The following is a 57328-nucleotide window of genomic DNA, read 5'->3' on the forward strand; positions in this document are numbered from 1 at the left end:
GTTCCTTCCTGTAATTTTTGATCCACTTTTTCGGCTTGCTCCAAAGCAGATTGCTCATAAACTTCAACGAAGGCGTTGAGATGCGCCTTCGTTTCAATGTTTTTGAGATAATAATTTACAATCGCCTTACAATCGGTTTCTTTGTTTTTAAGCGCTTGTGTTATTTCGTCAAATGAATGGAATTTTTCCAATGGTCTATTACTTTTTATCTTTTCCTTTATTGTCTTTAAGACCTTCTTCTATATCATCCTGAATTTCTTTGGTAGCATCCTTGAATTCTTTGATGCCTCTGCCCAATCCTCTCGCTAATTCAGGGATCCTCTTAGCTCCGAATAGAAGGATGATTACCAAAATGATAATGATAAGGGAACCTCCTCCGATATTCTGAATGAAACCCAATGTAGTCATGATAAGCGTATTTTAGTTATTAAATCGTTACAAAGATAAAACTGTGTCTTACTAACACAAAGGAATAATGCACAGTTCTCTCTATTTTCCTAATCTTTTTTGTAAAGATACTCATATTAAAGCATAAATGCCTATTTCCCAGACAACCAAATTGATGGATTCATCACTTGCAACCCTTTCCATGTCTGGAAATGTACTTCTGAGACCCCATTGCTGCTGGTGGAAACTTCCCCAATTTTGTCATTTGCTTTGACCGATTGTCCTGATTTTACATCAATGGTCTTTAAGCGGCTATACATGGTATAATATTCCCCATGACGGATAATGATGGTGCCTCCCATGCCCGGCACGGTAGAAACTTTGGTCACCACCCCGTCAAATACTGCCCGTACCTCTTCGTCCGGACTGGTCTGTATGTCCACGCCGTCATTGGTGACCATGATGTCCTTCAGGGTAGGGTGGGGGTGCTTTCCATAGCGCTTGGACACAAAACCCTTGGCTACCGGCCAGGGCAGTTTTCCCTGATTCTCAGCAAATGAACTGGACAGGGCCGCTGCCTCGGGAGTCAAGGGCATGCTGGTCCCAGCAGTTTTTTTGGCCGGGGAATTGACCTTTTTGGCTTCAGCCTCGGCACGTCGGATTTCTTCCTCGATGACCTTGCGGATCAAGCGGTTCAACTCCTCCTGTTCCTTTTTGGTCTTTTCGATGTCCTTGCGGATTTCTGATTCCTTCGCAGTGAGGGTTTGAACGATCCCCTGTTGTTCTTTTTTGAGTTGATCGAGTTCCTTTTTCTGACTTTGTTCCTCTTTTAATGCCTGCTGCTTGTTTTCCTTTTGTGATTCCAGTTTGCCGCGTTGGACCTGCAGGTCTGCATTGACTTTTTTGATTTGCTCCACCTGTTTTTTCCGGGCATCGCTGTATTGCTTGAGGTACCTCAGCCGCATATAAAACTGTTTGAAGGTAGATGAGCTGAAGATAAAAGTCAATATCGTGACGCCACTGTTGAGTTTGGAAGAAACATAGATCATCTGGGCATACTCTTCCTTGAGGACCTTCAGGTCATTTTCAAGCGAACCGATCATTCCTTCAGTTTCTTTTATCTCCCGGTTGAGCAGGGCCACTTCGGTATTGAGGGTTTTGATATAGGTGATCCTGGTTTCCAGTTGTTTGTTGACTACATTAAGCTCACTGATGGTGTTTTTCTTTCTGGCAGAAGTTTTCTTGAGGATTTCATCAAATTCCTTAAGGCGCTGCTGTACGGCAGCTTTTTCTTTTTCCAGCTGTGCGCGGGTTTTTCCCGTTTGGGCTTGGAGTTCGGCATTCCCGGTCCAAAAGATGTACCCTGTCATCAACAATAAAACAAGCAGTAACCTTCTCATCATAGCTTAAAAATTGTAAGGAAATGAGAGTGGGCTATTGGACAGGTCTACCTTGTTTATCTCCAGATTGACCAAGGTGGATTGGGGCTGGTTGGAAGATTCCTGCTCAATCATCATATTGATCAATATTTTATAAGCAAAGGGCTGTTCTTCCAATACCTCAAATTCCGGATAGACAGCGGAGAGCTTTCCTTTGTGGAACCTGGAAGAGGTGTTGAGCTCCTGCACTTTGCCATGCTGGGCACCGACAACAGACTCATAGGTGATTCCGTCTCTCCTTTGGGTGAGCTCAAAGGTTTTTCCCACCCGCACCAGCCTGTCCCTAAAGCTAACTGCATTGGGGATGTTGGCAAAAAGGACGTTTTGGAAAAGGTCCAGTGATAGCTTCAGCCCGTAGGTATTCTGAAACTGGTCGTAAGTAAGGTCGATGTCCTGTCCGTTGATTCGGTCTTTGATCTTTATTTCTTCGGCGGTAATGACGCCCCTGGCCGCTTCAATCCCAAGTCCTGGGCTAAGGCTAAACCAGATAATGCTGTCTTTTTTAGCCCTCAGGTTGAGCGTGCCCCGGGTGGTTTTACCGTTTTTTTCTTCCAAGACCACCCTGGCTTTTGCGCTAAGGTAGTCGAAGTCGAAATAGGAAGGAGTAAACTCCTTCATCATATCTTCTGAGGAGTATAAATTTGGCCTTTTGGCACATCCTGCCAACAGTACAAGGGCCATTAAAAAAGTCAGAAAAAAACCTTTATTCATAATATTTTCTGTCCTTGATTTTTTTTCCTAGAACCTCGGAACTGTCCGCTTTGTCCAAGGCCTTTTTCCAATAGAGTAGGGCTTCGTTTTTCTCTCCCAAATGAAAGAGGATGTCCCCGTAATGTTCAAGCATAACGCCACTGGGCTCTTCTTCATTGTCCAAAGCCAACTTCATATAATGTTTGGCCTGTTGGAATTTTTCCATCTGAAACAGCACCCAGGCATGTGTGTCCAAATAGGTGGCATTGGAGGGGAATTTTTTGACCAGTTTTTGGGACATCTTGAGGGCTTTGTCCAGTTCTCTTTTTTCCAATGAGAGAAAATAGGCGTAGTTATTTAAAATATGCTCATCATCGGGATTTTCGGATAGCACCTGCTCATAGACTTCAAAAGCCTCTTTACTTTTCTTTAAGGCATGGAAAGTGTCTCCCAGCTGGCCGAGAATCATCATGTCGAGCTGTTTGTTTAGGCCCTTGTTGAGCTCTTTGCTCTTTTGTAAAGAGACTGCGGCTTCATCATGTTTTTTGAGTGCCAGTTTAGCGGTACCGTCAAAAAACCAAAACTCTGCCTTGTCCTCAAACTCATCGGTACCGATAATGGTATAATGCTCAATGTTTTCAAAACCTTTGCCCAGCTCAAACATCAGGCTGATGATGTTCTGTAGGACCTTAGGGTTTCTGCGATTAAGGGCAATGGATTCCTTGAAGTAGTCCAAGGCCTTTTCAGCTTCTCCATTTACCAAGGCCCGATCTCCCAATACCGTATAGACTTCAGCATCCTTTGGGTTTTTCTCCAGCATGATCTGCCCCAAACTGTCCAACATGTTTTCCCTTTCGGAGGTTTTTAGGTCTTTTTGGATAATATCGGTGAAAGTCTGGGCTTTGACCTGTCCTTCCAGATCGGGGTTGTGAAAACCTTCAAACAGGTGCTGCTTGGCTTTGTCCAGCTCCCCTTTTTTCTTGAGCAGGGTATAAGAGGCCAGGTGCAGATCTCCCTGATTAGGGTATTCTTCAAGGGATTGATAAACTGTAGCCAATGCTTGGTCCAAGCGGTTATTGTTGAATAGGATTTCGACCAGTGCCAAGACATACCTGGAATTGCCAGGGTTGGCCTCTACTAGCTTTTCACCTTCCTCAATGGCTCCTTCGAGGTTGTTTTGCTTCAGGTGGATCCGTTGTTTTTGAACGGACAACTGTTCTACCACTCCGTAAAATTCCTCGGCATCATCCAGGGCTTTTAGTGCCTTGTCAAATTGCTGAGTGCTCAGGTAAAGGGAAGCGAGCTCCAGAATATACTGCTGGTTATCGTCAGAGCTTTCGATCAGCTCCTTTAGTATCTTTGCGGCCTTTTCCGGTTGGTTTTGTTTGGTGTAGACTTCGGCCACCAAGAGTCGGTAGTATTTATTCTCAGGATCCGCCTCAATGGCTTGCTGACCGTAAGTCAATGCATCTTCGTTTTGATTGGCTCTGGCCAGAATCTCTGCGATTTTAAAGTTGATGGCCCCTTCTTCAGGGTTCAGGTTATAGGCCTTATCAAAGTAAAAATAGGCCTTCTTATAATCTTCCAGCATCATGTGCTTTTCGCCCTCTATAAAAAGACGGTCGGCCATGGCTTCTTTTTTTTCCTGCTTTTTACTTTTTTTCTGAGCGAAAGACTCAGGGACAAAAAAAAGGCAGAAAAAAAGGAAGGTGCTTACGAAGATGTGTTTTTGTATGTTTTTTACGCTCATCACAAGTGCTCTACTCAACTGATTTCGGGCAGGGAAAGCCTCCACCCAAGCTTTTGACAAACTTAATGTCCTTTTGGTTCACCTCTATAAGGTTATTTGGGTAAAAATAACAGTATCAGGACTTTCCAGTGCTTCCAAAGCCTCCAGCTCCCCTGTTGGTTTCGGAGACAGCGCTGGTCTCTTCCCATTGGATCTGTTCATGTTTGGTAATCACCATCTGGGCAATGCGCTCTCCGTCCTGGATTTCAAAGGGCTCTTTGGAAAGGTTCACTAAAAGCACTTTGATTTCGCCCCTATAATCAGCATCAATCGTGCCAGGAGTATTAAGGACGGTAAGTCCGTGTTTGTAGGCCAAACCACTTCTCGGTCTGATCTGCGCCTCAAAACCAGCAGGCAGTTCCATATACAGGCCGGTACCGACCAAAACGCGCTCCAACGGCTCCAATAAGATACTTTTTTCGATATTGGCCCTCAAGTCCAATCCTGCGGATAAAGGGGTTTGGTACTCGGGAAGGGGGTGCTTTGATTGGTTGATTACTTTTACCTGCATGGTAGTGTTACTGTTTTTTGATTTTTTGAAAGATTAAAGATAGTTCCTTTTTTTCCAAAAAGACAATCAAAATCACAAAACAGCAGGCCAGCCCATTGCGGAAAAAGAAGGTCAGCAAGGAAGAATCTGTCTGTAGGTAAAAGCCCAGATAAGACAAGGCAAAACCAACAAGAAGGTAAAGTACTCCTGAAGTGGTATTATAGGGGATGGGATAGTATTTTTGGCCAAAAAGATAGCACATGACCGACATTACTATATAGGTGGCCAGCGTACTCAGCGCACCGCCCATATAGCCTAGTTTGGGTACGAAAAGAAGGATGACCAGTACGGTGATAACAGCACCGGTAAAAGTGATGTAAAAGCTGTAAATGGTCCGGTCGGTAATTTTAAACCAAATGCTGAGGTTAAAGTAAACCCCGAGCATCAAGTAGCCCATCAACAGCATGGGGACGATCTCTGTACCGGCATTATAGCCTTTATTACCCAAAATCAAAGGGCCGATGATATTGAGGTTGACCGCCACAAAGACCATTAAGATGCTGCAAAAGATGATGAACCAGTGCATTACCTTGGCGTATAGCTGGGGACTGTTTTTGTCCTGGCTTTGAGAAAAGAAAAAGGGCTCAGCTGCATATTTAAAGGCTTGTATGATCAGGTTCATAAAGATGGCCAGCTTAAAGTTGGCACCGAATACCCCTCCAGCCTCGCGCGCACTCAACCCGGGGTAAAAGTTTTCGGGCAGGATATATTCAAACAAGAACCTGGAGAAGACCTCGTTGGTCACCCCTGCCAGGCCCATAAAGAGCAAAGGAAGGGCATAATGCCACATGGGGCCGAGTATGCTTTTATCAAATGACCAGCGGAATTTTCCTGAAAGAAAAAACAGCACCGGGATGATCAGGGCATTGGCAAAAAGGTTGGAAAGCAGGATATAGTCTACTCCCCATTCGGGATGGTAAAAGGTGTCTACAAAGGGCTGAAAGCTTGATAGGTAATCCCCATTATGGATATGGAAACAGACCACAATAAAGAAAATGTTGAAGCCTACATTCAACAGGATGTTCAGCAGCTTGGTCATGGCAAACTGGACAGAGCGGTTTTCTACCCTTAATTTGGCGTAGGGGATGGCAAGGATGGCATCAATGGTCAGGATCAGGGCAGTCCATTGGAACAGGTAGGCCTTTCCAGGGTAATCCATCCAAAGGCTTATCTGCTCTGCACTCAAGAACAAGATGGCCCCCAATGACAGTGAGGTGGTCAGAATCAGGGATTGAACATTATTATAGACCGCTTTGGGATCCAGTCCTTTTCCTGTGGAAAACCTGAAGAAAGTGGTTTCCATACCATAGGTAAAGAGGATATTGAAAAAGGCGATAAAAGCGTAAATCGCGGTGAAAGATCCTAGGTCCTCTTTGGTGAGGTAAGTGATATATAGAGGGAGAAGCAGGAAGTTGATTACCCTGCCCAGTATACTGCTTATTCCATAAATGGCGGTTTGGCCGGCCAGTTTTTTGAGATTACCCATGAATTAGCAGCCGACTCCTATTCCCCCTTAAAGTTGGGTTTTCTTTTTTCAAGGAAAGCGGCCGTTCCTTCGGTGTAATCATCGGATTTTACGCAGCGGGCAAAGCTGTTGGCTTCTATCAGGTAGCCATTCTCCTCATTGCTGAAGACTGCATTGACACAATCTACAATCATGCCCAGGGCCAAAGGTGCTTTGGTCATGATTTTCAGCAAAATTTCCTCGGCTTTTTCAATGGCTTCCTGTTTGGTGCTGGTGACATGGTTGACCAGCCCCAGTGCCTTGGCTTCCTCTGCACCGATCATATCGCCGGTCATCAATAGTTCATTGGCTTTTCCCCGGCCGATCAAAAAAGTAAGCCTTTGGGTGCCTCCGTAACCGGGGATGATGCCCAGGTTTACTTCGGGCTGCCCAAATTTGGCATTGGCAGAGGCGATGCGCATATGGCAGGCCATGGCCAGTTCACAGCCTCCACCAAGTGCAAAGCCGTTGACTACGGCAATGACGGGTTTGTGGCAGGATTCTATAAGATTGTAGGCTTCCTGTCCGTTTTCTGAAAATTTCCGGGCATTCAACTCGTTAAGGTCAGCAATCTCGCTGATGTCCGCTCCGGCAACAAAGGCTTTTTCCCCGGCGCCGGTAAGGATCACCGCTCTGATGGACTTGTTGTCATTGACTTCGTTAAAGATATTTTTCAGCTCTTCAAGGGTGTCAAAGTTGATTGCGTTGAGCTTGGATTCCCGGTTGATGGTAAGGTAAAGGATACCGTTTTTATTTTCAGAAAGAATATGGGTAGTTTCAGCCATGCCTTAAAACCTATGTTTAAATCCAAATATACAAGGTGGTCCAGCAAAGACAAAGCAAACCCTTTAAAAATGAAAACAGGTTTCAGCTTGTCGCTGATAGTGACCAACTTGAAAATCTTGCATTATCTGGCTAAAAAGGGTGAAATAGTTATTTCATTATCGGTCTTCTCTGGCAGATTTTTATATTTTTGTAGCACATTTTGAAACTTCAAATCTATAATAATACACTTTATGTCATCCAAAAGAAAAATAACCGTAGCTTACGGTGATGGTATCGGCCCGGAAATTATGAAAGCCACGCTGGGAATTTTGGAAGCAGCGGGAGCGCAAATCGAAACAGATGTGATCGAGATAGGCGAGCAGGTTTACCTTAAAGGTATCAGCTCCGGTATCGAACCAAAAGCTTGGGATTCATTAAGAGAGACAAAGGTTTTTTTAAAATCCCCTATCACTACCCCTCAGGGTGGAGGCTTCAAAAGCCTGAACGTAACGACCCGGAAAACTTTGGGGCTTTATGCCAACGTCAGGCCTTGTAAGTCTTATTCCCCTTATATCCGGACACATTTCCCTCAGACTGATATGGTGATCATCAGGGAAAATGAAGAGGATCTTTATGCAGGAATTGAGCACAGACAGACCGATGAAGTGTACCAGTGTTTGAAGCTGATCTCCAGGCCTGGTTCTGAAAAGATCATCCGTTATGCCTTTGAGTATGCCAAAAAATACAACCGTAAGAAAGTAACCTGTATGACCAAGGACAACATCATGAAGTTGGCCGATGGTCTTTTCCATAAAATCTTCAATGAGGTGGCTCAGGAATATCCGGACATCGAGGCGGATCACAAGATCATCGATATCGGAACTGCCCTGATTGCCGACAGACCGGAGATGTTTGATGTTATCGTCACGCTGAACCTATATGGTGATATCATTTCTGATGTAGCTGCGCAGATCACAGGTTCTGTGGGGCTGGGAGGATCATCCAATGTGGGTGAAGATGTGGCCATGTTTGAAGCCATCCACGGTTCCGCTCCTGATATTGCCGGCCAGGATATTGCCAACCCTTCAGGCTTGCTCAATGGGGCAATCATGATGTTGGTGCATATCGGTCAGCCAGAAGTGGCAGAGAAAGTCAGCAATGCCTGGATGAAGACCCTAGAAGATGGAATCCATACCGGTGATATTTATCAAGAAGGAGTTTCAGCCAAGCGTGTGGGAACCCAGGAGTTTGCTCAAGCGGTAATTGAGAGATTGGGTCAGAAGCCTGAAAACATGACTCCTGCGGAGTTTAAAAAAGGAGACGGCACTGAGGACAATATGGGGGCGATTAAGCTTACGGAAAGAAAACCGATCAATAAAGAGCTTGTTGGACTGGACGTGTTTATCGACTGGAAGGAAAACGGTAAGGACGCCAATGTGATCGGTGACAAATTGCGAGCAGTAGATGCAGCGGGTGTTAAAATGCAGCTGATCACTAACAGAGGAGTAAAGGTATATCCTGATGGTATGAAGGAAACCTTCTGTTCTGATCACTGGAGGGTAAGGTTCTTCAATGCAGACCAGTCACCGATAAATCATGCCCAGGTGTTGGATATATTGAAGCAAGTAGATGATTTGGGTTTTGATTTTATCAAAACAGAAAATCTTTACACCTTTGATGGAGAAAGAGGTTTCTCTCTGGCACAGGGAGAGTAAGAAAAATTGATTTTTAGTGAGAGAGGAAAACGGAAAGGTTTTCCTCTTTTTTTGATTTTATTTGAGACATTCGAGGTATTAGTTTACGTCTGGACAAAGAACTTTAAAGAATAAAATCATGAAAAACGTATTTTTAAGCTTAGTTGTTTTTTGCTCCTTAGGAGCGTGTACAGAGTCTGCCCTTGAACCTGAGATTATTATTGATCCAAGCGAGTCCTTTTTGGAAGGAGAGTGGAAGTTGGTGAAAAGCAGGGGATCCATGGTGGATGTTACTTTGGGGGGGGATGCATTGGAAAGATCCGAGATCTACTCTTTTTCCGGAGATGGAGACTTTGAAAAAAGCATCGAAGAGGACGATTTCAATGGTATGGCTACCGGGACCTATTCCATTGAAGAGGTTTCGGAAGAACTGGCCGACGAATATGTAGGGGTGGTTGTTCTGACCTTTACCGAGGGGGATGATATTGCTGGGAACTGCACAAGTGGAGATGAAGAGACAGAGGATTTATATATATCAAAAAAGGGGCAATTGGAGAATATAGACTGGGCACCATGTGATGGCCCTTATCTCTATTATGAAAAGCAATAAAGATGGTGAATTAAAAAAGGCCTGCTTGATTCAATCAAGCAGGCCTTTTTGTATTAAAAGAAACTAAAATTAATTAGTCGCCTCTTTTTTGGACATTCTGTTCCGCTCATTTTCGTCCAAGTAAATCTTACGCATTCTCATGCTCTTAGGAGTGATTTCCAGGTATTCATCCTTTTGGATGTATTCCATGGCCTCTTCCAAAGAGAATTTCTTGGCCGGAGCAATTTTAGTATTGTCGTCTGAACCAGATGCACGCATATTGGTCAGTTTTTTACCTTTTTGTACGTTTACCACGATGTCATTGTCTCGGGAATGTTCGCCGATTACCTGGCCACCATAGATTTCCTCTCCCGGATCCACAAAGAATACGCCTCTATCCTGAAGCTTGTCAATGGCATAACCGGTAGTCGGGCCTGATTCCATGGAAATCAATGAACCGTTGATTCTACCTGCGATAGGTCCTTTGAACGGTTCATAATCCACAAAACGGTGGTTCATGATCGCTTCACCCTGAGTGGCCGTAAGCACGTTGTTTCTTAAGCCGATCAGACCTCTTGAAGGAATCCTGAATTCCAAGTGCTGAAGATCTCCTTTTGGTTCCATCACCAAGAGTTCTCCCTTACGCTGCGTAGCCAATTCGATAACTTTTCCGGCAGTTTCCTCCGGTACATCCACTACCAAGGATTCGATAGGCTCATGCTTCACCCCGTCGATTTCTTTGTAGATTACCTGTGGCTGGCCTACCTGAAGTTCGTAGCCTTCTCTTCTCATGGTCTCGATCAATACTGACAAGTGAAGGATGCCTCGTCCATACACCAAGAATTTATCCTCATTGTCCGTAGGCTCCACCCTGAGTGCCAAGTTTTTCTCTGTTTCCTTGTACAGACGGTCTCTCAAGTGTCTGGAGGTCACAAATTTGCCTTCCTTACCAAAGAAAGGAGAGTTGTTGATCGTAAAGAGCATGTTCATGGTAGGCTCATCGATCGCGATTCTTGGTAGAGGTTCCGGATTTTCAGCGTCAGCAATGGTGTCGCCGATTTCAAATCCTTCAATACCTGTTACTGCACAGATGTCACCTGCCTGCACTTCCTCAACCTTATTTTTACCCAGTCCCTCAAATACATGAAGTTCTTTGATCCTCATTTTTTTGATGGAGCCATCCTCTTTGCAAAGTGCAATTTGCGTGTTCTCTTTTAGGCTTCCTCTTTTTACCCTACCGATAGCAATTCTCCCTACGAAATTGGAGAAATCCAGCGAAGTGATTTGCATCTGGGCGTTTCCTTCTTCGATTTTAGGAGCAGGAATATGTTCGATGATGGTATCCAAAAGTGGTAAGATGGAATCTGTTGGGTTTTGCCAATCAGGGCCCATCCAGTTGTTTTTGGCTGATCCGTACATGGTCACGAAGTCCAGCTGTTCTTCGGTAGCGTCCAAGTTGAACATCAGGTCAAATACCGCTTCGTGCACTTCATCGGGACGGCAGTTTGGTTTGTCCACCTTGTTTACCACTACGATAGGGGTAAGGCCAAGGTCCAACGCTTTGCCCAAAACAAAACGTGTCTGAGGCATTGGTCCTTCAAAGGCATCCACCAAAAGGATTACACCGTCTGCCATTTTCAATACCCTTTCCACTTCACCACCAAAATCGGCGTGACCAGGGGTGTCAATGATATTGATTTTAAAGTCTTTATATCTAACGGACACGTTTTTGGAAAGAATAGTGATGCCTCGTTCTCTCTCCAGGTCGTTATTGTCCAGGATTAAGTCGTCAAATTGTTGGTTTTCACGGAAGATTTTGGAAGCGTGGATAATTTTGTCTACCAGGGTAGTCTTGCCGTGGTCAACGTGCGCGATAATCGCGATGTTACGAATATTCTGCATGATCAGGATTAATTAAGTTGCAAAAGTACAAAGAAAATTCCGTAAAACGATTAAGGATAAATAAAGTTTCTATTTTCTGTGGAATAATTCGTTTTGCTTCATGCTCAGTGATTTATGTTATTTGTCTGGTATGCTTAAGGTATTTTGGCTACATTAAAGAGCTGAGCATAGCTAAAGTCGGAGGAAAGGAAAGATTTTGTTGGTTTACAATTTTGGACTATTTATTGACAGGTTTCCAGTGTTTTTGGTATAATTTTTGGATCATTTAATTCAGAAAGTAATTAATCCAAGAAGGTCTGATTATCGTATAAGTTTTTAAGTATTAAGAAGTTTCTGACTATTTTGAGGGAAACTGTTTGCATTGAAATAAATTGGTTATATTTATAAAGTGCAAATAAGTTGGTTTGAAATACTGAAGTTAATTTTTATTGTTAATGTTGTCGGAGGTCCGGCAGGCGACACGAAAGTGTAAGAAGTAAGGTTATTTTGTTTTAGAGGACTAAAAAAGACTTACAACCATGAAGTACTTAATTAAGATCGAGATCAATGACGTAGAGTTTCAGATTCATACAGAGGCCGGTAGTGAAAGAGAGGCCAAGGACAATGTATGGGAGATTATTCGAAGAAAAACTTCTTTGAAATCCATAGAAAAAGAGTCGCCAGAGCCTAAGGAATCCAGCTTGGGAAGAAAGCTGGCTGAAGGAATAAGAAGCGCATTATTATTATAATCAAAAAAAGGAAGTCTATTTGAAGAAAATTTACATTATAGTTTTTTGTCGTTACAAGTAAGATTGATTTCAAGGCTGTCAGACATGTGGGTTTGACAGCCTTTTTTGATTTTTGTGCGAGATGCTGCGTATTCCCGTAGCAGCATAGCCATGCTAAAGGAGGTAATGACTTTTAAGCTTAACTAAATAAGCAGAACAGAAATCACCCATAGGCATCAGTCTGTCTCATAATAGGGGGAATACTTCTATTTTCGGGTGTTTTGGCTTTTAATAATTCCGTTTGCTTTCTGCCAAATAATTGGAAAAGGCCTGGGATTCCTCAAAGGGTGCCAGCGCACTTTTTAAATCCCTTCTCTTAATCGCCGAGATTTTTTACCTTTGGGCAAAATTTAAGGAAATGAGCATCCAAAAACCAACTTTACCGAAAGGAACCAGGGACTTTGGGCCAGAGCAAATGGCCAGAAGGAATTATATTCTGGATATTATCAAAGATACATTCAAACTGTTTGGTTACCAGCAGCTGGAAACGCCGTCCATGGAGAATTTGTCTGTGTTGACCGGTAAATATGGGGATGAAGGAGATCAGCTACTCTATAAAATATTGAATAGTGGGGATTTTTTGAAGAAGGTAAAAACGGGAGATTTGGAGCAGGGGACAGGACAGGTTTTACCTAAGGTGGCTGAAAAAGGACTCAGGTATGACCTGACAGTTCCGTTTGCCCGATACGTGGTGATGAACAGAAACGATATTACTTTTCCGTTCAAACGTTTCCAGATTCAGCCGGTATGGAGGGCAGACAGGCCCCAGAAAGGGCGATACAGGGAGTTTTATCAATGTGATGCTGATGTGGTCGGTACGGACAGCCTGATCTGTGAGGCAGAGATATTGTTGATGATCAGAAGGGTTTTTGCCAAATTGAAGCTGAACGATTACGATATTAAGGTCAACAACCGAAAAATCCTAACCGGAATATCGGAGGTGATCGGTGCTCCAGGAAAGGAAAGCGAGCTTTGCGTGGCCATAGACAAGCTTGATAAAATAGGCTGGGAGAAAGTGCAGGAGGAATTGGTACAAAGAGGCTTTTCAGGTGAAGCTATCACAAAGCTTGAGCCAGTGGTGCTTTTGAAGGGAAGCAACAGTGAAAAGCTAAGTTTTTTAAAGGACTTTTTGAGTGCAAGTTCCGAAGGTTTGAAGGGTGTTGCTGAACTCGAAGAAGTACTGGGGATTTTGGAAAACTTTGGGGAGAATCAGGAGCATGTGGTGCTGGACGTGGTCCTGGCCAGAGGGCTTTCCTATTATACCGGGGCAATTTTTGAGGTGAAGGTAAACAACGTTTCCATTGGTTCGGTCAGCGGAGGCGGAAGGTACGACAACCTTACTGGCGTATTTGGCTTGGAGGGCGTTTCAGGTGTAGGGTTTTCGTTTGGGGTAGACAGAATCTATGATGTGTTGGAGGAACTGGAGCTCTTTCCGGATGAGCGAATGCAATCCACGGCTGTGATGGTGGGTTATTTTGATCAAAACGGAAAGGACTACGGGCTGAAAATACTGAACGGATTACGATCTGCAGGTTTGTCAGCGGAAATTTATCCTGACGTTACAAAGGTAAAAAAGCAGTTTAACTATGCGGATAAAAAGAATATTCCTTTTGTGATCATGATAGGTTCTGAGGAAATGGCGCAGCACAAGGTTACTTTGAAAAATATGAAAACCGGTGATCAGCACATGTATTCTTTAGAGGAGTGCATAGGCATCATCAGCGCAGTTTGAGTTATCTTAAAAGGTGCATAGCACTCTAAAAGAGGAGCGCTATGCACTGACCAAGTTTATCTTCGGGGATAAATGCAGCTTGCTACCAAATAGACCGTTCAATAGTAATAGCTCCAGGGCAGGGTGATGTGCCTATCAGATTAATCGGATATGGGAGTAAAAAGTTGTGGTTTTGAACGGGAGTTAAAAAAAGGTTCCAATAATTAAATACGCTCGAAACGTTTGTAGCTTAAACGGATCAGTATAAAGGTTTATATTTGAAAGAAAATAATTAGTTGAAATATGTTTGATTTTATGAATATCATGAATAAGGTGAAGGAAGCTCAGGCCAAGATCAAGGAAAAGCAGGCTGAGCTGGTTCACCTTACTGCAGAAGGCGAAGCCGGAGCAGGGATGGTCAAAGTAATCGTAAACGGTCACAGAAAGGTGCTGGATATCATCATCGATGACAGTCTCTTCAGTCCTGAGGATAAGGATATGTTGAAGGATTTGGTGGTAGCAGCGACCAATAAGGCTTTCGAAAGCATAGAGGTAAAAATCAAAGAGGAAATGAAAAAGGCCACTGAAGGCCTAATGCCTAATATTCCGGGGATGGATATAGGTAATATGTTTGGATGAAGCGGGCGGCCATCGTTATATTAAATTACAATGGGAAGGAGATGTTAGAAAAATTCCTTCCCATTGTTGTTCAAAACAGCAGTTTTGAGGTCATCATCGCGGACAATGCCAGTTCGGACGGTTCTGAACCGTTTTTAAAAGAACATTATCCTGAGGTTAGGACTATTTTTTTAGCTAAAAATCACGGCTTCAGTCAAGGTTATAATGAAGCGCTGTCCCAACTGGAAGGGGAATTTGCTTTTTATTTATTGCTCAACTCCGATGTGGAGGTTACCCCGGGCTGGGACAGCATACTGGTACAATGGCTGGAATCACATGTTGCCTATGCAGCGGTACAGCCCAAAGTCCTTTCACAAACCAACAAACCCTTCTTTGACTATGCTGGAGCCGGTGGGGGCTATATCGATCAACTGGGCTTTCCCTACTGTAGGGGGAGGATTTTGGACTTGTTGGAAAAAGATGAGGGGCAGTATGATGATGACCGGGAGGTGGATTGGGTATCTGGGGCTTGCTTTGCTGTCCGTGCTGATCTTTATCACAAATTTGGCGGTTTTGAGCCCTTGTTTTTTGCCCATATGGAGGAAATAGACCTGTGCTGGCGACTGAGCCTCAAAGGGTACAGACTTGGTTATACGGGAAAAGCCAGGGTGTATCATGTCGGGGGAGGGACACTGTCCAGGACCAGTCCGTTTAAAACTTACCTCAATTACCGAAACAACCTGTTGATGCTTTATAGAAACCTAAAGACAACGGGCTTCCTGAAAATCATGTCCGTAAGGATATTTATGGATTTGGCGGCAGTGTTTTTTTTCTTGGTCAGTGGAAAAAGCAAGCACGCACTACAGGTGCTCAAAGCTTATCGGGACTTTTCTAAGATGAAGCATCAGCTAAGAAAATCCAGCCCTTTGGCACTAAAATTGCCATCCAATAATGCTGATAAAAAAGTCCGTTCGATAGTGATGACTTATTACCTAAAGGGAAAAAGGAAATATTCCGTTATTTAATCAAAAAGTACTGGGTTATTGCTCTTTCTGAAGTATTTCCTGATTTTCATCATCATGGCCATTACCACATAAATAATTACCGGTGAGCCCAGGGTGATAAAGGAAGTGTAGATAAAGAATAACCGGATGCTGTCGATGGGAAAGTTAAGTTTTTCCCCAAGCTTGGAACAAACGCCAAATGCTCTGTCTTCAAAGAATATTTTCAGTTTTTCCATTTTATATTTCTCGTTTTAAAAGCTAAAAGTAGTGAAAATATAATGAATATTCCAATAAAACATATCAAGCCCAGGCCGATTATGAAGCATACTTATAAATATTTAATAGTTTGTATTTCAGTGTTTTTGGGAGGGTGTAGTGCCCAATCGAAGTTTGACAGTGCAGGAGTTCCCAAAATGAAGATTGACGAGGATCCACTGGTGCTACACAAAGATTCTATTCAGTTTACTTTTAGGGCAACCATCCCCGCCGGCCTCGTCTCTGAAAAAAGCAATTATACCATTTTGCCGGAGTACCAATATGGGGAAGGGGCATTACCCCTGGATGAAATCAAAGCTACCCAAGAAGACCTTGCAGGCGAAGGCCAAGTGGTCGAAATCATCAAAAAAATGTCCTTTCCTTATCTCGAAGGTATGGACAGGGGGAGTTTGAGGGCAAAGGGACTGATGGAGGAAGTGGAGTCGGGAAAAAGTTATTCTACCCCCTATGTAACCTTGGCAGAAGGGATCATCAGCACGCCCAAGTTGGTGAGGGTAGGCCAGTTTGCACCGGGGGAAAATATTCCAGAGGTGGGAGCATACATGAGCTATGATGATGAGCTGTTGAACATGTCGGCTTTTGATGCCAACTACTATTTCTCCAAGGATGAGACAAAGCCCCAGCTTTCCGCTAAGAATGAAGCATTTTCGGAAACCTTAAAAGAGGTGGTGGCCAAAAATGAGGAAATTAAGGAAATCTTGGTAAGTGGCATGGCCTCGCCAGATGAGTCTTCCTATGAGGTGTTGGCGGCGCAGCGGGCGCAGGCTATGGAAAGCTACTTAAAGGAAGCGTTGAAAAAGGCCGGTTATGCTTTCGATGTAAGGGGGATCAATTTCAAATTGGTCAAGAATGAGCCTGATTGGCTGTTGTTCAGGCACCTGCTTAGGACCTACGATAATATGGACATGCCAGAAAGGGATAAATATTTTGATATCATCTATTCGGCTTCGGAATATAATGAGAAAGTGGAGGCCTTAAAAAGGCTTCCATCCTATAAGGCGTTTGCCAGGGATAAATTTCCTGCCATGCAAATGGCCAAAGTGTCCTTCATGATGTCAAAGGACAGGCGGGATGATCCCGAGATTTCTGCCCTGGCCAATATGTATATCAATGGTACCGCACAAGGGGATGAACTAACGGAAGCCGAACTGGCAAGGGCTGCGGAATTTAATCCTGGGCTCAAAGAAAAGCAGATTTTGTACGAGGCCATGCTGGAAAAAAATGGATCGGCGTTGGCTTATAACAATTTAGGGGTGGTTTACCTCAACCAGGCCCACCGTATGATAAAAGTCAGCGATAAAAATAACAAGGTGAATGATGCGATGAATCTCTTCAGGATGTCAAATGATATCAGGGTAAGCGCTGCTGCTACCCATAATACAGGACAGGCATTTTTGATGTGGGAAAACTATGGAGCGGCCTATATAGAAATATCGGAAGCCAATGCGCTCTCAAAAGATGATGAGGAGTTCAACAGTTTCAATGAAGGGAGAAGAGGGGCCATTGATATCATAAGAGGGGATTATAAGTTGGCAACACTAAGGTTAAACAAAGCCCCTGAAACGGAAACAAACCTGTTTAATAAAGGATTAGCGTACTATTTGGCCCAAGAATATGCCCAGGCAGCAGTGGCTTTTGAAGAAAGCGCCCTGAAAAACATGGAGTTTGGCTATGCCTTTTACGGATTGGCCTTGGTGGCCGCAGAAAATAATGACAAGGAGCGATTGTATGAAAACCTTCAAAAGGCGGTACAGAGAAGTCCGTATTTAAAAAGAAGGGCGGCTACTGACCGGGAGTTTATGGATTATTTCTCACAACCGGAGTTCAGGCAAGCCATTCGGTAATACCATGAATACCATAAGATAGATAAGGGCACCTTCCGTATTGGGGGTGCTTTTTTATTTGACTTCGTGTAAAATTTAATGTTTTATCGATTTAGTTGTGTTAAAAAATAAGGTAATTTAAAAAGGGCAAAAATGTTTTTTCTGTTTAAAATTTTCTAATTTTCGACACAATCACCAATAAAAGTAAATCAGTATATGCCCAATAGAAGAAAATTTCTAAAAAACACCTTAATGTCATCAGCATTGGTACTTCCAAGTGGAATAGTTTCCGCGTTACCTTGGGAAGCTGGCAGTGGCAAGAGGAATAAGCCATTGATTTTATCGACCTGGAATCACGGTATGGCGGCCAATGACAAAGCTTGGGAAGTGTTATCGGGCAATGGAAGTATAGTAGATGCTGTGGAACAAGGGGTGATGGTGACAGAGTCAGATCTCACCAATCTGTCCGTAGGCCTGCAGGGACTTCCTGATCGGGAAGGCATAGTGACCTTGGATGCTTCGATAATGAAAGGGGACGGCAGCTGCGGCTCGGTTTGTTTTGTAAGGCAGGTAAAGCACCCCATTTCACTGGCTAGAAAAGTAATGGAAGAAACTCCCCATGTGATGTTGGCGGGTGAAGGGGCCAGGCAGTTTGCCATCGAACAGGGTATTTCTATGGAAGAGGAAACGCTAAGCCCTGCTGCAGCTAAAGCTTATGAAAAATGGAAGGAAAAATCCGAATATAAACCGATCATCAACATCGAAAACCATGATACTATCGGAATGATCGGTTTGGATGCTGATGGTCAATTGGCAGGGTCCTGCACCACCAGTGGACTGGCCTATAAAATGCACGGTAGGGTCGGAGACAGCCCAATCATCGGTTCAGGACTTTATGTGGACAATGAAGTGGGAGCAGCCACTGCCACCGGCCTTGGCGAATCCATTATAAAAATTTGTGGTAGCTTTTTGATCGTCGAATTGATGCGTCAGGGAAGAAGTCCTCAGGAAGCATGTGAAGAGGCTGTGCGAAGATTGATCAAAAAGAATAAAGGCATTGAGGGAATCCAAGCAGGATTTCTTGCGATCAACAAGGAGGGAGAACACGGTGCCTATGCTGTCCATCCTGGCTTTAATTATGCCATGCACCACAAAGGAGGAAAAGCGTTAGTAGATTCGAAAAGTAAATTCTAATAAATATTATGTCTTCATTGTTATTAGAGGCCCCGGTTTTTACTGTAGAAGCTGCCTTAAAAGCAGCGGAATATGGAGTCCACAGGTTAGAGCTTTGCTCTGATTTTTTGGAGGGGGGCGAGACACCCAGTGCAGGAGCTTTAAAATTGATCAAAAGTAAAGTAGATATTCCTGTATTTGTTATGATCAGGCCCAGAGGAGGGGACTTTGTCTATACCAATGATGAGCTTGAAGTGATGAAAGAGGATATCCGGGTGCTCAAGCAGATAGGAGCCGACGGTTTCGTTTTTGGAGTATTGACCCCCTTTGGTGAAGTCAATATAGGGGCTTGCGAGCAGTTGATAGACTTGGCAGAGGGACTGCCTTGTACCTTTCACAGGGCTTTTGACGCCTCAAGAAACCTGGAAAAGTCACTTGAAGCGGTTATTGAGTGTGGATTTAGGAGGATTCTTACTTCCGGCGGAAAAAATACGGTGACCGAAGGACTTGATATGATTAACAACTTGTTGGAAAAAGCGGGAAACCGAATCGTCATCATGCCAGGTGGAGGGATGAGAGCTGACCTGATCGACTCCCTGAACGGATCAGGTAACCTGAAAGAGATACATGCGAGCGCCAAGGTTTGGAGAGATTCCAAGAGTGAGTACTGGAATCAGGATTTGGAGCTGAGCGCGGTTCCGGCCAATCAGGACAAGGTGCTTAGTGTCAGTAAAGAAGAAGTTGAGAAGTTTTTAATGAAAAATCGGCTCTAAGCTTAAGCCTTAAGGCCATAGCTTATAAAAGGTGGACAAAGGTTCTGCTCTTTCGGCAGGCCGGTTATCCGTAGTTATTAAAGTAAACTCATCTCTCACAGCCTGTCCTGTCCAGAGACAGGAAGGTCTACTTATTGTCAGAAAGGTTTTCTCAGTAATTTAAATCCTTTCTGCGGGTAGTTATGCATATTCCGCCCGGCGGACAAGTTGTGAGAGAAGCTTTGCTTATGTAGTGTGATTACTTTTTTAGGGATAGCATTACAAGCCAATGACAGCGATAATATGTTGGAGCTTATGAGTTGTTTTTCCTGAGATAGTGAAGGTGTTTTGGATAATTTTTTAATAATATTTTGAGTATAGTGTATTTATGGGTATATTATTAGCTATCTAAACCCAAAATTACTATGATAAAAAGCTTTCAAGGAGTGCGGCTAGTCGAGCCTAAGAGCCGATTGGACCAACCAGTATTGGTAGAAGACCACATGAGTACCAATTTGACAACCTTTCATCCTGAGGACTCCATAGATCATGTTGTTCAGGTGTTGACCCAAAGAAAAATTTCCGGGGCACCCGTGATAGATGATGATCAAAACCTGGTGGGGATAATTTCAGAGGTGGATTGTTTAAAAGAAGTCATCAGAGGAAAGTACAATAATATCCCAAGGCTGGTAGGGAAAGTCAGAGACCATATGACCAGTGAGGTCATTACTTTGGCTCCGAATGTTACCATTTTTGATGCAGCCCAACGATTTTTAGAACTTAAAATCAGGAGATTTCCTGTATTAAAAGAGGGGAGATTAATTGGACAGATCAGCTTAAGTGATGTCATTCGTGCTCTCCCCGGGCTCAAATCAGCAACATGGTAGTTTGTATCGAACTACCTTTTCTTTAAAGATACCCCATGAATTTGTAAACGGTAATACCGATCCATTCTTTGAATAACTTATGCCATAAAACGAAGCCCTCGGGCAGGGGGATGGCTAGACTTTTAAAATCTACTTTTACATCTGAGGAATAGTAGTCCACGGGAAAGGTATCCGTTTTAAGTCCGGCTTTATCAAAGCAGCCTTTAGCTCTTTTCATGTGAAAAGCCGAGGTGATCAGGAGGTGGGTTAAATCTGGGTCAAATCCTTTTTCGGAAAGTAATTCACTGGAAAATAGTGCATTTTGTCTGGTGTTTACGGCCTTGTTTTCGATCATGATATCATCCATACTCACCCCTGCGATCACCATAAAATCCGCTAGCAGCTTAGCCTCCGTGTTGGGATTGGTAGGATTCAGGCCCTGTCCTCCCGTGATGAGAATCTTACGGAGTTTTCCCAGTTTGTAAAGTTGAACTGCGTGTGTAGCCCTATCGGCTCCTTTATTAAAAAATGTCCGATCAGTGGCTGTTTTATCAAGATTGGTGACGCCGGTCAGTACTATTCCCACTTCGTAAACGGGCATCCCTTTGATGGCCTTGGTTTCCGGTTCCCAGGTTTTCATGGCGAGATTGGAGATAAATTGATTGGAGAAGAACAGCAGTAGAGCGATCCCCGTTACGCAACACCTTTTTTTAAAGGTAGGCTGTTTTCCAAAATAAGCCATCAAAAAACAGGCAATGACCAAGGTAAGGGGCATGACCAAAAATGTCAGTAACTGGGCAAGGTAGAAGAACATGCTTATGGATACAAATGGTAAAATGATACTATTATCAAGAGGTGAAAATAAGGTATAAAAATAAATTTGGTGGCTGTTAAGTATAAAAAATGACAGTACCTGTCAATCATTTTTATTATCCGGAAAAATCCTCTTGTTTTGTCTAAATTGTTTCATTGGCTATGGATTTCAAACCTTTTACTATCTACAAGTCTTCTGCAGGGTCGGGCAAGACCTATACCTTGACATTGGAGTATCTTAAGTTGGCCTTGGCCTCAGCAACCGCTTTTAAGTCCATTTTGGCAGTGACTTTTACCAATAAAGCTACCCAGGAGATGAAAGGGAGGATTTTGGAGGTCTTGGCCAGATTAAAAGAAAGGGTGGACCCGGAGGAGTTTTTGGACCAAGAGCTGATGAAGCACTTGGACATGGATGAAAAAGCGCTTTCCAAACAGGCGGAAAGGGTGCTGACGGCCATCCTTCATGATTATGCCAACTTTTCGGTCAGCACCATCGACAGTTTTTTCCAAAAAGTGGTCAGGGCTTTTGCCAGAGAAATAGATCTGCAGGCTAAGTTTGATATTGCGCTTGATCAAGGGGCGGTGCTGGAGAAGGTGGTAGATAGAGTGGTGCAAAATGTATTGGAGGATCCATATTTACATAAATGGCTGGTGGATTTTGCGTTGAACCAGATTCAAGTCGGGAAATCCTGGGATATCAGAAGCAATATCAAGTCATTGGGAGGTGAAATTTTTACAGAGAATTTTAAGCAGTACCAGACCTATATCAGGGAGTTTCTCTCCAAAGAGGAAAATATTGAGACCTTCAAGTTTTACTTGCGGGAAAGGAAGCAGGAGATCATAGCCAAAACGCTGGAATTGAAAAAGGAGGCAAATGGAATCAGGGAGCAGTTTGGCTTGGCCTGGACTGATTTTGCGCGAGGAGCGCAAAGTTTTGCCTTGAAGTTTGATAAGCTGGGCGAGAAGGACCTGCCTGTGCCCGAGCTGACAGCTCCTCAAAAGGAACTGGTCCACGATGAGAGCAAATGGGCTTCCAAGACAAGTAAACAGAGAGAGGCGATTCTATCCGCTTATCATGCCGGTCTTGGGAACATTTGGGGGCAAATTGAGCCCCTAAGGAAGGAATGGCTTACTTTTGAGGCGATCAGCAAGAATTTTTATGCCTATGGTCTGTTCCGGAACCTTCTCGAAGAACTGAGGGAGCTGAAGGACGAAGAAAACCTCTTGATGATTTCCGATGCGAATGATTTCCTCAAGGAAATTACCAAAGAAAATGATGCTCCCTTTATCTATGAAAAGGTGGGCAACCAGTTCAGCCATTATCTGATAGATGAGTTTCAGGATACTTCCGGCTTTCAGTGGGAAAGCTTCCGGCCTTTGTTGGAAAATTCACTTGCCCAGGGCAAAAAGAACCTTTTGGTAGGGGATGTGAAGCAGTCCATTTACCGGTGGCGGGGAGGGGACATGAAACTGTTGTTGGAAAAAGTGGAGGAAGACATCGGAAAGGAACGGGTTTCGGTCAAAAACCTGGATACCAACTTCCGGAGCTTGCCCAAAATTATTGACTTTAACAATGCCCTTTTTTCCAAGCTTCCAGAGCAGCTTCAGCTCAGCTTTGAAAATCAGGTAGGGAGTGATGGTGCTGGGATTTTAGCCAAAGCCTATGGAGATGTCCGTCAAAAAGTTTCCAAAGGAAAATCCGGAGCAGCCTATCAGGGAAAAGTGAGGATGGAATTTCTGGAGGATATAAGGGAGGAAGGCGAGCTGAACTTCAAGGAACAGGTGCTGGAAAAGATTCCGGAGTTGGTGATGGAGTTGCAGGACAAAGGATATCAGCCCAAGGACATTGCTTTTTTGGTCCGAAAGAAAAGTGAAGGTGCATTGATTGCCGATGCACTTATGGCCTATAAATCCGTCAAACCGGATACCGGGTATAATTTCGAAGTAGTATCCGACGAATCCATGTTTTTGGAAAAGGCCGCCTCCGTAAAAGCTTTGGTGGCCGGTATGCAATATTTGGTGGATCAGGAAGACAGGGTACCTTTTAATACCATGTGGTTTTATTGGTGCAGCTTAAACGACCGCCCCATATCCCATGATATATTTGAGGAAGGGGGAGAACCGGATTGGCTCAAAACCAAAATCAGCAAATTCAAAGAAAGACAGGCCTATCTGGAGCAGTTGCCTCTGATGGAGATGGTGGAGGAGTTGGTGATGCTATTGGATTTTTATGAGCTGAAGGCCGAGCTGGCCTATATTTCAGGGTTCAGGGAGGCGGTGTACGACTATGTCAGTAACAACCGGGCAGATTTGGCCGGCTTTCTGGGCTGGTGGGAAGAAAACCGTACCAAGCGAACTGTAAAAATACCTGAAGGGCATAATGCCATGCCTATTATGACCATTCACAAGTCCAAGGGACTGCAGTTTAAGGTCGTTCTCATGCCGTTTTTGAGTTGGGATATAGTGGATACCAAAAAGGACAATATTATTTGGTCACCGTTTAAGGATACCGAAAAGGAAGTAGAAGCCATTATCCCGCTCACCCTTCGTAAAGAATTGGCTGAATCCATCTTTCAGCCGATCTATGAGGAGGAGATCACCATGGCCTATTTGGATACACTGAATATGGTTTATGTGGCATTGACCCGGGCGGAGGAAATGCTATGGACCATGAGTCCTTATAAGAAAGTAAAAGGCAGCCCTTCGCTAAACCCATTGGAGAACAATTTACTTCAGTTGTTTGAGTCTGGAGGCTTAAAAGCCGGAGAAATTGATTTAGATGAATTTTATGACCGGGAGTCAAAGGTGTTTGACTGGGGAGAATGGCCGATGGAGAAGGTTGCCAACAAAGGAGGGGAATTAACGGCAAACCAATTATCATGGAGATACAGGGATTGGAACGACCTGCTCAAAATCAAGCGATATGCGGCTGATTTTAGTGAAGAAGGGTTAAGCCAACGGCATAAAAGAAGCTTTGGGGTATTGATCCATGAATTGCTTGAAAAGTCACGTAACAAAAAGGATGCTTTTAATCATCTACAGGCGTTTTATTTTGACGGCCGCCTGGATGCTGAAGAAAAGGTCCTAGTGGAAAATCAGCTGAACCATCTTTTCGCCAATGAACAGTTTGACCAATGGTTTGAAGGGGAGGGGGATAAATTGACCGAGCAGGGGATTATACTGCCGGGAGGAAAGCAAAAGCGACCGGACCGGGTCATTGTAAACGAGGGGAAGGCCACTGTGGTGGATTTTAAGACCGGGGAAGAACAGGAAAAATACCAAAAACAAGTGAAAGAATACATGGGGCTTATCAGGGAGCTAGGAATTTTGGAAGTAAAAGGGTTTTTATGTTATCTGGAGACAGGCAAAATTATAGAGGTTAATTGATATGCAGAGCTTTTTAAGAGATACGGCAGCCAGCCTGTTAAAAAAGTACGATGACCTAAAAAAAGTGACGGTTATCCTCCCTAACCGCAGGGCCGGACTGTTTTTCACACAGCATTTGGGGCAACTGATAGATCGACCCCAGTGGATGCCTGCGGTGAAAACCGTGGAAGATTTGTTTTATGAACTGGCCGATCAACGACCCACCGACCAGCTGAGCCTTATTTTTGAACTGTATAAGGTCTACAAAGAACTGCAGCACGACCCGGAACCCTTTGACAGGTTCTATTACTGGGGGGAAATGATCCTTAAGGATTTCAATGACATCGATCAGTTTTTGGTAGATCCGACAAAACTGTACAGCTTGCTTGCTGAAATCAAATCAATAGAATCTGATTTAAGTTTTCTGACCGAGGGTCAAGTTGAGTTGGTCAAGCAATTTTGGAAATCATTCCAGCGGGAAGGGCGGGGGCATCAGGATAAATTCCTAAGGTTTTGGCAACTTTTGCTCCCTTTGTATGAGCGATATCAGCAAGAACTGGATGTCCTCGGGCTTGCCTATTCAGGGAAGCTATACCGCAAAGCTGTAGCGAAGCTGGAGGGGTTGGAGCGGCCGGGACAATCTTATGTATTTGTCGGTTTCAATGCTTTTACCCGAACGGAGGAAAAACTGATCAAGCACTTCGTGGGGGAATATGGGGCAGCGATTTATTGGGATTTGGACGCTTACTATACGTTGAATCCCTTGCAGGAGGCCGGTTTGTTTTTTAGGGATTACCGAAGGGACAAGGTTTTAGGGCCTACCTTTCCGGTGGAATTGCCAACATCCATCCAACAGCGGCGTCCTAAGATCAAGGTGTATGTAACGCCGCTTAAAGTCAACCAGGCGAACCTCATCGGGAAAGTGCTGGAAGGAGTGTCTCCTGACGAACAGCTTGAGGAAACTGTGGTGATTCTACCCGATGAGCAATTACTGTTTCCTGTCATGCAGCATCTACCGGAAGGGATAGACAAGGTCAATGTGACGATGGGCTATCCTGTGAGAAATGCGCCTGTTTATGCCTTTTTAGAAGCAGTACTGGAACTACAGCGGTACATTAAGGTAGATAATGGGGAAGTTTACTTTTACCACCAGGCAGTGAAAGAGCTGATGTCTTCGGTCTACCTGAAATCGGGCAATGAAAAGTTTGTGAGAGATCTGCTGAATGATATGCAGGCGCAAAACCAGATTTACATTAGCGAAGAGACCCTGGCAAAAGGAGGGGATTTCTTTAAACAGGTTTTCAGGCGCCTGGAGACGGCTGCGCTTTTTGATTATCTGGAGTCATTGATCCTGGACCTGGCAGAACAGTTAAAGGAAGACAAGCTACAGGGAAGTTATTTGTTTCAATGTCACAAACAGCTTGTCCGCTTAAAGGAGATATTCCAATCTCAGCAGGAAATCAAGGTGAATTTGGAGTTTTTTATCCGTCTCTTCCGTCAGGTCTTTAAAGAGGTCAAGTTGCCTTTTGAGGGAGAGCCCTTGGCTGGTTTGCAGGTAATGGGGGTATTGGAGTCGAGAAACCTTGATTTTAAGCGGGTACTTATTGCCAATATGAATGAAGGCAGTTTCCCGCCCTCTGCCGGGCTGAATTCCCTCATTCCCTTTAATCTGCGTAGGGCTTTTGGCTTGCCCGTACAGGAGCAAAACGATGCTATTTATGCCTATACCTTTTACCGTTTGTTGCATAGGGCAGAAGAGGTCCATATGATGTATACCACGGCATCGGATCAAGGGAAGGTGGGGGAAAAAAGCCGGTACATTCAGCAGATGATGGCTGAGATGGATCTTCCGATGGAGGAGGTGGTGGTATTTATCCCGGTGGATTTAAAGCAGGGAGCTCCCATAACTATTCCCAAAAACGCAGAGATCAGCCAACTTTTGGAAAAATACGTGGTCCAGGCTTCCGGTCAGTCTGTAACGGCATTTTCACCTTCGGCCCTGAGTGTATGGCTGGACTGTAAACTGAAGTTTTACTTCCAATACCTGGCCAACATCAAGGAAAAAGAAAAGGTGGAGGAAGAAGTGGATGCCGCTGTTTTCGGTAATCTGGCACACTACAGCCTTGAGTACCTCTATCAGGGTTTTATGGAAAGGAAGCAGCGGAAACTTATCAGAGAAGAGGACTTTCAGCAGCTGGACGATTACGTGTTCCCTGCCATAGAAAAAGCGATCAGGAAGTTTTATCATTTGGAAGAAGCTGCGGATACCAAATTAAGTGGGCAGCTTGCCATCGTGCGTGATGTGTTGCAGAAGTACATAAAGGCCCTGCTGGCGCATGACCGAAAGGATGCACCGTTTGAGCTGGTCAGTTTGGAGCAGGATGTTCGGTATAGAGCTGTGGTGCCGGTGGAGGTAAATGGAAGGCAGTACGGTATTGCAGTAAGGGGGATCATTGACCGGGTAGATAAGCAAGACGGTTCTGTCAGGCTGATCGATTACAAATCCGGAAAAGACCTTAAGGTATTCCCTTCGGTGGAGTCCTTATTTGATAGAGACCATCCAAAAAGAAATAAGGCAGCCATGCAGACGATGATCTATGGGATGCTTTACCAAACCAAATTTCCGGAGAACCGCCAAGCCCTGAAACCTGCAATCTTTAATCTCAGGGAGATTTTTAACGATGATTTTAATCCGTACCTGCAGCGCAAAGAGGGTAGGGGCAAGGCTGAGGAGGTCAATGATTATCGGGAATTCCAAGATGAATTTGAACAAGGCTTAAAGGGATTGTTGAAGGAGATATTTGATCTTGAAGTTCCTTTCGATCAGACGGAAGACATAGAGAAATGTAAATATTGTCCCTATAAAGAAATTTGTGGAAGGTGAAAAAGAAAAGAGGCAAAACCAAGGGCCTCTTTTTTTTTTTTTCAATGATCAGGTTGGTCCCGTAAAAGTAAACGCTCACTTAGCTTTGTGTAGCGAGCCGTCTTTCCTGCTAATTACGTTCCAAGTATCCTCAAACAATAGTGCATAGGGATAGGCAGGCACATGGGGAACAGGCTTGCTCACATGGTGATTTTTTGAATCTTTTCATGTATTTCGGGGATGGCCATTACTGCTGCCGAACCGTACCATTCCAAGAGCTCCATGGTCAAAACACCTGCCTTGATTGCCGGGTCTCCATTGGTCAGGTTTTTGGCTTCCTCAAGGTCGCCCACATCAAAAATAAAGATTCCCCTAAGTTCGCCGTCACCAAAGAACGGTCCGGCAAGAACCAGTTTTTTTTCTTCCGCCAGCTTACCAATGTGGGCCATATGGGCCTGCTGAATTTTGTCCCTTTCTTCTTTAGAATAATTCGATACATCAGGGCCGCGCTTTAAAAAAGCCATGACATATTTCTTCATACCATAGTCATCCGCTTGGTATTTCTGGGCCAAATCTTCATCGTATTTTTCTTGGGAAAAACCGGAGAAAGAGAGCAAAATCAAGAGCGGTAAAAGGAGGGAAAACTTCTTCATAGTATTGGTTTTTTTATGGTGATAAGAAGGCCAGTTTTATAGTTACAATTTGACTCCCGAAATGGGAGGGAATCCAAGGGCTGGAAAGCCTGTTTTTTTTGTTGTGGTTCTGCCTTTTCCACTTTATAATTCTTGCCTTCTATCGGGGTAAATTGATTTGATATTTATGCCTTTCTGAAGGTAGCCATTAAGTCTAAAAACAGGAAGGTTTTTAGATGAAAATTTAGGAGGGATTGCTCCATGATTTCCCGGTGTTTTTGGAGGAAGGCAAGAACATTTGCCACCTGAAAGGGGCAGGAAATTAATCAGAAGGAAAGGTGATACAATAAGGAAAAGGGGAGTGATATGAGGAGAAAGGGAGAGGGGAGAACAAGAGGGGATGGCTATGGGATAGGCCGGAAATACAGCTAAGGATGCTTCCCTCAGGTAGGGGCATTATCCGTGCTTTTAACATGGAGGAAGCGCGGTACTGCCCAAATAACCTAAGGAGGCAAAGGTGAGGGGAGTCATTTTTTTTAAGATTTCAGCGATGATTTTGAAGGATATAATCTACTTTATGTTGGTTTGTTTAAATGTCTGAAATATAATGAATTAAACTATTTTTAGCCAAACCTAATTATGTCTTGGCTAAACTATTTAGTTTTGACTAAATTGATTCTAGGCTTGGTAAAGCCACAATTAAAGGGGCTTTAATGCTGGAATTTTTTTACCTTAGTTTTTGAGTCTGCAGCTAAATGAAATTAAGCGTAAAAATTCCTTTGATCTACATCATGATCGGGTGCATATGGGTGGCCCTTTCTTCTTACTATTTGGGAGCGATCCAAGAGAGAATAGGGTTGGAGAATACCACGATGTTGGAAGTGATCAAGGCACTACTTTTTGTGGTGGCATCTGGAGGTTTAATGTACTTTTTAGTTGACCGTGCGCTTCTTCAGGAAAGGCGGTTATGGAGCAGCTATTTTACCGTGTTCAACAATAGTCCGATTTGCATGTGGATGGTTCAAAAAAAGGATGGTGGAATCTATGCGTCCAACCAGATTGCAGAGAGGAATTTTGGACCAAAAAGCAAGGAAAGAAAGGCACTGAAATTTGATGAAATTTTACCGCTGAAAGGGGCTGAAAAAAAGCGGCTTTTCGGGCAGGAAAACAGTCAGATCAACCACTGTAAGCTGAGGGATATTTCTGGGAGAGAATGGGTGCTGGATTTGTATGGAGTCCCCTTCAGTTTGGGAGATAAAGAGCTTGTTATGGTCACGGCTGTTGACCACACAGAGCTGCACCAAAGCCTCAAAGAAAAGACAGAACTCAACGCCAGTCTGAAGGAGCAGAACAAGCAACTAAAGGAGTTTTCTTTTATGAACTCCCACCATCTCAGAAGACCGCTTTCCAACATCTTGGGGATAATAAGTTTGTTTGATGAGCAGGAAAAAAATAAGGCGGAAGCCATTAAGATGCTCAAGGAATCCTCTGAGCAACTGGACCAAGAAATAAGAAAAATGAGTGAAGTACTAAGCAAGTCAAATATGCAGTTAGAAATGCAAGAAGAATTGGTGTCCCAGAAGCTACAGTCCATACTTGTTGTGGACGATGACAGGGTCCAGCAAATGATCAATAAAAGACTGTTCAAAAAGAATAATCCTGAATTAAAGCTCCATTTTTTTGAGAATCCATTGGACGCTTTGGACTGGATTGAGACCAATACAGTGGACATTATTCTGCTGGATATCAATATGCCGGAGATAAGTGGATGGGAGTTTTTGGACAAGATGGTGGAAAAGGGAATAACCATTGAAGTGAAGATGCTTTCCTCCTCGATAGATCCGGAGGATGAAGAAAGAAGTAAACAATATGATATAGTTAGCGGTTTTTTAGTGAAGCCACTTCAGAAGGAGGTATTGGCGGAAATTTTAAAGGGCTAAATAATCCCTATGATATAAAGCCTAATCGGGCTAATTTTATTAGTTTCGCACTTTCAAGAAAATTTTATGGCTGATAATTCAACAAAAAAAGAGCATATTTTAAGCCCTAAGATAGATAAGATGTTGTTGGGCCTTTCTGACGCTTTTGCGTTTGTCTGGCGTTTTTTCAAAGAGGTATGGGTTCCTCCTTATGAGTTTCGGGAGGTCATCCGGCAATGTTACAAGATCGGTTACAATTCCCTGGCGCTTATTTCTTTAACAGGATTCATTGTGGGTATCGTTTTTACCAATCAGTCCAGGCCATCACTTTCCGAGTTTGGTGCTACTTCATGGTTGCCGGCACTGATTTCCATTGCGATCGTAAGGGCAATGGGGCCATTGGTGACCGCTTTGATTGCTGCCGGTAAGGTGGGGTCGAGCATCGGCGCTGAAATAGGTTCCATGAAAGTTACCGAGCAGATAGATGCCATGGAAGTGTCCGCTACCAACCCCTTTAAGTTTCTGGTGGTAACCAGGGTACTGGCCACGACATTTATGATCCCTATATTGGTGATGTATACAGATTTTGTGGCTTTGATGGGGGCTTTTCTTTCTGTCAACACCAAGGAGAATGTAAGCTTTACCACTTACTTTGTTCAGGTGTTTGAGGCGATTTCATTTTTGGACATTTTCTCTTCCATCCTCAAATCTCTGGTATTTGGATTTACCATTGGGATTGTCGGCTGCTATAAGGGATATCATTCCTCCAAAGGAACCGAGGGGGTGGGCAAGGCTGCCAATGCCTCGGTGGTATTGGCCATGTTCTTGATCTTCATTGAAGAGCTCTTGGCCCTTCAGATTGTAAACTTTATCAGACTGTCATAGCTATGAGGGAAAAAGTGGTCGAAGTTCGGGGATTGAAGAAGTCTTTTGGAGACCTGGATGTACTGATGGGAGTAGACCTGGACCTGTACAAGGGGGAAAACGTGGTCGTGCTGGGAAAATCAGGTACGGGCAAGTCGGTTTTGATTAAGATTATGGTGGGACTGCTGACCCAGGATGAGGGCGCCATGAAGGTTTTGGGCAAAGAGGTTTCCAGCCTTTCACCCAAGGAATTGAACGATCTGCGGCTGAAGATAGGTTTTTCCTTCCAGGCCAGTGCACTTTATGATAGTATGACCGTAAGGGAAAACTTGGAGTTTCCCTTGGTAAGAAATGTAAAAGGGCTCAGCAAAGCGGAGAAGGATAAAATGGTGGAGGAGGTTTTGGATGCTGTGGGACTTTCACAGACCATCAACCAGATGCCCTCTGAGCTATCGGGAGGTCAAAGAAAAAGGATCGGCATAGCCAGAACCTTGATCCTGAAACCTGAGATTATGCTGTATGATGAACCGACAGCGGGACTTGATCCCATTACCTGCAGTGACATCAATAACCTGATCAATGAGGTCAGGGAAAAGTTCAATACATCTTCTATTATCATTACCCATGACCTCACGTGTGCAAAAGATACAGGGGACCGTATGGCTGTCTTACTCGATGGGGCATTTGGTGCGGAAGGTAAGTTTGAGGATGTTTTCGGTAATCCATCCGATATTCGAGTGAAATCATTTTACGACTATAACTTCATTAAATAATGAGAAATGATAATAAAAAATCGGTAATAGTAGGCATTTTCATACTGATAGGAATCATCATTATGGTAGCCGGCATACTGACTTTGGGAGCCCAGCAAAAGGTGTTTGTAAAGAGTTTCCGGGCCACGGCGGTATTTGAGGATGTAGGTGGTTTGCAAAAAGGCAATAACGTATGGTTTTCTGGTGTAAAAATCGGAACAGTGACCGCGATAAAGTTTTATGGGGATTCCCAGGTGGAGATAGAAATGAACATCGATTCAGACACCAGGGAATTTATCCGAAAAGACTCCAAAGCCACGATCAGCTCGGATGGACTTATCGGTAATAAGATTATCGTGATTTATGGAGGCAGTACCCAGGCCCCGGTGATCGAGGATGGGGACAGGCTGCAGGCAGTGATGCCACTGGATACGGACAATATGATGGAGACCCTTCAGGAAAACAACCAAAACCTGGTTTCCATCACCAATGACCTTAAAGTGCTGACGGGAAAGATTGCCAAAGGCGAAGGGATTATCGGTGCGGTACTGACCGACAGTACCTTGGCGGAGAACTTTAGAAAGATTGTAAACAATTTAGAAACAACCTCTGCCAATAGTAACCGACTATCTGCGGATCTCAGGAAATTTACCGCTGGGATCAATAAAGAAGGGACGATGATGTATGAGATGGCCAATGATACGGCCGTATTTGCCAGCCTGAAGCATACCGCTAAGGAATTGGAAAAAACGAGTATGGAAGCTTCTTCTGCTGCCAGCAACTTTAATGAAGCAAGTGGAAAGCTGACTTCCTCAGACAATGCCTTGGGCATGCTACTGAATGATGAGGAGTTTGCCTCTTATATCAAAGAGACCCTGGAAAATGCGGAAGTAACCACTCATCTGCTGAACGAAAATCTGGAGGCCCTGAAGTATGCCTGGATCATGAGAAAGGCACACAAAAGAAAGGAAAAAGCCGAGGCCGAAGCTGCAGAAGAGGAGTAGGGCTTTTCTAAATAAGGAGTCATTTAAAAAGACAGTCTTATCATGGTTATTGAAGCCAGAAAGACTGTCTTTTTGTTTTAGGTATCAGGTATTGGCCTGAAAGGGATTTAGGCTGCTGAACTGAATAAAGCACCTATTATCACTGGCAGATCTCCTATGGTCTTCTCCTCTCTTCATCCACATCAAAGACGGCCCTATACCTTCTAAAAAGGATGGGGCAGGATTGTAGAGAAATTTACTGCCGTATTATCACCTTTTGTATTTTTTATCAAGGAAGGTTAAGTTGTTTTTACAATTCAAAGGGTTTAATTGTTGGTTTATTTTTATAAATACACATTTCATTTAAACCTCTAATCCGCTCACTATTTTTTCCTGGGCTTCTTCCAGTTCTTGTTCACTCGCTTCCATTTGCTCGTTTTCTACTGTTGTGTCCAATACCACAGAGATACTAATGGGGAAATGGTCAGAGCCAATGGAGGGGTGTACTTGCAGTTTTTTTAACTTAAAGTGGTTACTCAAAAAGATGTGGTCCAGGGGCCATCGCAGAAAGGGATATTGTGCATGAAAGGTATTGAACATGCCCCGGCCTCTCCTCGGATCTCCCATACCACTGATCTTGAGAAAAAGTTCGCTGGTATAGCTCCAGGCTACATCATTAAGGTCTCCCATGATGATAGCTGCTTTACCGTAGGATTTCGCTGCTTTGCCGGCAATGAGTATTTCCGCATCTCTTTCGGTGCTGTGGGTGTTTTCTCCCGGTACCGGAGGGGTAGGGTGGATACCATAGATTCGAATAGTTTCCCCGTTGTTTAAGAGCAGGTCGGTCTGTATAGAAGGAATCTCCTCATCAATCAGGTACTTGACCTGTGTGTTTTTTAGCGGATACTTAGAGTAGAAGAGCATTCCGTAGGTATTTTCCAGCGGTATCTCCACCTGATAGGGGTATTTGTCCTTCAGCAGGGCAATTTGGTCAGCCCACTTATGGTCGGTTTCCACCAACATAAAAACATCGGGCCTGATCCTCTGTATCATTTTAAGGCACTTCTGGAAGTGCTCGTTGTATTGGTAAACGTTGGCGACCATTAAGGATAAGGTGCTTTTTTCGTGCTTATCGGCCGATTTTACCATTTTTGTACTGAAGGGGGTATAGGGGATTATTTGGCTTAAAAGGTAAAAAAAGAGCACGATAAGTACGGTAAGAATGGCATAATCTACTTTTTTTAAACTGCCATAGTCCTCAAAAAACCAGGCAATTATCAGACATGATATTAACAGGAGCTTCTGGAACCTGGGGTAGTCAAAAATTCTAAAAGTCCAGTAGTCTTTTTTTACCAGTGGCATGAGGCTTGCGGCAATAATCAAGACAGAAAATAAATAGAGGGCTACTTTCATATTATAGAATAATTTCGTTGTCCTTCCGGGATAATGATCCGATCAAAACAAGCAATTGGCCAGCTTACAATTTAGCTTAAAAAAAGTTAACTTAAGGAATCAAACGGATTATTAGGCAGTTGATTGATTGTCTATCTTTTTTACCAATATAACTATAAAAACATATGTCATTCGATCCTTATAACATCAAAAAGAAACTTGAGTCTTCAAAAGGAGCTTTGACCTATTGGAGCCTGCCTGCCTTGCAAGATCAAGGGTACAAGGTGAAGCAACTTCCTTTTTCCATTCGGATATTATTGGAAAATGCGCTCAGGAACTACGATGATTTTGCCATAACCAAGGAACATATCGAAACCCTTTTAAACTGGGGGCCTGCCCCATCGGATAAAGATATTCCTTATAAGCCTGCCCGGGTACTGATGCAGGATTTTACCGGAGTGCCGGCCGTGGTGGACATTGCTTCCCTGAGGGCTGAAGCTGTAAGAAAAGGGAAAGATCCCCAAAAGATCAATCCACTTATTCCTGTTGACCTGGTGGTTGACCACTCGGTGCAGGTGGATTATTTTGGAACGGACTATTCGTACAAAAAGAATGTGGATGTGGAGTATGAGCGAAACGGCGAAAGGTACGAGTTCCTTAAATGGGCTCAAAAATCATTTGACAACTTTTCGGTGGTTCCTCCGGGGATGGGCATCTGCCATCAAGTCAATTTGGAATACCTTGCCCGAGGAGTAATAGAAAGGGAGGGAAATGTATTTCCCGACACCTTGGTGGGAACGGACTCCCATACCCCCATGGTCAACGGTATCGGAGTAGTGGGCTGGGGAGTTGGCGGTATTGAAGCGGAAGCGGCACTGTTGGGCCAGCCCATTTATTTTATCATGCCGGAGGTAGTCGGTTTGAAGTTGACCGGCAAGCTGCCTTTGGGGACCACCGCCACGGACATGGTCCTGACTATCACCGAACTGTTGAGAAAGCATGGTGTGGTAGGAAAATTTGTGGAAGTTTTTGGTCCAGGATTGGATACCCTGACTGTGCCGGACAGGGCTACGATCTCTAATATGTCCCCTGAGTTTGGCTGTACGGTGACTTATTTTCCGATAGATGACCGCACCTTGGACTATATGTCCAAAACCAACCGCCCAAAAGAGCAGATCAAGCTGGTAGAGGACTATGCCAAGGCCAACATGCTATGGAGACAGGACGAAGATCAGGTGAACTACAGCAGTGTGGTGGAACTGGACCTGGGCACGGTGGAACCAACCGTGTCTGGCCCCAAAAGACCGCAGGATAAGATTTTGGTAAGGAACTTTAAGGAGAAGTTTGGGGAGTTATTGAAAGAGGTCCATGGAAGGGAGTATATACCTATTGACAAACGGGATAAAAGCAGATGGTTTGGGGAAGGGGGGAGCCAGCCGGTAGAAAAGGCCGGGGAACTGCCCCAGGATGTGGAAATTGCCACCTCTACCAAAAACGGGCTGAAAACAGTAGAAGTAAAGATCAACCATGACGAGTTTGTACTTTCTGATGGAAGCATAGTCATAGCGGCGATCACCTCCTGTACCAACACTTCCAATCCCAGCGTAATGATCGGGGCCGGTTTGGTCGCCAAAAAGGCCCGTGAAAGGGGGCTGGATGTCAAGCCTTGGGTAAAAACCTCCTTGGCACCGGGTTCAAAAGTGGTGACGGATTACCTGGAGGCCTCTGGGCTTTTGACTGATCTGGAAGCCTTAAGATTTCACGTTGTGGGCTATGGGTGTACCTCTTGTATTGGGAATTCCGGTCCTTTGCCCAAGCACATTGCCCATGCAGTAGAGGAAAATGACTTGGTGGTGGCATCTGTACTTTCAGGAAACCGTAATTTCGAAGCCCGTGTGCATCCGCAAGTCAAGATGAATTACCTGATGTCCCCTATGTTGGTAGTGGTGTACGCTCTGGCAGGCAGGGTGGATGTGGACCTGAACAAAGAGCCTTTGGGCTTTGACCCGAATTTAGAGCCGGTATACCTAAAGGACATCTGGCCAAGCAATGAAGAGATTTTTGAAGTGATGGGCAGGGTGCTTAATCCAAATGACTTTGAGAAGAACTATGGAGAGATCTTTGAAGGTAATGAGCAATGGAAAAACCTTCAAGCTCCTGATGATCAGGTTTACCAATGGTCAAACAAGTCTACCTATATCAAGGAGGCTCCTTTTTTCCAAGGGATCTCTTCTGATGTAAAGGAGCCCCAAAATATCCAGGGAGCCCATGTTCTACTGAAATTGGGGGATTCGATCACCACGGACCACATTTCACCTGCCGGTGCTTTTGCGGAAGCTTCACCTGCCGGTCAGTACCTGGTGGGCAGGGGAGTGGAGAGGAAGGATTTCAACTCCTATGGTTCCAGAAGGGGAAATGATGAAGTGATGGTGCGGGGGACATTTGCCAATGTAAGGATCAAAAACCAATTGGCCAGCCGGGAAGGGGGCTATACCAGCCATATTCCTACGGATGAGGAAATGACGGTTTTTGAAGCTTCACAGAAATATAAGGCTTCGAATACTCCTTTGGTCGTCTTAGCGGGGAAAGAGTATGGTAGTGGCTCGTCCAGGGACTGGGCTGCCAAGGGAACCAATCTTTTGGGCATCAAGGCGGTCATTGCAGAGAGTTATGAGCGTATCCACCGGTCCAACCTGGTGGGGATGGGTGTCCTGCCGCTGCAATATCTGGAGGGGCAGTCTGCGGAAAGCTTAGGCCTTGATGGAAAAGAAACCATTAGCATCTCGGGCATTGCCGAAGGACTCAGTCCAATGAAGAAACTTCAGGTAAGCGCCAAAAAAGCTGCTGGTGCTGAAGTTAATTTTGAGGTGCTTTGTAGGCTTGACTCTGAAGTAGAGGTGGCCTATTACAAAAACGGGGGTATTCTTCATTATGTGTTGAGGCAGTTTTTGAAGCAGGATTAGTTTTTATGTGTCAACATTTGAATTAGTTAATCACGGATGGACACGGATAGCGATTGACTGAGCTGGTCTGAGTTGACCGGAATCAGAACTGGTCTGAATTTGCAATTGAGCTGGTCGGAATCAGAGCTGTCCAGATGTGTAATTGAGCTGGTTGGGATCAGAGCTGTCCGGATGTGTAATTGAGCTGGTCGGGATTTGTAATCCCGACCTTCTTATAAACAGGGATTTGCAATCCCTCAAAGTACATTTTCACCCCTACCAGCGGTACAATGCTGTTAAGTAAACCACAGATAAAATGGATAAACACAGATAAAGGGAGTTTAAATAACTACATCTGTGTTTCTCTGTATTCATCCGTGGTCAATATCCGCTTTAACTTAATAGCATTGGCCTTTGGTAGGCAAGGAAGATTTTCAGAGCTGGTCGGGATTTGTAATCCCGACCTTCTTGTATACATGGATTTACCATCGCTCAAAGTATCATTTTTCCCCTGCCTGTGGTACAATGCTTTTAAGTAAACCACAGATAAAATGGATAAACACAGATAAAGGGGGGTAAATAACCACATCTGTATTCATCTGTGGCAATATCACCATTAACTTGATACCATTGTCCTTCGGTGGGCAAGGAAGATTTTCAGAGCTGGTCGTGATTTGTAATCCCGACCTTCTTGTATACATGGATTTACCATCGCTCAAAGTATCATTTTTCCCCTGCCTGTGGTACAATGATGTTAAGTAAACCACAGATAAAATGGACAAACAAGGATAAAGGGGGGGTAAATAACCACATCAGTGTATATCTGTATTCATCTGTGGTCAATATCCTCTTTAACTTAATAACATTGTCCTTCGGTAGGCAATGAAGATTTTCAGAGCTGGTCGTGATTTGTAATCCCGACCTTCTTGTATACATGGATTTACCATCGCTCAAAGTATCATTTTCACCCCTGCCAGCGGTACAATGCTGTTAAGTAAACCACAGATAAAATGGATAAACACGGATAAAGGGGGGTAAATAACCACATCAGTGTATATCTGTATTCATCCGTGGTCAATATCCGCTTTAACTTAAAGCATTGTCCTTCGTTCGGTAGGCAAGGAAGATTTTTTGGCTAGTTTAAAAAACAAACCTTATAGGTTGGGATAATTCACCTTCAATGAAATCTTCTTGTTTCAGGTAAGGATTTTGTTTCATTTGTACTACGGGCAGAATTCAGGATAGTCAGTTAATATTTTTTGATCAGTTTGCTTCCATCAACCGCTTTTAGCAAAATGTTAAGCCAAACAGTGAATGATTAATTTTATCCGCACGATATAAATCTTATTTTTGTTGGCTAGACCTTAATACAACCTTTGGTCAATGAAATCCAATTGATTAGAATAAGCATTTTTCTAGGTGACCCTTTTAATCAGGTTGCATGTCTGAAAGGTGGAATTGGATTTTATATGATCAATTAAATCAATTCAAGAAACACATGAAAAACATCAATCCAACGCAAACCACCGCCTGGAAGAAATTAAGCACACTTTCCAAAGAGAAAAAAGGGCAAACCATTCAATCACTTTTTGCAGACAAATCCAGGTTTGACCGTTATTCAATCCGGTTTGAGGACATCTTAGTGGACTATTCTAAAAACAGGGCAGATGAAGATGTCCTGAAAGCATTATTTGAACTTGCGGAGGAAACAGGACTAAAGGCAGCTATAGAGGCCATGTTTACCGGTGCTCCCATCAACCAGACTGAAGGACGCGCGGTACTTCATACCGCTTTGAGAAACCGTAGCAATAGCCCGATTGAAGTGGATGGGAAAGATGTGATGCCGGATGTAAATGCCGTACTGGCCCAAATGAAAGGTTTTGCGGACAAAATCAATGCTGGAGACTGGAAAGGCTATACCGGAAAGTCCATTAAATCCTTGGTCAACATCGGTATCGGAGGAAGTGATCTTGGTCCTGTAATGGTGACAGAAGCCCTGAAACCTTATCAAAACGAAAACTTGGACATCCACTTTGTTTCCAATGTGGACGGAACCCATATCGCAGAGACGTTGAAGAAAGTGGATCCTGAGACCACGCTTTTCTTTATCGCCTCCAAGACCTTTACCACGCAGGAGACCATGACCAATGCCCATTCGGCGAGATCTTGGTTCTTGGAGCATGCAAAGGATGAAGCAGCCATTGCCAAGCACTTTGTGGCCTTGTCCACCAATGCGGAAGCGGTTGCGGCTTTTGGTATAGATACCAAAAACATGTTTGCCTTCTGGGACTGGGTAGGGGGAAGGTACTCCCTTTGGTCAGCTATTGGTTTGCCTATTGCCTGTGCCATCGGATTTGACAATTTTGAAAAACTGTTGGATGGTGCCCATGCCATGGACAAGCATTTTAGAAGTACTGACTTTGAGTCAAATATTCCGGTGGTTTTGGCCTTGATCGGTTTGTGGAATACCAACTTCTTGGGCGCTTCTTCTGAGGCCATTTTGCCTTATGATCAGTACCTGCACCGTTTTGCGGCTTACTTCCAGCAAGGCAATATGGAAAGTAACGGCAAGTACGTGTCCCGCAATGGGGAGAAGGTAGATTATACCACTGGTCCGATTATCTGGGGAGAACCAGGTACCAACGGTCAGCATGCTTTCTATCAGTTGATCCACCAGGGTACCCATTTGATCCCTTGTGATTTTATCGCACCGGCCATTTCCCATAACCCAGTGGGGGATCACCACGTGAAATTGCTGTCCAACTTCTTTGCCCAGACAGAGGCGTTGATGAACGGGAAGTCATTGGAAGAGGTTAAAGCCGAGCTGAGCAAAGCAGGTAAATCGGATGAAGAAATTTCCAAACTGGCTCCGCACAAGGTTTTTGAAGGAAACCGACCTACCAATTCCATCTTGGTGAAGAAAATTGATCCCTATACCCTTGGTTCCTTAGTGGCCATCTATGAGCACAAGATCTTCGTGCAAGGAGTGATCTGGAACATCTTCAGTTTTGATCAGTGGGGAGTGGAACTGGGCAAGGTGTTGGCTAAAAATATCCTGCCTGAACTGGAAGGAGAGGAGGAGGTAAGTTCCCATGACGCCTCTACCAATGGCCTGATCAATGCTTACAAAGCGTTGAGAAAGTAATTGATAGTATCTAGTATTTAGTATCAAGTATATAGTATCAAGTAGTTAGCAGTAAGTTATAAAGGCTTGCGTTGACATAAGTACATAAATAAAAAGATCCGATGATGAGTCGGATCTTTTTTTGTAGAGACAGTCAGGCTTTGAACATAGGTCAATCATGATGGTGTCTGTATGCAATGATTAGTATTGCTTCATCGGTGACTTTGTAGGCCAATCTGAAGTCTTCATCAATTATTATTGAAATACCTTGCCATATCCTTTAAGCCCTGTTCGATAGGAGTGACCTTGAAGTCGGGGAATTTTGACCTGAATTTTTCAAAGGACATGATGTATTCCTCTTCAAACTGATACTGCATTTCAGACGATTCCTTTAAAATAGGGATAAACCAAGACAACACCTTCAGCAGCATTTTGGGCATTACCTTAAGCCTATGGTCAGTCTCCAATGCTTGGTTAAGGATTTCTACAATTTCATGGAGTGTAATGGGCGCCGAAACGGGCAAGTGCCAGACTTCCCCATAACAGTCCTCATCAAGGGCCAATGCTACCAATGCTTTTGCATTGTCCTGGATATTTGCATAAGTATGCTTTACATTTCCTTTACTGAGAGAAAGAGGGGACTTCCCTTGTTGCATTTTTTCCAAGATGGAAATATATAAAACACTGTTAATTGCACCCTCCCCGTAAAAGTCGGCTGAGCGGCCAATTAATCCCTGTATTTTCCCTTGTCCTATTGCCTGCATTAGCATTTCGGCTATTTTCATCCGGACCAGCCCTTTTTTCGAAGCGGGGGATTGTGGAGTTTGCTCATCAAAGGGTATTGGTAGGGGATTTGAATACATGTACACATTGTCCAGAAAAATAAGCCTGGCACCCTGATCTGCACATGCCGCAATGACATTTTGCATAATGATTTCCCATTGAACCTGCCAAACCTTGGCGCTGTAGGGCAAACCAACACAAAGGTAAACATATTGACTACCCTGAATGGCCCTGCATGTTTCCTCTTTGTTCAGCAAATCAGCAGTCCTACTTTCTGGGAAATCCCTCATTCTTTTCCGTGAAACCAACCTGAAATTGACTTGTCTTCGCTGCAGTTCTTTATAAACTGCCTGGCCCATGGCGCCATTGGCACCAAGGACGGTATGTAATGGAAATGGATCCTTCATTATAAGTGGAATGTTTAACTACGGTTCAAATTTCCGAAGTTGAGCACCCATTCCACTGAACAAATGTTAAGAAATCAGCTGGGGGAATTTTTTCTAAGCCTGCTTAGATGCTGAGGGGTAATGCCCAAAAATGAAGCAATATACTGTTGTGGAACATTAAGAACATAATCGGGGTTTTCTTTGATGATCTTTTCATACCTTTCCTGAGCTGTGGCTGATTGGAGCATGGCCACCCTTCTTTCCATGGCTATAAATAGGTTCTCGGCAATGACCCTTCTGAAAATGTGGATTTTAGGAATTTCTTGTGACAATGCCTCAAGATCCTTCCTATGAATAGAAAACAACAGGCAATCTTCAATGGCCTGAATATTTTCCTTGGTAGGGGTTTGGGTCAAAAAGCTGGTGTAGGATGAAATAAACTCCTTTTCACGACAAAAATAGCAGGTTATTTCGCCTCCATTCTCCTCCAAATAATAAACCCTCAGCAGGCCCGCTTTGACAAAAAAGACTTCATCACATTGCTGGCCTTCCCTTATTAAAAAATTGTTTTTCTTAATGGGTTTAGGGCGAAAATAGGTAGCAATCTTTTCTCTTTCAGTAAGGGACAAGGGGGTAATTTTGTCAATTTCATCAATAAGCTCTTGCATTCATAAGGAAGATTAATAGTTCGTAGAAAGGGAACTTACATTAACTCTTAGGTTTATCATCCTTTTTCACCCATATCATTGCCACTTTACCTCTAGTTCGCATGGATTCCATATAGCTAATAGCTTGAGGGGTTTCCGTAAAAGGATAGGTCTTTTCGATATGAACACTAATTTTTTTGTTTTGAATTAAAGTAGCCAAAGTCTTTAGATCTTTTGTATTGGGTTCAGCTGTGAATTGAACCAGGGGGAATTTGCTAAAAGCCCTGTTTAAAAGTACCGAAATCATGTGCCTCATTGTTGTGAAACCTACCATAACCCCTCGCTCCCCCATGCGTTTGAAGTCTTGATGGGAAAGATTGCCATGTGTATCAATAACGAGCTTGTATTTTCCCCTGTGTTCGTGAATGCTTTCTTGGTCATAAGCAATGAAATGATCTGCACCCAAGTTCTTTACAAAATTAACATTTTTAAGAGAACAAACAGCTGTTACTTCGGCACCAAAGGCCTTTGCAATTTGTACGGCAAAATGTCCAACGCCACCTGAAGCACCATTGATCAGTACCGATTCCCCTGTTTTAAGCTGTCCATGGTTAATAACCGCCTGCAAAGCAGTTATCCCGGCCAAAGGAAGGCAAGCCATTTCAGGAAAATCAGTCTTTTCTGGCATGATAGCACAAACACTTGTAGGCATACTTGCATATTCAGCAAAAGCCCCACCTGAAAGCATTTCACCAAATACCCGATCTCCTACCTTAACATGGGAAACATTTTTTCCCACTTTTTCTACAATGCCTGCAAAATCAGCTCCCAGAATTTTATGTTTTGGCTTGAACAAGCCGAAGGTAAATCGTGCAAAATATGGCTTTCCCCTTAAAATGTGCCAGTCGGCTGGATTGGCTGAATTAGCCATTACCCTAACCAGAAGATGATCATCCTTCAGAATAGGATCTTCCACCTCTTCTAATCGAAGTATTTCCGGCCCACCATATTTTGATTTTCTAAATGCTTTCATATCACATTTTCTTCAGTTTAGGAGGATAGGTCGTCTGGCATTAGGTAACCACAAAGAGCACAAAAGTTTTCACGGAGGTCGCTAAGCTTTTGTTTTAACCCGGATTGTGCAATAGGATTCGTTATGAGGGCTGAAAATGCAAGAAAATCAGGCTGTTTGGAGACTGAGGCATAGCACCGCTATGGTGAAGTCGAAAACAGCAGGGAAGCGACTGATTTTAAAGCAGTTTCAGGCCGCAATAGATTTTCTATTGCATATTTCGGGTTTTATTACCTTTTATAGAGGGATAAGGAGGTCGGGTTGTCAGATTTCCCGGTTTTTGTGCTAAGTCATTTTAGGTAGGGAGATATTCGGCAATTATTTCTTTGCTGTCCAAATAATCCACGATGTCAACTTTTGAAGTTTCCATTTTTTTTACTGCGTAGTCTTTTCCGAATTTCTTTAGCTTTCTTACTGGTTTTTTTGTTCAATTACCCTTATTACTTTACAAGGATTGCCTGCAGCAAATACATCTGCGGGAATGTCTTTGGTCACCACACTACCGGCCCCAATGACACTTCTATCCCCAATTTTCACCCCGGGACAAATAACGACACTTCCTCCCACCCAAACATCCTCTCCAATGGTAATCGGTTTTGCGTATTCGCGCCCTGAACTTCTCTCAATATGATTAATGGGATGTGTGGCCGTGTAAATTTGTACATTTGGTCCAAACATGGAACGGCTCCCGATGGTCACCGGCGCAACGTCGAGTACTATGCAGTTGAAGTTGAAAAATACACTTTCACCAACCGTTATGTTGTAGCCGTAGTCGCAATAAAAGGGCGGCTGTACCCACAAATCCGGGGCGGCATTGGGAAGAAGCTCTTTAAGTACATGGCTTCTTTCTGTTGGCTTGTCCTCTCTTGTTTCGTTGAGTGTCTTTATCAGTAGCCGGGCCTGTATTCTGTCTTCCACCAATTCTTCGTCCAATGGGGCATACATTTTACCGGCAATCATTTTTTCTTTTTCAGTTTCCATCCTTTGAAAGTAATGTAATCGGGTTGTCCATACAAATTTGCCAGGAAAGAGTTTGAAAGTTAACCGTACCTTTTGGAATTAAAGTACTTAACCTTGTTTGCCTGTCCGGAGTTTTACTTTCTTCTGCCTTAAGGCCGTTAGAATATGTCTTTTCCCTTCGACAGGCTCAGGGACCAATATTCGACAGGCTCAGGGACCAAGATTCAACAGGCTGAGGAACCATGAGTTCTGTTATCTCAAGTATAAGTTGTCCTGACTCCATTAGCAGGAGCAATCCTAGCAAAAAGAAAGGGATCTCAAGTTCATGTATAATTTACTATGACCCCATAAGTAGGAGGGATACTAGAAAAAAAGAAAGGCTGGATAAGAAATCTAGCTCAGTGTAGATTATAAACGCTACTATCATTTTAAGACCCTTGACTTAAGTCAGGTATTTCGGCATAGTGTTCCGTATACATGATATCATTTTCTTTCCAATATGCCTTAAGAGCCGTAAGAATTATATTGTACTGATCATTTCTTTTTAGATTGAAGCCAAATAATAAACCATAGTTCTTTGGGTTTTCAGCAGCTAGTGGGTTCGATAACAAGTTACCATATATCATTTCTCTAAATATAAAAATGCTTCCATCTTTGTATTTAAACTCAACCAGAAAAGTAGTGGAGGTGGGTCCATTAGGCTTATGAACAACCGCTTCAAATTCTTTTTGTTGGCTCAATGAATCAAAAAGGTAAGTTGCACTTCCCAATAACATGGTTGTCATGAGCGAAATTTTTTCTAGTTTACTGGCAAGTTTAAAAGTACCTCTCTCAAACTTCTTAAAGCTCAATAAGTGTCCCTTTTTCATTTCAGAGGTTGATAGGACAACAGGAAATCTTTCGCAGAAATTTTCAATTTTTTTGTCAGAAAATTGGGCAACAGCCTTGGTTAGACCAAAAAAGGTACAAAGTATAAATATTAAAATGAGAATCTTCTTATGCATAATTTTCATAATGACTGCTTCTTAAAAAAGGCCTAAGCCAGTATCGCTTCCCAACCTTCCAATCTTTCAATTTTCCAATCTTAAATCACTCCCTCACCTGCCCATTCCCCCGTACTATCCACTTATAGGAGGTCAGTTCTTCCAGGGCCATAGGGCCACGGGCATGCAGTTTTTGAGTGGAAATGCCGATTTCTGCCCCTAGTCCAAACTGTGCCCCATCGGTAAAGGCAGTGGAGGTATTGGCATAAACGGCCGCCGCGTCCACGGATTTTAAAAACAGTTCAATGACCTTTTCATCCTCGGCCACCACGGCCTCACTGTGTTTGGAACTGTGCCGGGCAATATGCTCCAAGGCGGAATCCAGATCGGGTACGGTTTTGATGGACATGGTCATGGCCAAAAACTCGGTTCCAAAATGCTCCTCTTCCGCAGGAAGGAGCAGCTCAGCAGGATAACTGCCTTTCAAAACCTCAAAAGCTGCCTTATCGGCATAGATTTTCACTCCCTTTTCTCCCAATGGCTTGGAAATTTCTGGTAGGGCCTGGAGTTTTTCCTGGTGAAGGACCAAACAGTCCAAGGCATTGCAGACACTGACTCTTCTGGTCTTTGCATTGGCAATGATATTGGCGGCCTTTCCATTGTCTCCGGATTTGTCCAGATAGGTATGGACGATGCCCGCCCCGGTTTCGATCACCGGCACTTTTGAATTTTCCCGGACAAAATTGATCAGTCCCTGACTGCCTCTTGGGATGATGATATCGATATAGTTCACGGCCTGAAGCATTTCTGCTGTAGCTTCCCGCTCAGGAGGCAATAAGGTGACAATATCAGGGTTGATGCCGTTTTTTTCCAGCACTTTGTGGATAAGGCCGACGATTACCGTATTGGAGTCATGGGCATTACTGCCACCTTTCAGGACCAGGGCATTGCCTGATTTGAGGCAGAGGCTGAAAACATCAAAGGTCACATTGGGACGGGCTTCATAGATGATGCCGATCACACCCAGCGGCACAGAGACCTTGCTGAGCTGCAGTCCGTTCTCCAGCGTTTTTTTGGCCAGCTTTCTGCCCAGCGGGGAGGGGAGCTTCACCACATTTAAAATATCTTCGGAAATGCCCTCGATCCGCTCTTGGGTAAGCTTCAGCCGGTCATATTTCGGGTCCTGCGGATCCATTCGGTCCAGGTCCTTTTGGTTGGCCTTGAGAATTTGGGGAATACTCTCCCATGTCAGCTTGGCCAGGTCTTCCAGGGTCCTGTTTATCTGCACTTCAGAAAGCAAAGCCAGCGACCTGCTGGCCTCCTTTACTTTGGAGAAAGTCGTTTCTAAATTCATCTTAATGGTTGTTTTGGTGGAGGTAAAGGTAATCGTAATGGATAATGGGTTTTTGATTGGCCTGGCCTATTTTTTCCGTAGCCACTTTTGCCCCATAAGCCGCCTTACCCAGACCAATTTTCTTGCCATTTTCTGCGACGATCCTTATAATCTCTCCTTTTATAAAGTCACCTTTGACTTCCAGTACCCCAATAGGCAGTAGGCTGGTGATCTTATCTGATTTCAACGCGTTTTCAGCACCGGCATTGATGATGACTTCCCCTTTTGAATATTGGTCAGCATGGGCGATCCATTTTTTGGAACTCTGCTTGGCCTTGGAGGGCTCGAAGTAAGTACACTTCAACCTTCCATGGTAATAGTCAATCAGCACCTCCTCACGCTTGCCATTGGCAATGGTCACGCCTATGCCCAGATCAGCTGATTTTTTGGCCATATGCATTTTGGTCAGCATACCGCCCCGCCCAAAGGAACTCTTGGAAGAAGAAATATAACTGGCCATAGAAGGGGCTTTGGTCCCGACATGCTCGATCAGTTCCGCGTCAGGATCACTGGGATGTCCCTTGAAGATGCCGTCTACATTGCTGAGGATAATAAGGTTTTGGGCATCCATCATGGCTGCTACCAAGCCTGCCAGTTCATCATTGTCGGTAAACATCAGCTCTGTCACGGAAACCGTGTCATTCTCGTTGATCACTGGGATGATATCGTTTTTGAGCAGGCCTTCCAAGCAGTTTTTCATATTGAGGTAATGCTTCCGGTCCCTGAAATCACTTTTGGTGACCATGATCTGGGCGATGCTGCTTTTGAGCGCCCCAAAGAGGCTCTTGTAGGAGTTGATCAGCTCTATCTGCCCCACAGCGGCCAATATCTGCTTTTGGACCACTGGATCGGTTTTTTCTTCAAAGACCGTTGACTTTCGTCCAAAGGCCACTGCCCCTGAGGTGATCAGAATAAGTTTGAGGCCCTGTTCGCGGAGGTAAACCATCTGCCGAACAAGGGATTCCATACGGGACTTGTCCGGTGTTCCGTCTGCCTGTGTAAGGACATTGGAACCTATTTTGATGACGATTGTATTTCCCTTGCGATGTAACATACCGATGTATTTGTATTCTAAACTGATACCAAAAATAGCAAGGAATATCAGATTTGGCTATAGTTTTTTTCGGTGAAATTTTTTAAACAGTATTGGGTGTTTTTCAATGAAAATCAGTTTAAGTGTCTCACGGATAGCACAGAAGTACGCAGAATTTGCTATTTTAAGGATAAGCAATTTATTTTTTAAGTGATGAAAGTTGAAAACAGTTTAAGTTATAAAATAAGAGGAGCAATTTTTAGAGTCCATTCCGAACTTGGTCCAGGGTTACTCGAGAGTGTATATGAGAAAGCTCTTATTTTGGAGTTAAAAGAGGTCGGACTGGTGGTCAAATCCCAGGTTCCTGTACCTGTAATTTACCGCTCTGTAAAGTTGGCGATGGGGTTTAGATTGGATTTATTAGTAGAGGATCAGGTGATACTGGAAATTAAATCAGTAGAGAATCTGTTGAATGTTCACAAAAAACAGCTTTTAACTTATTTGAAACTATCAAAGAGGTCTTTAGGGTTCTTGATTAATTTTAATAGTGCTTACTTAGTTGATAAGGAGAGCCTTATTCGAATAATTAACTGAAATTTTTCTGTGATTTTCTGTGTTTTCTGTGAGATAATACATTATGTTCTAGTGAAACAATTGTTTTTTAGGTCTACCCCCCTTAACGACAGGTAGATCCCTGGAATCTGAAAGAAACAAGATGGAAGATGCGATGAATAGCCCATCGTTTGGATTAGAAGGAAATTGGTGCTAATATTCATTTTTGTTTTTTATTGAAAATTGGGATGCAAATTCCCGGAGATTGACATTAGTACATTTAGTATGGGGCAATTAATCATTGATTTCAGTAATTGGATATGGGGCTGGCCACTGCTTTACCTTTTACTGGGCGGAGGAACCTTTCTGTTTTTGTATTCTGGCCTGATACCTTTTAGGGGTTTCCGACACGCCATGAAAGTGGTCGGGGGCAAATATGACGACCCTACTGCGAATGGGGACATTACTTCTTTTCAGGCCCTGTCTTCAGCTGTGGCGGCCACTGTGGGATTGGGGAATATCAGCGGGGTGGCCTTGGCTATCGGAACCGGAGGTCCGGGAGCGATCTTTTGGATGTGGGTATCTGCTTTTGTGGGTATGGCTACCAAATATTTTACCTGTACCCTGGCCATCATGTACAGAGGAAAAGATAGCTCGGGACACGTTCAGGGCGGTCCCATGTATGTGATAGAGCAGGGCATGGGCAAAAAGTGGAGGTTTTTGTCCATCATTTTTTGTGTGGCAGGAATCATGGGACTGCTGGCCATCTTTCAGGCCAATCAGCTCACTGATGTTATCCGGGTGGTACTGTTAAAACCTTATGACCTGGATCATGGAGCGAGCACAAGATGGATCTTAGGGGTTTCCATGATGTTGCTGGTGGCCACAGTGATTCTTGGAGGCATCAAAAGGATTGCCTCAGTAGCCTCCAAGTTGGTGCCTTTTATGGTCTCCTTGTATTTTATCAGTGTGCTGATCATTTTGTTCAGGTTCCACGATCAGGTGGTTTCTTCCTTTTTGTTCATATTGGAAGATGCTTTTTCGGGCAAAGCGGTGTTGGGAGGTTCGGTGGGAGCAGTGATCATTACCGGAGCCAGAAGGGCTGCTTTTTCTAATGAGGCAGGCATCGGGACGGCACCTATGGTGCACGGGGCCTCCAAAAATAATGAACCGGTCCGGGAAGGGCTGATCGCCATGCTGGGGCCATTTATTGATACCATTGTGGTTTGTACCCTGACTGCACTGACCATCATGGTCACCGGTGTTTGGGAAAGCGGTGAAAAGGACGGGGTTTTGATGACCCTGTCGGCATTTGAAAGCGGTATACCCGGAATGGGAAAATACTTGCTGATGGCGGCAGTATTGGTCTTTGCGCTCTCTACCATGTTTACCTATAGTTATTATGGCCATAAATGTTTCAACTACCTGTTTGGAGCGGATAAGGCAGATTATTACAATTACTTTTACCTGGTGACCATCGTTGGCGGTGCGGTGGTTTCCCTGCAGGTGGTCATGAGTTTTGTGGACGGTATGTATGCGGTGATGGCCTTTCCGACCATGATTTCCGCCATTTACCTTTCTCCCAAAGTGGTGGCCGCCACCAAGGATTATTTTAAAAGAATGAAAGGCATGAAATGATGAAAATCCTGGTTGCTCCCAACGCCTTCAAAGGAACCATTACCGCAGCAAGGGCCGGTGAGTTACTAAGCGAATGCCTTTCAAGCCGCTTTCCGGATAGCAGCATCGAGCTTTGTCCCATCGCCGACGGAGGAGATGGAACCTGTGATTTACTGGGTAAGTCCCTGCAGCTGAAAAAGTTGGAAACAGCAGCATTGGATGCGGTGGGTAAGTTTAAACAAGGGTTTATTTATTTGAACAATGGTCAAAAAGAAGCCCTGTTGGATATTTCTTCTGTCAGTGGCCTTCAGGGCCTGAAGTCTTTTGAAGTAGATGCACGTGTCACCAGTAGTTATGGTACAGGCCTACTGATCAGAAGGGCCATAGAGGAGGGGGCCGAACGACTTATCCTTGGACTGGGGGGGAGTGCCACGGTGGACATGGGAACAGGAATTTTACGGGCATTGGGTTTTGTGTTTCTGGATAAAAAAGGTAGGGAAATTCCCGTCTATAGCCCTGATTTTTTGAACCAAATCGCCCATATCCAGTTGCCAGTCAAAAAATGGGATATCCGTTTTACCTGTCTTTGCGACGTGAACAATACCTTTTTTGGGGATAAAGGAGCCGTACCGGTTTTTGGACCTCAGAAAGGCTTAGAAGAGGATGGTCTGATGGCTTTTGAGAAAGGGGCAGCAAGGCTGTTTCAATTGATGCAAAGGAAAAGCAAAAGGAACCTGGCCGATCAGCCGGGATTCGGGGCGGCAGGGGGCATTGCTCTGGGTTTAAGTGCTTTTTTTCCGGTGGACATCAAGGTTGGGGCCAGGTATTTTTTTGATCAGGTAAATATGGAGGAAAAGCTGAAAAAGGCAGATTGGGTGATAACAGGGGAAGGAAGGTTTGACCAACAGTCAGCAGGAGGGAAGGCCAGTTATGAACTGTTGCAAATGGCCAAGAGATTGGGCAAGAAAACTGTCATGATCACTTCTGGAGATGGAAAAGAGGCTTTGTCTGCCGGTTTTGATAAAGTAGTTTTGTTGCCGGATCTAGATCTTTCAAATACGCATGTCCATAGTAAAGCGGAAAATAACCTCAAAGAAGCCATGAACCAGTTCCTGAAAAAGGGAGAATTGGGATAAAAAAACTCCCCAGTATAACTACCGGGGAGTGAGTGGGAAATTTAATCTTTTACTTCTTCTCTGCCATCGGCATGAATGGCAAACCTTCCTCTCTCCTTAGGATGGGTTGGTTCATAGTTGGGCCAAGGCCATCCGCCAAACTGTGTCTGCTGGAAATCCAGCATGGCCTGATGGATTTCTTCCTTGGTGTTCATTACAAAAGGGCCATGTTGCACCACAGGTTCGTTGATGGGTTTGCCCTGCAGGAACAGCAGCTCCGCTGGCTGATTGCCGTTGACGAAGGTGATTTCCTTTTCTGAAAACAGGTCCAAAGAATGTCCCTCAGGGACTTCAAAACCTTCGGCACTCAGTTGCTTTCCTTTGTAGAAAAACAATGACCTGTTGATCCCCTCATCCGTTGCAGGCAGGGTCCATTTGGCATTGGCCTCCATTTTGATGGTCCAAATGGCCACTTGGTTGTTAGGATCTGCCGCCCAGGAATCAGGGTTAGGAGCAGGAGCTTTGGTTTCACCAAATTGACCGGCTATGATTTTGATCTTGGTCTTATGGCCGTTTTCATCCGTTTCCGTATGAACCGGAATAGTGTCTGCCCAGAGCATTTTGAAATGAGCAGGAACGTTTTTGTGTGATTGGGGAAGGTTCAGCCAAAGCTGAAACAGCAATAGGGGATTTTCCTTGTCCTGATTCAAAAGGGGGAACATTTCACTGTGCATCACCCCTTTGCCCGCTGTCATCCACTGCACATCTCCTTCTCCAAACCGGCCGGCAGCACCCAAAGAGTCGGAATGGTCTGCAAAACCTCTTTCCACCAGCGTAACGGTTTCAAAACCTTTGTGGGGGTGGGCCGGAAAGCCGGGAACTTTGCTTCCGTGATACATTCTCCATCCGTCCTTTTTGGTAAAGTCCTGGCCTATATTCCTACCGTCCATAGTAGCCTTAGGCCCCAGGTTTTCGTTACCAGCAGGATACACATCCAAATGGTAAGCGCAAAACAAAAAAGGATCCTGGGTCTGCCATTGGAACCCCAGTTGTCTTATTTTCTTTACTGCAGTATCTGCCATATTCTCCTCCTTGGTTATAATTAATGTAGTTGAATTTAATGTATATACATTTATTTGGATAAAAAGGTTTCATTGTCCGCGATAATTGTTTGGAGTCCACTGTTGATGGTCGACGGTCGACCGTGGACTTTCCATTAAGGATCAACATTATCCAGGGGATGCTTTCCTTCCAACTACTGAGGGCTGGTGGTAGTGTACTTATTTTCTATTTCTTTTAACTTTTGGTCAATCATCTCTCTGCTAAGCCATTGGCCCCTTACCATTACCCCGGCCGGTTGTTGCATATGGCGGATATCCTCCAAGGGGTTTTGGTCCAGCAGGATGAGGTCCGCACTTGCTCCGGCTATGATTTCACCAAACTTACCTTCCATGCCAAAGTACTGGGCAGGGTTTACCGTTCCTATTTGGATGGCCTCCAGTGGGCTGAGCCCAAGATCTACCATGTCCTGTAATTCATGTTGTATTGAAAAACCCGGGACATTAAAAACCTGCGGGGCGTCGGAGCCCAGTAAGAGTCCCTGACCGTTTTTGTGCAATGACAAAATAAGCCGTTTTCTGAGCTTGATAAATGCTTCCCATTGCTCGGCGTTATATTCTTCGTTCTCCGTTAGGTTTTGCTTACTGCTGATCCAGTTTTCAATGACTTCAGGGGCCATGTATTTCATTTCAGGCTGACCGGCAAGTTCATTGGCAGGAAGAGGAGAAAACCATCTGGTGAAGAGGGTTTGAGTAGGGACCACCCACACTTGGTTTTCCTTTGAAAGTCGAACGAGGGCATCGATTTTTGAGGAATCGGCCAGGCGAGTGAAGTTATATCCGAAAAATCCATTTTCAGTAGGATTGACATTTTTCGACTCCGGTACCAGGCCCTCCAGGTATCCGTCCACATGGTCAATACTGGCATAGCCACTTTCCAGCGCATGCCGGATGCCTACCAAGGTGGATACATGGCCCGCAAAGGGGATGTTTACCTCCTTGGCCGTTTTGACGATTTGATCAAAAACATGCAAACGGATACCGGGATGAAGTTTTAGAAAGTCGTACCCCTCCTCCTTGTATTGCCGGATTTTTTCATCGGCCATTTCAGGTGAAGTCACCGTGCTTCCATTCAGGGAAGGACTGGAAGTATATATCCTTGGGCTGAGGAGCTTCATGCTGTCAGTTCTTGCCCTTAACTCTAAATGAAGGGGATGCCCCAGCATACCGCGGATAGTGGTGATACCGTTAGAAAGGTAGAGGAAAAGGGTTTCCTCCATTTGGGGATCATTCCACATCACCGAAGGAATATGGGCGTGCATCTCAGCCAGCCCTGGAAGCAGGTATTTACCTTCCCCATTGATCAAAGTAGCTTCTTCCCAAGACTTGGAGGAACCAGGATCAAGGATTTCCTTGATGGTATCGGCGGAGACCACCACATCGCTTTTTCTGATTTTACCACTTTTCACATCAATGATGTTCACATTGGTGATTACCTGAAGTGGGCTGAGGATTTCTTTTTCTTTGGTAGCACCATTTTGACAGGAAGAAACCATTAAGAGAATTAAGGGAACGAAAAATAGAAATAGTCTCTGGTTCATAGGGCTGTGGATTGATCTCACTAAAACTAATACATTTTCAGGTCATTGAAAACCTGATAATTAACTATTTTATTGACTAACGTTTAAGTAATTTGACTAATGGTTTTTCAGGCCTCCTGCGGTATCTGGAGGAGGATTTTACCGATGTGCTGGGAACTCTCCATAAGGGTATGTGCCTCAGCGGCACGGTGCAAAGGGAAGGTTTTATAGATCACCGGGTTGATTTTTTCACCAAAAAGCGGCCAAATATGGATCAGCAGATTTTTGGCAATTTTACCTTTGTATTCGATGGATTGAGGCCTAAGCGTGGAGCCCGTAATGATCAGTTGTTTTTTCATTACCTGAAGTAAGTCCACCTCACCGATTTTGCCTTTCATGGCATTGATCATTACCAAGCGTCCGTAAGCTTTAAGTAGGTTTACATTTTTTAAGGAGTAAGCTCCGCCGATCATATCCAACACGATGTCTACTCCTTTCTGACTGGTATAGTCCAAGACTGCTTTTTCAAAATCCTCCTCATTATAATGAATGGCTCTTTTGGCGCCTATGGACTCACAAAAAGCACACTTTTCCTCGGAACCCGCAGTGACCAGTACCTTGCCCCCCATGGCTTTGATCATCTGTATGGCAGTCACTCCGATACCGCTGCTTCCTCCGTGTACCAAAACCGTTTCTCCAGCCTCGAACTGGGCAATATCGAATACATTGTTCCAAACGGTAAAAAAGGTCTCCGGTAGAGAGGCTGCATCAATCAGCGAAACCCCGTCAGGTACGGGAAGGCACTGGGCAGCAGGAGCGCAGACATATTCCGCATAGCCGCCGCCAGAAATGAGGGCACAGACTTCATCGCCTAATTCAAAATTTTTGACCTCAGGTCCCATGGCAGTGATGGTTCCCGAAACTTCAAGGCCTGGAATATCGGCCGGTGCGTCTTTGGGTGCGGGGTAAAATCCTTTTCGCTGGATGATATCGGGACGGTTGATCCCTGCTGCCACCACTTTGATCAATACCTCGTGTGCCTGTGGTTTTGGAATATCCCTTTCCTGTACCTGTAAAACTTCCGGCTTTCCCGGTTCCGTGATAACAATTGCTTTCATAAATCCACGATTAATTCAAAGAATAAATATAATGATTCGCTTTGCAGTACTGAAAATAGTAAAGAAGGATCGTACCTGAGCAATAATTATAAAAAATCCCATGCTTTTGGATATTAATGATTTAATGAAATAATTTTCTTTTTGATAAAATATTACAGCAAGAATTTCTACTTATATAATATTTTGTGTGTATTGGTAGATAAATAATATTTATCTGGTGATTTTGAAGTGGTGTGGGGTCAAAAGGGAAGTTGTTTCGTGAATGAATAATAATATATTTGTTTAGATAACATTCATTTAAAAAACCGCTGATACACGTATGGAACAAATTATTTATGTAGTCCCCGCCATGGGGATTTTGGGTTTAATAGTCATGGCGATTAAGTCTTCCTGGGTAAGTAAACAGCCCACCGGGGACAAAACTATGGTGGAACTGGCCGGATATATCTCCAGAGGAGCCATGGCATTTTTAAAGGCAGAGTGGAAAGTGCTGTTTTATTTTGTGGTGATAGCAGGCATCATTCTGGCCTGGTCGGGGACCCAGGTGGAGAATTCCAGTCCGGTAATTGCGGTTTCATTTGTATTGGGGGCTTTTTTATCGGCATTTGCAGGCTATATCGGGATGAACATTGCCACCAAGGCCAATGTGCGCACCACCGAGGCGGCAAAGACGAGCCTGTCCAAAGCGCTGAATGTGTCCTTTGTCGGCGGTTCTGTGATGGGACTTGGAGTGGCCGGTTTGGCGGTTTTGGGAATGGGCTCTTTATTTATTGTGTTTTACCACGCTTATGTGGTTTCTGTTGGGGGAGAAGTCAACGGTGTGGATATGGAAAGGGCATTGGAAGTGCTGGCAGGCTTTTCATTGGGTGCGGAGTCCATCGCACTGTTTGCCCGTGTGGGCGGAGGTATTTATACCAAGGCAGCCGACGTGGGAGCTGATTTGGTAGGAAAGGTGGAAGCCGGTATCCCGGAGGATGATGTGCGAAATCCTGCCACCATAGCCGATAACGTCGGGGACAATGTCGGGGATGTAGCCGGAATGGGGGCCGACTTGTTCGGTTCTTATGTGGCCACCATTTTGGCTTCGATGGTTCTGGGAAGAGAGATCGTTTCCAATGACCAGATGGGAGGTATCGCCCCTATACTTTTACCATTGGTGATCGCAGGAACGGGGCTGCTGTTTTCCATCATCGGAACAGTATTCGTAAAGATCAAAAGCGAGGAAAGCAGTGTCCAGGCAGCATTGAACAAAGGAAACTGGATTTCCATATTATTGACCGTGGCTGCTTCCTATTTCATAATAGATTTTATGCTTCCTGATGGGCAAATGGTGATGCTACGTGAAGGGTCTCCCAGCTTTACGAAAATGGGCGTTTTCGGAGCAGTATTTATAGGGTTGGTTGTAGGCGCCTTGATGAGTATGATCACTGAGTATTACACTGCGATGGGAAAAAGACCGGTAAACAGTATTATTAAGCAATCTTCTACTGGACATGCGACCAATATCATAGGTGGTTTGTCTGTAGGAATGGAATCCACTGTTTTACCGATCTTGGTGTTGGCAGCAGGGATTTATACCTCCTTTTTAAGTGCAGGATTGTACGGTGTGGCCATTGCCGCTGCAGGAATGATGGCCACTACGGCCATGCAGTTGGCCATTGATGCATTCGGTCCGATCGCAGATAATGCTGGCGGAATAGCAGAGATGTCCGGCTGTGACAAGAAGGTGCGGGAGCGTACCGATATTCTGGATGCGGTGGGCAATACCACTGCGGCTACGGGAAAAGGTTTCGCGATTGCTTCTGCGGCTTTGACGGCCTTGGCGCTTTTTGCCGCTTATGTTGGGCTGGCAGGTATCAATTCGATTGACATTTATAAAGCAGATGTTTTGTCCGGCTTGTTTGTAGGGGCCATGATTCCGTTCATATTTTCTTCCCTGGCCATTGCCGCTGTAGGTCGGGCAGCCATGGACATGGTCAATGAGGTGAGAAGGCAGTTCAAGGAAATTCCAGGGATCATGGAATATAAGGCCCAGCCGGAGTATGATAAGTGCGTGGCCATTTCTACCAAGGCTTCCATCCGGGAAATGATCGCTCCCGGGGCGATAGCCTTGCTTGTCCCGATCATAGTAGGCTTTAGCTTTGGTCCTGAGGTGTTGGGGGGAGTCCTCGCGGGGGTGACCGTTTCTGGAGTATTGATGGGGATTTTTCAGAACAATGCCGGTGGTGCCTGGGACAATGCCAAAAAGTCCTTTGAAAAAGGCGTGGAGATCAATGGACAAATGGAATACAAAGGTTCCGAGCCTCACAAGGCATCGGTGACGGGAGATACAGTAGGGGATCCTTTCAAAGACACTTCGGGCCCTTCAATGAACATTCTGATCAAGCTGACTTCAATTGTTTCATTAATCATAGCTCCGCACATTTCTGAATTGCCCCATGGAAACACAGAGGCTTTCGAGCAGGAGGCAAAAGAAATAATGATGGAAGATAAGGAAGCGGAAATGGTTTCCCTTCGTGATTCAGGTCTATTCCCGGAGGTGGAGTCAGAAGAAGTGCGATAATAGGTCCAAATGATTTTCAAACAAAAAGCCCTGCAATGCATTGCAGGGCTTTTTGTTTGTTCCAAATCCTGGTTTTTAAACCCGGATTGTGCAATAGGATTCGTTATAGCCTGTCCCGACGACTGTAGGGAAGGGCTGAAAATGCAATAAAATCAGGCTGTTTGGAGACTGAAGCATCCGCCTCGGATGGTGAAACTGTCTAGCCGCCAGGCAGAGTCGAAAACAGCAGCGAAGCGACTGATTTTATCCGCCGCGGCGGATCAGGCCGCAATACTTGTGCGCCGTGGCGTAGATTTTCTATTGCATATTTCCATCTAACTTATGTCATAATCTCAGTTCAAGTTTCAAAGACGTCATTCCGAGGCTTGGCGTAGGATTGCGAGAAGGAAGCCGTGGGAATCTCATAATAAGAAGATTGCCGCACCCTTTCCTCCCACACTTACCCAAGCACAAAAGGGTTCGCAATGACGCAGCGATCCTATTTCACTGCTTTTAAATCGAACTCAGGTTCATAAGTTA

44 protein-coding genes and 1 pseudogene are annotated in these 57328 nt (G+C 44.3%); 22 read left to right on the plus strand and 23 right to left on the minus strand.

The genetic code is table 11. From position 1 onward, the window contains the following. The 8 genes and pseudogenes from ACYVAA_RS11215 to ACYVAA_RS11250 form a co-directional block, all read right to left on the minus strand. Window positions 1-191 (minus strand): annotated as a pseudogene (locus ACYVAA_RS11215) (Asp-tRNA(Asn)/Glu-tRNA(Gln) amidotransferase subunit GatA); the annotation flags it as partial. Between the two features lie 7 nt (window positions 192-198). Continuing rightward, window positions 199-408: a Sec-independent protein translocase family protein gene (gene tatA, locus ACYVAA_RS11220; RefSeq protein WP_460541617.1), complete on the minus strand. Its 210-nt coding sequence runs from the start codon at window positions 406-408 to the stop codon at window positions 199-201. 131 nt (window positions 409-539) lie between these two features. Further along, window positions 540-1787 (minus strand): murein hydrolase activator EnvC family protein, encoded by a 1248-nt coding sequence (locus ACYVAA_RS11225; RefSeq protein ID WP_460541705.1) that lies wholly within the window; start codon window positions 1785-1787, stop codon window positions 540-542. A gap of 6 nt (window positions 1788-1793) precedes the next feature. Next, on the minus strand, window positions 1794-2537 hold the full coding sequence (locus ACYVAA_RS11230; RefSeq protein WP_460541619.1) for a DUF4292 domain-containing protein: 744 nt from the start codon (window positions 2535-2537) through the stop codon (window positions 1794-1796). Continuing rightward, on the minus strand, window positions 2530-4146 hold the full coding sequence (locus ACYVAA_RS11235; RefSeq protein WP_460541621.1) for a tetratricopeptide repeat protein: 1617 nt from the start codon (window positions 4144-4146) through the stop codon (window positions 2530-2532). The genes ACYVAA_RS11230 and ACYVAA_RS11235 overlap by 8 nt, the downstream gene beginning before the upstream one ends. Window positions 4147-4381: 235 nt before the next feature. Continuing rightward, complete coding sequence (gene dut, locus ACYVAA_RS11240; RefSeq protein ID WP_460541623.1) at window positions 4382-4816, minus strand: dUTP diphosphatase; 435 nt, start codon at window positions 4814-4816, stop codon at window positions 4382-4384. 7 nt (window positions 4817-4823) lie between these two features. Then, entirely contained in the window at window positions 4824-6341 is a 1518-nt protein-coding gene (locus ACYVAA_RS11245) for an oligosaccharide flippase family protein (protein WP_460541625.1), read from the minus strand. A gap of 17 nt (window positions 6342-6358) precedes the next feature. Continuing rightward, complete coding sequence (locus ACYVAA_RS11250; protein WP_460541627.1) at window positions 6359-7144, minus strand: enoyl-CoA hydratase/isomerase family protein; 786 nt, start codon at window positions 7142-7144, stop codon at window positions 6359-6361. Window positions 7145-7375: 231 nt separating this feature from the next. On the opposite strand from ACYVAA_RS11250, the gene ACYVAA_RS11255 reads away from it, so the two are divergent. Next, window positions 7376-8839: an NADP-dependent isocitrate dehydrogenase gene (locus ACYVAA_RS11255; protein WP_460541629.1), complete on the plus strand. Its 1464-nt coding sequence runs from the start codon at window positions 7376-7378 to the stop codon at window positions 8837-8839. Between the two features lie 118 nt (window positions 8840-8957). Beyond that, window positions 8958-9428 (plus strand): hypothetical protein, encoded by a 471-nt coding sequence (locus ACYVAA_RS11260; RefSeq protein ID WP_460541631.1) that lies wholly within the window; start codon window positions 8958-8960, stop codon window positions 9426-9428. Between the two features lie 69 nt (window positions 9429-9497). Here the strand turns inward: ACYVAA_RS11260 and typA are convergent, their stop codons facing one another. Then, complete coding sequence (gene typA / locus ACYVAA_RS11265) at window positions 9498-11309, minus strand: GTP-binding protein TypA/BipA (RefSeq protein WP_460541633.1); 1812 nt, start codon at window positions 11307-11309, stop codon at window positions 9498-9500. Between the two features lie 518 nt (window positions 11310-11827). Here typA and ACYVAA_RS11270 point away from each other — a divergent pair. From ACYVAA_RS11270 to ACYVAA_RS11285, 4 genes are all read left to right on the plus strand, one after another. Further along, complete coding sequence (locus ACYVAA_RS11270) at window positions 11828-12037, plus strand: hypothetical protein (protein ID WP_460541635.1); 210 nt, start codon at window positions 11828-11830, stop codon at window positions 12035-12037. Between the two features lie 397 nt (window positions 12038-12434). Continuing rightward, window positions 12435-13808, plus strand: a complete 1374-nt coding sequence (gene hisS / locus ACYVAA_RS11275; protein WP_460541637.1) for a histidine--tRNA ligase — start codon at window positions 12435-12437, stop codon at window positions 13806-13808. 282 nt (window positions 13809-14090) lie between these two features. Continuing rightward, window positions 14091-14426 carry a YbaB/EbfC family nucleoid-associated protein gene (locus tag ACYVAA_RS11280; RefSeq protein ID WP_460541639.1) on the plus strand — a complete coding sequence of 112 codons (336 nt, stop codon included), beginning with the start codon at window positions 14091-14093 and terminating at the stop codon, window positions 14424-14426. Further along, window positions 14423-15430 carry a glycosyltransferase family 2 protein gene (locus tag ACYVAA_RS11285; protein ID WP_460541641.1) on the plus strand — a complete coding sequence of 336 codons (1008 nt, stop codon included), beginning with the start codon at window positions 14423-14425 and terminating at the stop codon, window positions 15428-15430. The genes ACYVAA_RS11280 and ACYVAA_RS11285 overlap by 4 nt, the downstream gene beginning before the upstream one ends. Here ACYVAA_RS11285 and ACYVAA_RS11290 read toward each other — a convergent pair. Further along, window positions 15427-15645 (minus strand): PspC domain-containing protein, encoded by a 219-nt coding sequence (locus tag ACYVAA_RS11290; RefSeq protein ID WP_460541643.1) that lies wholly within the window; start codon window positions 15643-15645, stop codon window positions 15427-15429. The two genes, ACYVAA_RS11285 and ACYVAA_RS11290, sit on opposite strands and share 4 nt — an antisense overlap. A gap of 81 nt (window positions 15646-15726) precedes the next feature. Here ACYVAA_RS11290 and ACYVAA_RS11295 point away from each other — a divergent pair, with 81 nt between their 5' ends. The 4 genes from ACYVAA_RS11295 to ACYVAA_RS11310 all read left to right on the plus strand — a co-directional run bounded on the left by ACYVAA_RS11295 (window position 15727) and on the right by ACYVAA_RS11310 (window position 20320). After that, the gene (locus ACYVAA_RS11295; protein WP_460541645.1) at window positions 15727-17529 is read left to right on the plus strand and encodes a TPR end-of-group domain-containing protein; all 1803 of its coding nucleotides are present in this window, start codon (window positions 15727-15729) and stop codon (window positions 17527-17529) included. Between the two features lie 195 nt (window positions 17530-17724). Next, window positions 17725-18702, plus strand: coding sequence for an isoaspartyl peptidase/L-asparaginase family protein (locus ACYVAA_RS11300; protein WP_460541647.1), 978 nt, complete (start codon window positions 17725-17727; stop codon window positions 18700-18702). A gap of 8 nt (window positions 18703-18710) precedes the next feature. Further along, window positions 18711-19454, plus strand: a complete 744-nt coding sequence (locus ACYVAA_RS11305) for a copper homeostasis protein CutC (RefSeq protein WP_460541649.1) — start codon at window positions 18711-18713, stop codon at window positions 19452-19454. Between the two features lie 404 nt (window positions 19455-19858). Beyond that, the gene (locus ACYVAA_RS11310; protein ID WP_460541651.1) at window positions 19859-20320 is read left to right on the plus strand and encodes a CBS domain-containing protein; all 462 of its coding nucleotides are present in this window, start codon (window positions 19859-19861) and stop codon (window positions 20318-20320) included. Window positions 20321-20342: 22 nt separating this feature from the next. Here ACYVAA_RS11310 and ACYVAA_RS11315 read toward each other — a convergent pair whose 3' ends face one another. Next, window positions 20343-21113, minus strand: coding sequence for a YdcF family protein (locus tag ACYVAA_RS11315; RefSeq protein ID WP_460541653.1), 771 nt, complete (start codon window positions 21111-21113; stop codon window positions 20343-20345). A gap of 161 nt (window positions 21114-21274) precedes the next feature. Here ACYVAA_RS11315 and ACYVAA_RS11320 point away from each other — a divergent pair, with 161 nt between their 5' ends. Beyond that, a complete protein-coding gene (locus tag ACYVAA_RS11320) occupies window positions 21275-24499 on the plus strand; it encodes a UvrD-helicase domain-containing protein (RefSeq protein WP_460541655.1) in 3225 nt (1074 codons plus the stop codon). A gap of 1 nt (window position 24500) precedes the next feature. Then, entirely contained in the window at window positions 24501-27362 is a 2862-nt protein-coding gene (locus ACYVAA_RS11325; RefSeq protein WP_460541657.1) for a PD-(D/E)XK nuclease family protein, read from the plus strand. A gap of 179 nt (window positions 27363-27541) precedes the next feature. On the opposite strand, the gene ACYVAA_RS11330 is transcribed toward ACYVAA_RS11325, so the two are convergent. Further along, on the minus strand, window positions 27542-27994 hold the full coding sequence (locus tag ACYVAA_RS11330) for a YciI family protein (protein ID WP_460541659.1): 453 nt from the start codon (window positions 27992-27994) through the stop codon (window positions 27542-27544). A gap of 734 nt (window positions 27995-28728) precedes the next feature. Here ACYVAA_RS11330 and ACYVAA_RS11335 point away from each other — a divergent pair. The 4 genes from ACYVAA_RS11335 to ACYVAA_RS11350 all read left to right on the plus strand — a co-directional run bounded on the left by ACYVAA_RS11335 (window position 28729) and on the right by ACYVAA_RS11350 (window position 32512). Next, window positions 28729-29913 carry an ATP-binding response regulator gene (locus ACYVAA_RS11335; RefSeq protein WP_460541661.1) on the plus strand — a complete coding sequence of 395 codons (1185 nt, stop codon included), beginning with the start codon at window positions 28729-28731 and terminating at the stop codon, window positions 29911-29913. Between the two features lie 66 nt (window positions 29914-29979). Then, window positions 29980-30777, plus strand: a complete 798-nt coding sequence (locus tag ACYVAA_RS11340; RefSeq protein ID WP_460541663.1) for an MlaE family ABC transporter permease — start codon at window positions 29980-29982, stop codon at window positions 30775-30777. A 2-nt stretch (window positions 30778-30779) separates the two neighbouring features. Continuing rightward, window positions 30780-31529, plus strand: coding sequence for an ABC transporter ATP-binding protein (locus ACYVAA_RS11345; RefSeq protein ID WP_460541665.1), 750 nt, complete (start codon window positions 30780-30782; stop codon window positions 31527-31529). Further along, window positions 31529-32512: an MlaD family protein gene (locus tag ACYVAA_RS11350; protein ID WP_460541667.1), complete on the plus strand. Its 984-nt coding sequence runs from the start codon at window positions 31529-31531 to the stop codon at window positions 32510-32512. The genes ACYVAA_RS11345 and ACYVAA_RS11350 overlap by 1 nt, the downstream gene beginning before the upstream one ends. Window positions 32513-32854: 342 nt before the next feature. On the opposite strand, the gene ACYVAA_RS11355 is transcribed toward ACYVAA_RS11350, so the two are convergent. Beyond that, a complete protein-coding gene (locus ACYVAA_RS11355) occupies window positions 32855-33904 on the minus strand; it encodes an endonuclease/exonuclease/phosphatase family protein (protein ID WP_460541669.1) in 1050 nt (349 codons plus the stop codon). 164 nt (window positions 33905-34068) lie between these two features. Here ACYVAA_RS11355 and acnA point away from each other — a divergent pair, with 164 nt between their 5' ends. Continuing rightward, on the plus strand, window positions 34069-36846 hold the full coding sequence (acnA, locus tag ACYVAA_RS11360) for an aconitate hydratase (RefSeq protein WP_460541671.1): 2778 nt from the start codon (window positions 34069-34071) through the stop codon (window positions 36844-36846). A gap of 1477 nt (window positions 36847-38323) precedes the next feature. Beyond that, the gene (gene pgi / locus ACYVAA_RS11365) at window positions 38324-39970 is read left to right on the plus strand and encodes a glucose-6-phosphate isomerase (RefSeq protein WP_460541673.1); all 1647 of its coding nucleotides are present in this window, start codon (window positions 38324-38326) and stop codon (window positions 39968-39970) included. A 227-nt stretch (window positions 39971-40197) separates the two neighbouring features. Here pgi and ACYVAA_RS11370 read toward each other — a convergent pair whose 3' ends face one another. From ACYVAA_RS11370 to proB, 7 genes are all read right to left on the minus strand, one after another. Beyond that, entirely contained in the window at window positions 40198-41139 is a 942-nt protein-coding gene (locus ACYVAA_RS11370) for a Rossmann-fold NAD(P)-binding domain-containing protein (RefSeq protein ID WP_460541675.1), read from the minus strand. A 74-nt stretch (window positions 41140-41213) separates the two neighbouring features. After that, window positions 41214-41786, minus strand: a complete 573-nt coding sequence (locus ACYVAA_RS11375; RefSeq protein ID WP_460541677.1) for a Crp/Fnr family transcriptional regulator — start codon at window positions 41784-41786, stop codon at window positions 41214-41216. A gap of 40 nt (window positions 41787-41826) precedes the next feature. After that, window positions 41827-42798, minus strand: coding sequence for an NAD(P)-dependent alcohol dehydrogenase (locus ACYVAA_RS11380; RefSeq protein WP_460541679.1), 972 nt, complete (start codon window positions 42796-42798; stop codon window positions 41827-41829). Between the two features lie 450 nt (window positions 42799-43248). Beyond that, window positions 43249-43818, minus strand: a complete 570-nt coding sequence (locus ACYVAA_RS11385) for a sugar O-acetyltransferase (protein ID WP_460541681.1) — start codon at window positions 43816-43818, stop codon at window positions 43249-43251. Between the two features lie 407 nt (window positions 43819-44225). Further along, window positions 44226-44801 carry a hypothetical protein gene (locus tag ACYVAA_RS11390; RefSeq protein WP_460541683.1) on the minus strand — a complete coding sequence of 192 codons (576 nt, stop codon included), beginning with the start codon at window positions 44799-44801 and terminating at the stop codon, window positions 44226-44228. 85 nt (window positions 44802-44886) lie between these two features. Next, window positions 44887-46134, minus strand: a complete 1248-nt coding sequence (locus ACYVAA_RS11395; RefSeq protein ID WP_460541685.1) for a gamma-glutamyl-phosphate reductase — start codon at window positions 46132-46134, stop codon at window positions 44887-44889. A 1-nt stretch (window position 46135) separates the two neighbouring features. Further along, window positions 46136-47227, minus strand: a complete 1092-nt coding sequence (gene proB, locus ACYVAA_RS11400; RefSeq protein ID WP_460541687.1) for a glutamate 5-kinase — start codon at window positions 47225-47227, stop codon at window positions 46136-46138. Between the two features lie 192 nt (window positions 47228-47419). On the opposite strand from proB, the gene ACYVAA_RS11405 reads away from it, so the two are divergent. The 3 genes from ACYVAA_RS11405 (at window position 47420) to ACYVAA_RS11415 (ending at window position 50511) form a co-directional block, all read left to right on the plus strand. Beyond that, window positions 47420-47800, plus strand: a complete 381-nt coding sequence (locus ACYVAA_RS11405) for a GxxExxY protein (RefSeq protein WP_460541690.1) — start codon at window positions 47420-47422, stop codon at window positions 47798-47800. A gap of 243 nt (window positions 47801-48043) precedes the next feature. After that, window positions 48044-49396: an alanine/glycine:cation symporter family protein gene (locus tag ACYVAA_RS11410; RefSeq protein ID WP_460541692.1), complete on the plus strand. Its 1353-nt coding sequence runs from the start codon at window positions 48044-48046 to the stop codon at window positions 49394-49396. Then, window positions 49393-50511: a glycerate kinase gene (locus ACYVAA_RS11415; RefSeq protein ID WP_460541694.1), complete on the plus strand. Its 1119-nt coding sequence runs from the start codon at window positions 49393-49395 to the stop codon at window positions 50509-50511. Before ACYVAA_RS11410 ends, ACYVAA_RS11415 begins: the two co-directional genes overlap by 4 nt. A gap of 41 nt (window positions 50512-50552) precedes the next feature. Here ACYVAA_RS11415 and ACYVAA_RS11420 read toward each other — a convergent pair whose 3' ends face one another. The 3 genes from ACYVAA_RS11420 to ACYVAA_RS11430 form a co-directional block, all read right to left on the minus strand. Beyond that, a complete protein-coding gene (locus ACYVAA_RS11420; protein WP_460541696.1) occupies window positions 50553-51572 on the minus strand; it encodes a pirin family protein in 1020 nt (339 codons plus the stop codon). A gap of 173 nt (window positions 51573-51745) precedes the next feature. Next, complete coding sequence (locus ACYVAA_RS11425; RefSeq protein ID WP_460541698.1) at window positions 51746-53149, minus strand: amidohydrolase family protein; 1404 nt, start codon at window positions 53147-53149, stop codon at window positions 51746-51748. Between the two features lie 107 nt (window positions 53150-53256). Further along, window positions 53257-54246, minus strand: a complete 990-nt coding sequence (locus ACYVAA_RS11430) for an NAD(P)H-quinone oxidoreductase (protein WP_460541700.1) — start codon at window positions 54244-54246, stop codon at window positions 53257-53259. Between the two features lie 319 nt (window positions 54247-54565). On the opposite strand from ACYVAA_RS11430, the gene ACYVAA_RS11435 reads away from it, so the two are divergent. Then, complete coding sequence (locus ACYVAA_RS11435) at window positions 54566-56809, plus strand: proton/sodium-translocating pyrophosphatase (protein WP_460541703.1); 2244 nt, start codon at window positions 54566-54568, stop codon at window positions 56807-56809. The last annotated feature ends 519 nt before the right edge of the window (window positions 56810-57328 follow it).

The organism is Echinicola sediminis (genome assembly GCF_054777495.1).

Bases quoted from the DNA above. Each gene is read 5' to 3' on its own strand.
- tatA (WP_460541617.1), bottom strand. From the start codon at position 408: ATGACTACATTGGGTTTCATTCAGAATATCGGAGGAGGTTCCCTTATC.
- ACYVAA_RS11225 (WP_460541705.1), bottom strand. From the start codon at position 1,787: ATGAGAAGGTTACTGCTTGTTTTATTGTTGATGACAGGGTACATCTTT.
- ACYVAA_RS11230 (WP_460541619.1), bottom strand. From the start codon at position 2,537: ATGAATAAAGGTTTTTTTCTGACTTTTTTAATGGCCCTTGTACTGTTG.
- ACYVAA_RS11235 (WP_460541621.1), bottom strand. From the start codon at position 4,146: ATGGCCGACCGTCTTTTTATAGAGGGCGAAAAGCACATGATGCTGGAA.
- dut (WP_460541623.1), bottom strand. From the start codon at position 4,816: ATGCAGGTAAAAGTAATCAACCAATCAAAGCACCCCCTTCCCGAGTAC.
- ACYVAA_RS11245 (WP_460541625.1), bottom strand. From the start codon at position 6,341: ATGGGTAATCTCAAAAAACTGGCCGGCCAAACCGCCATTTATGGAATA.
- ACYVAA_RS11250 (WP_460541627.1), bottom strand. From the start codon at position 7,144: ATGGCTGAAACTACCCATATTCTTTCTGAAAATAAAAACGGTATCCTT.
- ACYVAA_RS11255 (WP_460541629.1), top strand. From the start codon at position 7,376: ATGTCATCCAAAAGAAAAATAACCGTAGCTTACGGTGATGGTATCGGC.
- ACYVAA_RS11260 (WP_460541631.1), top strand. From the start codon at position 8,958: ATGAAAAACGTATTTTTAAGCTTAGTTGTTTTTTGCTCCTTAGGAGCG.
- typA (WP_460541633.1), bottom strand. From the start codon at position 11,309: ATGCAGAATATTCGTAACATCGCGATTATCGCGCACGTTGACCACGGC.
- ACYVAA_RS11270 (WP_460541635.1), top strand. From the start codon at position 11,828: ATGAAGTACTTAATTAAGATCGAGATCAATGACGTAGAGTTTCAGATT.
- hisS (WP_460541637.1), top strand. From the start codon at position 12,435: ATGAGCATCCAAAAACCAACTTTACCGAAAGGAACCAGGGACTTTGGG.
- ACYVAA_RS11280 (WP_460541639.1), top strand. From the start codon at position 14,091: ATGTTTGATTTTATGAATATCATGAATAAGGTGAAGGAAGCTCAGGCC.
- ACYVAA_RS11285 (WP_460541641.1), top strand. From the start codon at position 14,423: ATGAAGCGGGCGGCCATCGTTATATTAAATTACAATGGGAAGGAGATG.
- ACYVAA_RS11290 (WP_460541643.1), bottom strand. From the start codon at position 15,645: ATGGAAAAACTGAAAATATTCTTTGAAGACAGAGCATTTGGCGTTTGT.
- ACYVAA_RS11295 (WP_460541645.1), top strand. From the start codon at position 15,727: ATGAAGCATACTTATAAATATTTAATAGTTTGTATTTCAGTGTTTTTG.
- ACYVAA_RS11300 (WP_460541647.1), top strand. From the start codon at position 17,725: ATGCCCAATAGAAGAAAATTTCTAAAAAACACCTTAATGTCATCAGCA.
- ACYVAA_RS11305 (WP_460541649.1), top strand. From the start codon at position 18,711: ATGTCTTCATTGTTATTAGAGGCCCCGGTTTTTACTGTAGAAGCTGCC.
- ACYVAA_RS11310 (WP_460541651.1), top strand. From the start codon at position 19,859: ATGATAAAAAGCTTTCAAGGAGTGCGGCTAGTCGAGCCTAAGAGCCGA.
- ACYVAA_RS11315 (WP_460541653.1), bottom strand. From the start codon at position 21,113: ATGTTCTTCTACCTTGCCCAGTTACTGACATTTTTGGTCATGCCCCTT.
- ACYVAA_RS11320 (WP_460541655.1), top strand. From the start codon at position 21,275: ATGGATTTCAAACCTTTTACTATCTACAAGTCTTCTGCAGGGTCGGGC.
- ACYVAA_RS11325 (WP_460541657.1), top strand. From the start codon at position 24,501: ATGCAGAGCTTTTTAAGAGATACGGCAGCCAGCCTGTTAAAAAAGTAC.
- ACYVAA_RS11330 (WP_460541659.1), bottom strand. From the start codon at position 27,994: ATGAAGAAGTTTTCCCTCCTTTTACCGCTCTTGATTTTGCTCTCTTTC.
- ACYVAA_RS11335 (WP_460541661.1), top strand. From the start codon at position 28,729: ATGAAATTAAGCGTAAAAATTCCTTTGATCTACATCATGATCGGGTGC.
- ACYVAA_RS11340 (WP_460541663.1), top strand. From the start codon at position 29,980: ATGGCTGATAATTCAACAAAAAAAGAGCATATTTTAAGCCCTAAGATA.
- ACYVAA_RS11345 (WP_460541665.1), top strand. From the start codon at position 30,780: ATGAGGGAAAAAGTGGTCGAAGTTCGGGGATTGAAGAAGTCTTTTGGA.
- ACYVAA_RS11350 (WP_460541667.1), top strand. From the start codon at position 31,529: ATGAGAAATGATAATAAAAAATCGGTAATAGTAGGCATTTTCATACTG.
- ACYVAA_RS11355 (WP_460541669.1), bottom strand. From the start codon at position 33,904: ATGAAAGTAGCCCTCTATTTATTTTCTGTCTTGATTATTGCCGCAAGC.
- acnA (WP_460541671.1), top strand. From the start codon at position 34,069: ATGTCATTCGATCCTTATAACATCAAAAAGAAACTTGAGTCTTCAAAA.
- pgi (WP_460541673.1), top strand. From the start codon at position 38,324: ATGAAAAACATCAATCCAACGCAAACCACCGCCTGGAAGAAATTAAGC.
- ACYVAA_RS11370 (WP_460541675.1), bottom strand. From the start codon at position 41,139: ATGAAGGATCCATTTCCATTACATACCGTCCTTGGTGCCAATGGCGCC.
- ACYVAA_RS11375 (WP_460541677.1), bottom strand. From the start codon at position 41,786: ATGCAAGAGCTTATTGATGAAATTGACAAAATTACCCCCTTGTCCCTT.
- ACYVAA_RS11380 (WP_460541679.1), bottom strand. From the start codon at position 42,798: ATGAAAGCATTTAGAAAATCAAAATATGGTGGGCCGGAAATACTTCGA.
- ACYVAA_RS11385 (WP_460541681.1), bottom strand. From the start codon at position 43,818: ATGGAAACTGAAAAAGAAAAAATGATTGCCGGTAAAATGTATGCCCCA.
- ACYVAA_RS11390 (WP_460541683.1), bottom strand. From the start codon at position 44,801: ATGCATAAGAAGATTCTCATTTTAATATTTATACTTTGTACCTTTTTT.
- ACYVAA_RS11395 (WP_460541685.1), bottom strand. From the start codon at position 46,134: ATGAATTTAGAAACGACTTTCTCCAAAGTAAAGGAGGCCAGCAGGTCG.
- proB (WP_460541687.1), bottom strand. From the start codon at position 47,227: ATGTTACATCGCAAGGGAAATACAATCGTCATCAAAATAGGTTCCAAT.
- ACYVAA_RS11405 (WP_460541690.1), top strand. From the start codon at position 47,420: ATGAAAGTTGAAAACAGTTTAAGTTATAAAATAAGAGGAGCAATTTTT.
- ACYVAA_RS11410 (WP_460541692.1), top strand. From the start codon at position 48,044: ATGGGGCAATTAATCATTGATTTCAGTAATTGGATATGGGGCTGGCCA.
- ACYVAA_RS11415 (WP_460541694.1), top strand. From the start codon at position 49,393: ATGATGAAAATCCTGGTTGCTCCCAACGCCTTCAAAGGAACCATTACC.
- ACYVAA_RS11420 (WP_460541696.1), bottom strand. From the start codon at position 51,572: ATGGCAGATACTGCAGTAAAGAAAATAAGACAACTGGGGTTCCAATGG.
- ACYVAA_RS11425 (WP_460541698.1), bottom strand. From the start codon at position 53,149: ATGAACCAGAGACTATTTCTATTTTTCGTTCCCTTAATTCTCTTAATG.
- ACYVAA_RS11430 (WP_460541700.1), bottom strand. From the start codon at position 54,246: ATGAAAGCAATTGTTATCACGGAACCGGGAAAGCCGGAAGTTTTACAG.
- ACYVAA_RS11435 (WP_460541703.1), top strand. From the start codon at position 54,566: ATGGAACAAATTATTTATGTAGTCCCCGCCATGGGGATTTTGGGTTTA.